The organism is Tamlana sp. I1 (assembly GCF_015355625.1).
GTDB lineage: Bacteria > Bacteroidota > Bacteroidia > Flavobacteriales > Flavobacteriaceae > Pseudotamlana.
On the sequence record NZ_JACLAF010000004.1, the window covers coordinates 230687 to 277900 of the forward strand.

The following is a 47214-nucleotide window of genomic DNA, read 5'->3' on the forward strand; positions in this document are numbered from 1 at the left end:
TTTGGAAGGAGCACCAAAACACCTTACCGATGCTTTAGGGGATGCCGTTGTCGATTATATAAAAGATAGATCTAAAACCGACAGTCCGTTTTTTGCTTATATTCCATTTCATGCCGTTCATGTTAGCATCCTTCCACGTCTTGATTTGGAAGCGAAATATAAAGCGAAGAAGTCTCTAGATCCTCGCCACACCCAAGCCGACTATGCTGCTTTTGTAGAGCTTCTTGACCAGACCGTAGGTCGTATTTTAAATGCACTAGAAGACCCTAATGGAGATGGAAACAAAGCAGATGGTATCGCTGAAAATACTTTAGTTATTTTCTATTCGGATAATGGTGGTTTTATGGGGCCAACCGATAATTCACCATTACGTTTAAGAAAAGGTACCTATTATGAAGGAGGTGTTCGTGTGCCCTTAATTTTTAAATATCCTGGTGTTATTACGCCTAATTCGGTGAATACGACTCAGGAAGTTCACACCATTGATTTTTATCCGACACTAGCGGAAATTGCAGGGGCTAAATTGCCAAGTCCAAAAGTGCAAGAATTGGATGGTAAGTCGATCGCGTCGGTTTTACGAGAAGAATCTCAAGTCCGTGATGATAAAAATGAATTGTTTTGGCATTTCCCTGGCTATATGGATGTACGAAATATGCCGCAATCGGTTATTCATTATAGACATTCCGATAATCAGCATTATAAATTATTCTACCGCTACGAAGATGAGTCTTTCGAGCTATATAACCTAACTAAAGATCTGGGAGAAACCACTAATCTTTTGGCTGAAAATCCAAGTCAACAAACACTAGATTTAGCTTTAAAAATGAATAATAAACTACGAGCATGGCTGATAAGAAATAATGCCCCTACAGGAACATGGGCAAAAATCGGCGAAAAAGTACCATACCCTAAAAAAGATGACGTTAAAAAACATAAAAAATAGTAGATCATGTTTAGCAAAAAAATAGGTGTTATTATTTTTGGGGGTATAGCTCTACTACATTTAAATTGTTCAGGAAATAAAAAAGCACAAGAAGTATCAGGTACTAAGATCGAGAAGCTATCAACACTAAGCGAGAAGCCCAATATTATTTTCTATCTCGCCGACGACCAAGATGTATATGATTATGGCTGTTATGGGAACGAAAAAGTACACACACCCGCTGTTGATGGTCTAGCAAATGAAGGCATCATATTTACTAATGCGTTTACAGCACAGGCTATTTGCGCCCCAAGTAGATCACAACTTTTTACAGGGAAATATCCGTTAAAGAATGGCTGTTTTGCCAATCATACAGCAACGAAACCCGATATAGAAAGCGTAACCGCTCACATGAAAAAATTAGGTTACGAGGTTGTATTGGCAGGAAAAAGTCATGTAAAACCAGAAAGTGTGTATCAATGGGATAGGGAATGGGAGCCTGTGCCTAAACAAGGCGTGCCTAGAGATTATATTCCCATAGATAGTATGGCGGCTTATTTAAAAAATGCTAAAAAACCGTTTTGTATGTTCATTACATCAAAGTACCCACATAGTAAGTATTTTGATGTTGAAAATCCACAAGCCGAGGATATCAAATTTTATCCCTTTAATGAAAATAAAAAAACGGATAAGGCCTTTATAAAAACAAAAGCAGGGTATTATAGAAGTATTGAAGAAGATAATACACAACTTGAAGAAGTTTTAAAATTGGTAGATACTTATTTAACAGATAACACCCTTTTTATTTATAGTGCAGACCATGGGGTTTCAGGGAAATTTACCGTAAAAGACATTGGGTTAAAAGTACCTTTTGTAGCCCGTTGGCCAAAGGTCATAAAGCCAGGTACTACATCCAATCAATTGATTCACTATACCGATGTATTGCCAACGTTTATGGAAATAGCAGGTGGTAAGTCTCCGGAAGATATGGATGGAAATAGTTTTTTACCATTATTACAAGGTAAGGATGTTGAGGTAAACAACTATGTGTACGGGGTAAGAACCAATCAGAATATATTAAATTCTGAAATATTTCCGTCCCGTATGATTCGCAATAAGCGCTATAAATACATTAGAAACTTTAATTCAATAGAAGTTGTTGAGCAAAATTTAACAGGAAAACCCCATGTAGATTATTTTATAGTACGAGGCGCAAAGGCTCATAAAAATGAACCTTTTGAAGAGTTGTACGATCTACAAAACGATCCTTTCGAACTGCATAATTTAGCGAGTCATCCAGACTATAAATCGATTAAAGAAAAGTTAACCAGAGACATGTTTAGCTGGATGAATGCACAAGGGGATATTTTAAGTGAAAATATGATTGGCGTACCTATTATCACGCCAAAAGGAAACAGGGGTTTTAAATTAGATCAAGACACACCACGACGAAAAATTCCAGAGGCTAGAAAAAACACCCTTACAAAAGACGATTATATCGTAATTGAACATTGGTAAAAAATACATACTATGAAAAGATTATTTATATATACGCTGGGTTTAGTTTTAACGGTATCGGCCTGTAAAGAAGAACAACAAAAAACATCCGTTACTCAAGAGCAAAAACCAATGAATGTTTTGTTTATTGCTGTAGATGATTTACGTCCAGAACTTAATTTTTATGGTGCTTCTCATATAAAATCACCTAACTTAGATAAGTTAGCAAGTCAGAGTTTGGTGTTTGATCGCTCATATTGTAATGTTCCTGTTTGTGGGGCATCTAGAGCAAGTTTATTAACGGGAACCCGACCTACTCGGCATCGTTTTTTCGATTATAAAGCTCGAGCCGATACAGATGCTCCAGAGGCGGTTTCTTTACCTATGACTTTTAAACAAAACGGATATACAACCATTTCAAACGGAAAAATATACCATAATATCGATGATGATAGCCTGGCTTGGGATAAAATATGGTTTCCAAAAGGGAATATACGTAATTACCAATTAGAGAAAAATATTCTAAAAAATGCTGATGCCAATTTAGCCATGGGAGGCGCTAGTGCTTTTGAAAATACAGATGTAAATGACGAAGCTTACTTTGATGGTGAAATTGCAAGAAAAGGCGTAGCAGATTTGCAACAACTTAAAAAGTCTAAGCAACCTTTTTTTCTCGCCATGGGCTTTATGAAACCGCATTTACCATTTAATGCACCAAAAAAGTATTGGGATTTATATGATAGAGAACAAATAAAGTTACCAGAAACCTATGTGCAACCAGAATCTACACCCAAAAAGGCCTTTCCTAATTATGGCGAGTTACGGAATTATGGAAATATTCCTAAAAAGGGAGATTTACCAGAAGATTTAGCCAAAGAATTAATACATGGCTATTATGCCTGTGTGAGTTATGTAGATGCGCAAATTGGTCTGGTTCTAGACGAATTAGAAAAAACAGGCTTAGCAGACAATACAATTGTGGTGTTATGGGGTGACCACGGATGGAATTTGGGAGATCACAAATTATGGTGTAAACATGTGAATTTTGAAACGGCCCTTAGTGCGCCTTTAGTAGTAAAAGTACCAGGAAAAACGAATGGAGAACACAGTAATGCCATCACCGAATTTATAGATATTTATCCAACATTATGCGAATTAACAAGCTTAGAAGTGCCAGATACGGCTGAAGGGCTTAGTTTTCTGCCGCTTATTAATGGTGAAAAGCAGATTAAAAACTGGGCGGTTAGTAAGTTTAAAGATGGGGTTACACTCGTTAAAGACGATTTATTTTATACGGAATGGACCGATGATGATGGGGTGGCTTACGCACGCATGTTGTTCGACCATAAAACAGATCCGCTTGAATTAGATAATTTAGCTGAAAAGCCAGAGTATCAGGAACTAGTGAAGCAATTAGCAGTAGAATTAAGACAAAAATGGGGGAAGGATTTTTTAACTCAAAATACAAAATAGATGGGAACTAGTGTAAGAAGAATAAGTGTTGTGTTAATGATGTTGTTTGGGACAAATTTTTGTTGGTCTCAATCCATGCAGCATCCTGTTATCTGGGTAACCCAAGATGAAAAACAAGATGTTTTAAATCTAATAGGAAAGTATGATTGGGCTAAAAAATTGGAACAGGATTTACATGCTGTAGTAGATAAAAAAGTGGAAGCCCATCAAAAAAAGCCATCAGCAATATTATCCTATATTCCAGAAATACCAGCCGACAATTCGTTAACCGAATTTGAAGCGGTAACAGTAGGAGATCATGCAGCAGTACTTACAGATGCTTCGTATGCAGCTATGTTGTATTTTTTGACTGATGACGAAAAGTACGCTCAATTTTCGGCAGATATATTATGGCACTTTGTCTCTGTTTTATCCGATAGAAGCCCTGAAAACACTACCATTTGTGGAAATCATTTTTACGATCCGCGTACGTCTTACGCCCAATTTGCATTAGCATATGATTTTATTTATAATTTTTTAAATAAACCGACAACCAAAGTTTATAAGGCTTCTGAAAATAAGCAACAAACTTTTGATAAAGCGCTGTTTCAAAAAGTCCTTTTAAATATGGTTGGTAGTAGTTTACAAGAATATGGTCGCCCGGATACGCATGGTAAATTTATTTCAAATCATCCTATTTTAACCGCTCCAGGGGTGCTTTATGGTATTCTTTGTATTGAAGATGATAAAGAACGGGAGCGCTTGTTCGACGTTTTTTGGGAGAAAGGAACCGCACATCAAAATTCTTTTAAAAACACTATTTTACCAATGTTTGGTAAGCAAGGGATTTGGCCAGAATCAACAAGTTATAGTTTTATGCCAGCCGTTACTCTAGTTTTAAATATCATAGATCGTGTTTATCCTGAAATGCATGTTACTCAGAATTATAAAAACATTTATAAAGGAAATTTTTTGTTCGATAATTTAAGAATGCCAGATGGAAGGTTTGTGAGATATGGTGATTCTAAAAGGAACCACGATGGTACAGAACAGCTATACCGGTATACACTAAATTTAGCACAACGTCGTGGGTATTCAAATTTAGAAAATCAAGCCAAAATAGCCCTCAGTCAGGCCTATAAAAGGCAAGGAGGTTATCATCCTAAAATTATCCCTTCTACTTTTGATAGCACAGGCCCTTTAAAATTATTCTGGGGAACACCTATCCCAAAAGATATCGATTCTAAAATAGATTTTAAAAAACCTACAGTATTGGTTGAGCATGCTGGTATTGCCTTGCAGCGAAACTATGTTGAAAAAGATAATGAATTGTATGGCTTATGTGGTATTATTGGTGGTGCCCATTATGTGCATTCCCATGTTACCGGAATAACTATGGAACTTTATGGTGCAGGATATGTTATGGCTCCTAATGGTGGCTTGCCTAAATCGGTAAAAGAACGAAGAATTCCTTTGCACGAAAATTATTTTAGATTGTATGCAGGTAATAATACCGTAATTGTTAACGGTACTTCACACGGTATCCAACCAGGGTCTTGGAAAGATGGTGCCTATGTGTGGCAAAATACGGTAGTTAATATTGCCGCAGAGCCCAAACATTTGGAAGATCCTATTAGTGAACACTTTAATTTTGCAACACAATTTTTAAAAGACACCATTAATAACTGTGATCAGGAGCGCACATTAAGTACTATTCGTACCAGTGAAAAAACGGGGTATTATTTAGATGTATTTCGTTCTAAATCATTAACTGAAAATAAGTTTCAAGATTACATTTATCACAATATAGGTGATGCTATTTCGCTTAAAACTGCAAAAGGTGAAACGTTAACTATACAACCAACAACACGATATCAAACAGATATTGGAGATCCAGTACAATCTCCTGGTTGGCGCTATTTTGAAGACACCAAATCAACGAAACCAACTCAAAAAGGGGTGCGAGCAACATTTCAAATTGATTATGATCAACGTTTTATGCATATGTTTGTGCCGCAAGGCGTGAATAGATCCTATACAACGGCACTGGCACCACCTACACGAGAAGCTAGAAATGGTTACGAAGAAAAACCAACTCAAATATTGGCTATAAGACAGGATGGAGAAGCTTGGGAAAAGCCGTTTATTGCCGTTTTTGAACCTTCAACAGAAAAGAAATCAAGTGTTCAAGCTGTTATGTCTTTAATGGATGGCGATAAAGTTGTTGGCGTTAAAGTAGAATCTAAAGTTAAGGGAGAATTAATTACAGATTATATTATTTCTTTAGATGGCAAAGACGGCGTGTATGAGAATAAGGCTCTGAAAGTAAAGTTTGAAGGTCGTTTTGGAATAATTAGAGTGGAAGGTAAAAATCAGTCGGTGAGTCTTTATATCGGAGAAGGAAAAACATTAAGGTATGGTAATTTTACTTTAAATACTGGGACTTCAACCAAAGCATTTAAAGCGTATTAAATGTGTTAAAAGGATAATGAATTATAACCAGTTAAAATGATTAAAAGAAGTCTTATTGTTTGCCTGATATTCCTGTGCAACTTTCAAGTGATACAGGGGCAGGATAGAACACTTTTGTTTGTGGGCAGTTTTACCAATAAGAAACCTGATACAGGCATACATGTATTCGATTTTAATACAAAATCAGGTGAAGCAAAATTACTCTCGGCAGTAGACAGTGTTATTAATTCTTCATTTTTAAAACTTTCCCCAAACGGACAGTATTTATATTCGGTAATTGAAAGTCAGTTGCAAACCCATGGCAAAATAGCGGCTTTTAAAATCGATTCTGATGCAGGCGATTTAAAACTGATAAATATGCAAGATTGTGGCGGTAGAAATCCAGCGCATATAGAAATAGATAAATCCGGGAAGTATCTTGCCGTCTCCAATTATACTGACCCGAGCTTGAGTTTTTTTGAAGTAAATGAAACAGGAGAAATTAAAAAATTTGATGAATTTTTTACGTTTACCGGAAGTAGTATTATAAAAGGTAATCAAGACACAGCTCACATTCATTCTTCAAATTTTTCGCCAGAAAATGATTACTTGTTTTTACAGGATTTAGGTTCAGATTGCATACATAATTTTAAAGTAATCGAAAATGCCAATCAAAAAATGTCACTTCGAAAAGCAGGAGCTATAAAAGTAAAGCCGGGTAGTGGACCAAGACATTTTGTGTTTCATCAAAATGGGAAATATGGTTATGGTATAAATGAGTTAAGTGGTAAAGTCTCGGCATATGCATTAGTGAACGGGAATTTAAAGTTTTTAGCCGATTATAACGCGTATAGTAAAAAACAGGAAATTTATAGATCTGCTGATATTCATATATCGCCAGATGGGAAATTCTTGTACGCCTCCAATCGAGGTCCGAGTGAAGATAGTATAGTTATTTTTTCGATTAATAAAAATAATGGAGCTTTAAAGCTAATTGGGCATGAGCCAACTTATGGCGAACATCCACGAAATTTTGCCATAGATCCTTCCGGTAAATTTTTATTGGTGGCTAATCAATTTTCAAATAATATCGTCATTTTTAGAAGAGATGTTGAAACTGGTAAACTTCAAAAATTACCTCAAGAGCTAACTGTTGATGGTGCATCTAGTTTGCAGATGTTTTCATATGATAATCATTAAAAAGAGTAATGTTATAAATTAGTTAGGGACTTTTAAAAAAAGGCCTTTTTAAAATTTTAGAGTTAATTTTAGTTAGTTCAAAGGGGTTTTGCTTGTATTTTGAACGATTTTGGTACTGTTTTCGGACTTAAAACCGACTTGTAAACGCTAATTTTATGGTTAGTTAATTTATATCGTTTTAATGTACCATTAGCCAGATGAATTTTAGTAAACTTCAAATTTACATTGCCATATTTATGGTGATTACCATTTGTAATACCATGGTATTTGCCCAAAACATTCCGAAGATTCTTCAGAATAACTCTGTAAATGATTTAAATTATTTGCCAGATTTTAGTTTTGCAGGTTATTATAATGGTGAAGTAGATATCTCGAAATCTAAAGGGACTATTATAAAAGCCACAGATTATGGCGTGGTTGCAAATGATGCATTGGATGACTCTAAAGCATTGCTTCAAGCCATTGAGTCTGTTTCAAAAATGGAAGGTCATGTTATTTTACAACTTCCAAAAGGGCGGCTTATTTTAAGTGAAATTCTTTATTTAGAACGTAGTCAATTCATACTAAGAGGGTCTGGTTCAGGAACTGGTGGAACCGAATTATATTTTCCTAGACCACTCATGTATTCTAAAGATTCAGAATCATTAAAAGAACTTCGTGAATATTTGGTGAAATTTGACAAGCGCCAACGCGAAAAGGAACATAACATCGATTTAGCTTTCTCTCAATATGCTTGGGCTGGTGGTTTTATCTGGACACGAGTACCAGATGTTCGTGTTAAAGCTTACCTTGATAAATACGATCAGCCAGTTGATGTTTTAGCTCAAGTTTCTAATGGTAAAAGAGGAAGCTTCAGTTTCGAGGTTTCTGATGTACAATTACTTAAGGTTGGAGATGTTGTCGAATTACAACTATTCAATAAAGATGGTGAACACGGGGCCATTATTTCCGAATTATATAAAAATGAAAAGGTTAAAGTAGGATCCCATCATTGGAATTTTCCAGAGTTACCATTGGTAAAACAGCAATTTAAAATTGTTGAAATTTCAGGTAAAACGGTTACTGTTAATTGTCCGCTAACCATAGATATTCTTTCTAGCTATAAAGCACAATTAGTTGCCTGGAAACACCTTGAAGATATTGGTATTGAACATTTAAAAATAACGTTTCCAAATGCCCAGCCAGTGGCACATCATGTAGAGCAAGGTTTTAATGCTATTTATTTAACCCGTGTCTATAACAGTTGGGTAAATGATGTTACTATTGAAAATGCCGATAGTGGTGTATTAACTGAAGAAATTGCTAACGTCACGATAAAAAATGTAACTACAATGGGCGATCATCTAGCCCATTATACTGTAATGATGCAAGGTACTTACAATGTCTTGGCTCAAAACATAAAGGTTTATAATAAGGCCGTTCACCCTTTAAGTTTTAACACTTTTGCAACTAAAAGTGCATACACCAATTGCGAGGTGTTCACTGAACCTATTTTAGATCAGCATTCTGGTGCAAATCATCAAAACCTATTCGATAATATTAAAGTTCATATCACACCAAATACAGACAATAGTTATCCCTTATTTGCAGGAGGAGGTGCAGGTTACTGGAAGCCTTCACATGGTGCTTATAGTACATTTTGGAATATAAATGTATATATTAAAGACAGTTTAGGTGCTTCAGCCATACTTTTAAATGGTATGGAAGATGGTCCTTATGCACGCGTTATCGGGGTACATGGTAATCATGCTTTAAAACTTAGTTATGGCCCCAATGCTCATGTAGAATTTACGAATAAGGCTTTAAAAGCCATTCCGTCTTTGTACGAATATCAACTAAATAAACGATTAAAAAAGAATTAACCTCTCAAAAAAATCACATCCTTATAATTAGTATACGACTATGAATAATAAAAGCAACATTGCCCAATTAGTAGGTGTTTTCATAATATGTTTAACCTTTGGGGCTTGGAATTCTAAATTAAATGAAACAGCTCCCATACGAACTAAAGTAAATATCAACAACAATTGGAGTTACTTAGAAAAAAATATCAAAAATATTAATGAAGCTTTACAGGAAGTCGATTGGCAAACTATAGATCTACCACACACCTGGAATGCTTTAGATGCTACCGATTTAAATCCGGGTTACAGACGTACGGGGAGTTGGTACAAAAAGACACTGAATATCTCGAATATTGATAGCAATACCTTATATCAGCTTTATTTTGAAGGCGTGAATATAAATAGTGAAGTGTACGTAAACGGACAAAAAGCAGGTGGGCATATAGGAGGTTATATTGGCTTTACCATTGATATCACCAAGTTTATAAAATCAGGTAAAAATGAAGTTGTTATACGTGTGGATAACAGTTACGATCCCGAAGTTATCCCGTCTCAAAAGAGTGATTTTTTTATATTCGGTGGTATTACAAGAGATGTTTGGTTAGAATCCATACCAAAACAACACCTTTCAGAATTAAAAATTACGACTCCAAAAGTTTCTAAAAATGAAGCTGAGCTTTTGGCCACTGTAGCTATTAATAACTTAAATAATTCCAATCTAAAAGTAAAGGCCGATTTATTAGATGCTCAAGGAGAAACTGTAGCTTCATCGGTGTTCAGAATAAAAAATAGTACAGCCAAAATTCATTTCAGGAATATTAAAAACCCGAAGTTGTGGGACACCGAACATCCTAATCTATATACTTTAAAAGTAGCCTTATTAGAAAAGGGTGACGTTATAGATCGCATGCAAAATAAGGTAGGTTTCAGATGGTTTGAATTTAAAGACCACGGAGCTTTTTACCTAAACGGAAAACGAGTTTTGCTTAGAGGAACTCACCGACATGAAGAACATGCCGGAGTAGGTGCAGCCATGACTAACGCGCAGCATAGAAAGGATATGGAACTTATTAAGGAGATGGGAGCAAACTTTGTGCGTTTGGCGCATTATCCGCAAGATCCAGAAGTGTACAAGGCCTGCGACGAATTAGGATTATTGGTTTGGGACGAATTGCCTTGGTGCCGAGGTGGCGTAGGAAATGAAGCTTGGAAAACAAATACCAAGCACATGCTTACAGAGATTATCAATCAGAATTATAACCACCCAAGTATCATTATTTGGTCTTTAGGCAATGAAATGTATTGGTTGCCAGATTTTGAAAACGGCGGTGATACCGACAAAATGAATTCTTTTTTATCGGAATTAAACGATTTATCGCACCAACTAGATCCGTCAAGGAAAACAGCGATTCGAAAATATTATGAAGGGTCCCATATTGTGGATGTGTTTTCGCCTTCTATCTGGTCTGGGTGGTATTCGGGAAGTTATAAAAGCTACCAAAAGGCCATCGATACTTATAAAAAAGAATATCCGCATTTTTTACATGCCGAGTATGGTGGTTCTAGTCATGTGGGGCGTCATACCGAAAATCCAATAACGGGAGAAGGTAAAATTCAATCGGATGGATGGGAAGAAGAAATTGTGCAAACCGATGTGGCTAATATAGCTCAAATAGGGGATTGGAGCGAAAACTATATCGTCGATTTGTTTGATTGGCACCTTCGTATTAGTGAAAATGATAAGGATTTCGTTGGAAATGTGCAGTGGGCTTTTAAAGATTTTGGTACCCCATTACGTCCCGAAAATGCGATTCCTTATATGAATCAAAAGGGTTTGGTAGATCGTGCAGGAAATCCAAAAGATGCCTTTTATGTATTTAAAAGCTATTGGAGTAACGAGCCGTTTACCTATATAGAATCGCATACTTGGACAGAGCGACAAGGACCAGAAGATTTAGCAAGAGATATTAGTGTTTATAGTAACTGTCCGGAAGTAGAACTGTTTTTAAATGGTAAAAGTTTAGGAGTTAAAAAGCGTGATCTTAAAGCGTTTCCTGCGGCTGGTTTAAATTGGAATTTGAATTTTAAGGAAGGAAAGAATACACTTGTGGCTGTAGGGAATACTAGTGAAAATAAAACCGTTAAAGATGAATTGACTATTAATTATAGGTTTAATAAAAATGGTAAAGCCGTAGGATTAAAATTAGACTCTGAAATTCTCGATAATGGAAACTATTTAGTGACAGCAACTGCCTACGATAGTAAAGGGTTACGTTGTTTGGATTATGAAGATCGCGTGTATTTTCAATGTCTTTCTGGAGGTGAAAATTATAAGAGTCTAGGAACACCAACAGGAAGCGAATCGATTGCAATGGCCAATGGAAAGGCGGCCATTGAGGTAAAAAGAAATGGTAATGGTATGCCTTTAGTAATGATGGTCTTGAATCAAAGTTTTAAGGGGACCTATCTAACCATAGATTAGAAGTAAAGTTAGTTTTTATTCATTAGTTTTTGATTGTAAATCGGGTTTATACAGGGGTATAGACTCGATTTTTTATTTAGAATACTTTGTATACTATGTGAAAATAAAAGACTGTCTTAAAGGTTATAACATGCGTCATTCTGTGCTCGACATAGAATCTCATAATATTGAAACTCCATGATTATGAGAATCTGAAATAAATTCAGATTGACGTGTAATTAACTTTTAGACAGCCTCAAGTTATGTACTAGGGTGCTATTAATCCTGAAGTTATTGAATACTAACTTCTAAAGGCGTATTAATTTTTTTATAAAAGGCATTAAGATAATTTTCCCAAGCAGCATTAGTAGGGAATTGCCCAGATTCTTTCCAAGCAAAACCTGCGTAATAAACGACTTTGTTATCGTTAACCTTTAGTTGAGCGTATAAATTGCTACGATCCTTTATTGAGGTAACATAATAATCGGAAGTGGTCATAACATCTTTAGGTGCGACGATTGCGGTGCCTAATTCAGAATTGAAGTATTCAGACTCCCAGTGTGAAATCCAGCCGTTATCTACTTGTTCTGTGATTTCTCCTTTCTTATCATGTAAGGTTAGTCCAACCGATAAAACATCGGTTCCTGTTACCTCTATTTCATATCTAGATAGGTTATTTCCATAATCTAAAGAAATATGTTTGGTTTCAGTTATGGTTTTTCCATTGGCATCCCAATCGGCATATTTTAAAACAAAACTGGTTCTTATAGGCCCTGTAGTGATGGTTTTATAATCGGTAAAGTTTTTAGAGATATAATAACTGGTATCCACTTTTACAGCAGTACCACCTACACCACGACTAGAACCTACATGAAAATTATCTAAGCCTTCACCATGATCTTTATGATAGTAGCCTTTTTCTTTATCATTGCCAGCATACCATTTATTGATAATTGGGTATTCTACTTTTTTTAACCAAGCATCAATTCCGCTCGATAGGGTACCGCCTTTTACAGAATCTTCTACCATCTTTTGGGCAACTGGCCCATAAGTTCTAAAGGCCACTTTGTTGTTTTCCCAGGTATAATCATCGGTGCGTTCGGGCACAAAACGCGAATAGCAATAAGCTACGGTGTCGGTATTCGTGAGGTTAGATGTAACCAGTTCATATTGCTTTTCTGATTTGGCAGCCACTTCAGGTTGAAATAACAACACATCAGCTGTACCGTCTTGATCTTCATCTACAAATTGGGAAGTTACAATCACCTGTGTTGCTTTATCACGGATTACCAAATTTTCAAAGCGTTCACCTTCATTTAAATGAATATCTGATTTTGAAATTTCTACCGTTTCGAATTGTCTTGAAAGCTCTAAACTATTCTTTACAGTAATAACAGTCGCTTCTTTTTTCTGTGAATCGCAGCCCATCATTAACGATACGGCTGCGATACAAGAATACAATGCTATGGATTTCATATTAAGCTTCGTTTGATGGTTTCCCGATGGTCGCTAATATACCACCATCCACATACACCACATGGCCGTTTACAAAATCACTAGCTTTAGAGCTTAAAAAGATTGCTGCTCCTGCTAAATCGTTAGGATCTCCCCATTTGGCAGCTGGTGTTCTGTTAATGATAAAATCGTTAAACGGATGGCCGTCTACACGAATAGGGGCGGTTTGCGATGTTGCAAAATATCCAGGACCAATACCATTCACTTGAATGTTATACTTAGCCCATTCGGTAGCCATATTTTGTGTTAACATTTTTAGTCCGCCTTTGGCTGCAGCATAGGCACCCACGCTATTTCTGCCTAACTCACTCATCATTGAGCAAATGTTTATCACTTTTCCTGCTTTTCGTGCTACCATGTTTTTAACCACATGTTTTGATACGATAAATGGACTAACCAAATCGATATCTACCACCTCTTTAAAATCGGCAACTTCCATGTCTAAAAGTGGCGTACGCTTGATGATTCCAGCGTTATTGATAAGGATATCTATGGCACCGACTTCTTTTTCAATTTTGGCAACTGCATCAATAACTTCTTCTTCCTTGGCAACGTTAAATTTGTAACCTACAGCTTTGATACCTTCTTTTTCATATTCCGCAATAGCGGTATCAATTTTATCTTGCGAGGAGTTTCCATTAACAACAATAGTTGCACCTGCTAAACCTAAGCCTCTAGCCATAGCCATACCTAGCCCGTGTGTACTGCCTGTTACTAGTGCTATTTTTCCTTTTACATTAAATAAATCTATACTCATGGTCTTATCTTAATTCGGTTATTTTTGCGACATCCATATCATTATAATCTAAATTCTCTCCAGCCATACCCCAAATAAAAGTATAGTTTGAAGTTCCAGATCCAGAGTGTATAGACCATGGTGGTGAGATAACTGCTTGATCGTTTTGCATCCAAATATGACGCGTTTCTTGTGGTTGCCCCATAAAGTGACATACGGCTTGATCTTGTGGGATATCTAAATAATAGTAAATCTCCATTCTACGATCGTGAACGTGAGCAGGCATGGTGTTCCAAACACTACCTGTTTTAAGTTCGGTCATTCCCATTTGTAGTTGGCAAGTGGTTACAATACCTCCAATGATCATTTGGTTTACGGTACGATGGTTTGCTGTTTCTAAAGAACCCAATTCTAATTTATTAGCTTCGGCTTTGCTTACTTTTTTTGTTGGATAATTGGTATGTGCTGGTGCGGAGTTTAAATAAAATTTAGCAGGATTGTTTGCGTCTTTACTAGCAAATACCACGTCTTTATTTCCCATACCAACATATAAGGCATCTTTTAAGCCTAATTCGTATACCGTACCATCAACCGTTACCGTTCCATTTCCGCCAACGTTAATAATTCCTAATTCACGACGCTCTAAAAAATATGGCGCTTTAAGAGGATCGATGGATTCTAGAGTTAGTGGAGCAGAAGCAGGTACAGCTGAACCAGCGATATAGCGATCGTAATGAGTATAGGTTAAATTAATTTTATCGGCTTGCATCAAGTTGTCAATTAAAAACTCGTTGCGTAATGCTTGTGTGTCGTATTTTTTGACCGTTTCTGGATTTGAAGCATAACGGCTTTCATAAATTGTGCTCATTTTTAGTATGTTTTATTGTTTGTTGATTTTCTGTTTAAGTTCATGAAATCATTTAAAATATAAACTTAGTAGAAATCCATGAGAACCATGACTGTTATTAGTGTTTTAGAGTAAATATGTACGATAGACACCCTATTTTGGTACGAAAAAGCACTATAAACTAGGTAAAAGAAGTAATTTTAAACTATTATTTTTTAGATATTAAATATTAATAAAATCCATTTGTTTTTTTACTCTTTTAGGACATTTAAAATTGATTTTATGGTGGGATTTATATCGGTTGATTTTAGTTGTATAGCATTATTGAAAAGGCTGTATTTAGTAGTGATACAATTAATTTTTCAAGTCTTAAATTATTAATTGGGGATTTATATTTTATACATGCGTAGTAACAATATTTTTAGTGTCATTGTTTTATGGTTTTGTGCTGCTGCTTTAACAGCTCAGAACAATAACTTCGTTTTTAAATCTTTTACACCTACAGATGGACTTTCTCAAAGTTCTGTAATTGATATAGAACAAGATGTTTTTGGCCAGTTATGGATTGGTACACGTGACGGACTAAATAAATTTGATGGACATAATTTTAAAGTTTATAGAAATAATCCGCAGGATTCCACTTCAATAAGTAATAGTGATATTTTAACTATCGAGGAAGATAGCTCGGGAATGTTATGGGTAGGTACTTATAATGGTTTAAATAAGTATAATCCGTCTACAAATACTTTTCAGCATTTTTTTCATACCAACGATCCCATGTCTTTACCATCCAATACCATTTGGGAAATAAAGGAAATAAAGGATGAAATTTGGATTGGTACCTTAAATGGTTTAGCGATATATAATAAAAAAACGGGAAAGTTTATTTCGGTTTTGTCAAATGAAAAAAACAACTACAGTCTTCCGGGTAGGTTTGTTACCAGTATTTACGAATCTAAAAACGGAGATATTTGGATAGGGACAGATAACGGCCTTTGTATGGTGAAATCGCGTAAAGCAGAAGAAATTACATTTCAACTTATAGATTATAAAGTCAAAGCTGTTTCTAAACCACATAAATTACATGTTAAAGATATAGCAGAGGATAGTGATAATAACTTGTGGATAGCTACTCAGGATAGTGGTTTGTATCAAATTAAAGCGCATACAACCACCTTAATCTCTTATAAAAATCATTCAGAATTTAAAGGTTTAGATCTAGATATCAGGGCGATTAATTTTGATAAACATAATAACCTATGGCTAGGGACATATAGTGGTATTTCTATTTTAAAATCTAACGGAAAGCTTCAGCATATTGGTAAAAAATCTTCAGATTATAGTGGCTTAAATAAAATCAAGACCATTTTTACAGATAAACATGGTTCAATTTGGTCGGGTAGTTATTATGGAGGTTTACATCTATGGGATGAATCTAATTTTAATTTTATTAATTATAACCAAGATACAAAGCCTAAGAGGTTAAGTTATAATGTCATTGGGTCTATTGCAGCAAGTAAAGATAGTGTCGTTTTTTTTGGAGCGGAAGGGGGTGGAATAACCCAATGGGATTTTAAAACAGATGAAGTTAGTTATATTAATGCGACAAATACTAAAGGGGTTTTAAGTGATAATATAAAGTCGTTAACCGTTTTTAATAATGAATTATGGGTAGGGTGCTTTAATACTTTGCCTTTTATATACGATTACAAAACTAAAACGGTTAGAAAAAATGATTTTCCAGAATCACTTAGCAAAATATTAGAAGAATCGAGTGTATATGTTTCTGCAAAAGAAAGCGATTCCATTATATGGCTTGGTACTTTTGGCTCTGGAGGGATTAGATATAATACCGAAACTAAAAAATTCCAACAAATAACTACCAATAATGAATCTCCTTATTCCCTTACAAACAATAGGGTACGTTCTTTACTTATTGATTCTAAACAGCGGGTCTGGATGGGAACTCAAAGTGGACTAAATGTGGTTACACTGTCTAGTATGAATAAGGAAAATATACCCATAAAACATTTTTTCTTTGATTCTGAACTTATATCAGGGGTGGATATATTAACAATTTTTGAAGATAGTTCTCAGAATATATGGATTGGAACAAAAGCCAGTGGCTTATATAAGTTTAATGGCGAAACTTTTAATAAAGTTGAAATACAGCAAAATGGAGTGACCATAAACTCTGTACATTCCCTATTAGAAGATGCCAATCAGAATCTATGGTTTAGTTCAAACCAAGGTTTAGTGAAATATAATTTAAATAGTGAGGAAATTACTATTTACGATCAAACAGATGGTTTAATAAGTAATGAATATAATGACAACTCGAGTTTAAATTTTGAAAATAATACATTCTATTTTGGAGGTCCTGCAGGTGTAGTTTCATTTCAGCCAGAAAATATTAGTGTTAATGATTATAATCCGCAAGTAATTTTAACAGATTTTAGAATTAAAAATGAATCGGTTCCTATTGGTGGAGATCGTGCCATTTTAAACAAGGATATTGCATTTACAAAAACAATAGACCTAGATTTTGATAATGCGAATTTCGCCATTCGTTTTGCAATACCCAATTTCATAAATGCGTCTAATAATCAATATGCCTACAGAATGATTGGGTTAGAAGACACTTGGAATGTAACTAGTAATACCGAGGTAAATTACATTATTCAACAAGGAGGGACTTATAAATTTGAAGTTAAAGGCGCTAATAATGATGGGGTTTGGAATGATAGTCCCACGGTATTAAAAATAAAAGTACAGCCTGCTCCATGGCGTAGTTGGTGGGCATTTATTTTTTATGGATTGTTTATAGGCGTGGCATTATTTGCTTTAATTACTTTTTTAAAATCGAAAGCAAAATTAAAACATGAACTAGCCTTAGAGACTATAGAGAAGAAAAGGAATGAAGATATTAATCAGGCAAAACTGCAATTTTTTACTAATATATCTCATGAATTTAGAACCCCATTAACTCTAATTTTAGGGCCTTTGCAACAAGTGTTGATCGATTATAAGGGCAGTAATAAAGTTTATAAAAAGTTATTGGTTATTGAGAATAGCGCTAACCACTTATTACAACTTATTAATAGGTTAATGGACTTTAGGAAGCTTGAAAATAATCAGTTTAACTTACAGGCAGCAGAAGGTAATATTGTGAAATTTTTAAAAGAAATTTATTTTTCATTTAGTGAGTATGCCAAAAATGGACACTATAAATACACCTTTGAATCTGATGAAGATGTTATTAATGTATACTACGATAGGTATAAATTAGAACGGGTTTTTTATAACCTCATTTCTAATGCTTTTCGTTATACGCCTGAAGGCGGAAGTATTGCTATAAAAATTAGTAAAGATTTTAATTTTATATACATAGATATTGATGACTCTGGAGTAGGCGTGTCTAAGGAGTTTGAAAATAAAATTTTTGATCGTTTTTTTGAAGTGCCTATTCATAACCAACCGCAAAAAAGTTATAACAGCGGTTCGGGAATTGGTTTGTCCATAGCAAAAAATATAGCCGAATTACATAAAGGTACCATTGCTTTAAAACCAAAAAATGAGCCTGGTACCATTTTTAGAGTAAGTTTACCTTTAGGACGGGAGCATTTGCAGGAAAGCGAAATTCTTAACGATTTTAAATTAAGTGATGATGTAAGTCAGTACGAAAATCAATTAAAAGAAGCTCCAACTCTCGATGAAGAAAATATAGAAGATTTAATTTCTGAAACAGATAAACCAACCATTTTAATTGTAGAAGACCACAAACCACTGCGTGTTTTTATTAAAAATCTATTAAAACACGATTATAATGTGCTAGAGGCTGAAAATGGTAAAGTAGCATTAAAATTAGCGCAACAAAATCTACCTAATCTTATTGTAAGTGATGTTATAATGCCCGAAATGGTGGGAACAGAGTTGTGCTCTAAAATTAAAGAAGATATTAAAACGAGTCATATTCCAGTAGTTTTATTAACCTCTAGAAGTTCCTTGATTTATAAGTTTGAAGGGCTAGAAAGTGGAGCCGATGAATACATTAGCAAGCCCTTTAATGTTAAGGAGTTTCAATTGCGTATTAAAAATATTTTGGAAAATAGGCTGCGATTAAAACATAAATTTTCTAAAATTAATGATATAACGCCTAGCGAAATCACGATTACTTCTATAGATGAGAAGCTTCTAAAAAAAGCCTTCAAAATTGTAGAGGAACATATTGCAAACGATCAATTCGATGTCATACTTTTTAGTCAGGAATTGGGTGTTAGTAGAACAACTTTATTTAGTAAAATAAAAGCCTGGACCAATTTTACGCCTAACGAATTTATACAAGAAATTAGGCTTAAACGTGCTGCACAACTTTTAGAAACTAATAAAATTAACATCTCTCAAATTAGCTACCAAGTTGGATTTAAAAATCCAAAATACTTCAGTAAGTGCTTTCAGAAAAAATTTAATGAAACACCTTCTCAATACCAAAATAGATTTGCCAATCAATTTTAGGTAAAAATGTGATTTTATTGAAATATAAGGGGTTATAAAGGTTTTTTTGAACTTTTGAACCCCTTTTTTTGAATTTCAACAACGATTTTCACGTCTATATTTGTTGCATGAAATTCAATAAATCTAAAATAGATGCTGTGGAAATAATCCTAATAACCGTGATTATTCTGATTAGTTTAATAGCTATTTATTTTAGTTAACTAACAAAACTAAATTTTTATGACTACAAAAAAAAACAAACTACTTAAGCGTTTTGCGCTTATGTTTCTAATGTTGTTAGGAACGTATCTGCAAGCACAAGAAAAAAATGTTTCTGGTACCGTTACCTCTAGTGAGGACGGTATAAGTATACCAGGGGTTAACATTTTACTAAAAGGAACTTCTACAGGAACATCTACAGATTTTGATGGTGTTTTTAATATTCAAGTTCCTGGAAAAGATGCCGTTCTTCAATTTAGCTATATGGGCTATGTTACTAAAGAAGTAGTGGTTGGAGAAAACTCAAACTTGTCGGTTGTACTTCAAGTTGACGAGAATGAGCTAGAAGAAATTGTTGTTATTGGTTATGGCACCGTTAAGAAAAGCGATGTGTCAGGCTCAGTTTCTTCAGTAAAAGCAGCAGAACTTACTGCGTATCCAACTTTAAGTGCCGAACAAGCATTACAAGGTAGAGCGGCAGGGGTTTCGGTTCAATCCAATAATGGAGGAGAGCCAGGAGCACCAATAAAAGTACGTATTCGTGGTGGTACGTCTATTAATGCGAGTAGCGATGCTCTAATTGTTGTAGACGGATTTGTTGGAGCAAGCATGCCAGCTCCAGAGGATATTGCATCTATGGAAGTACTAAAAGATGCATCGGCAACAGCCATTTATGGTTCCAGAGGATCGAATGGAGTTATTATGGTTACTACTAAAAAAGGGACGTCAACTAAACCAACTTTAGAGTTAAATACATCGTATTCCGTACAAAATGTTAATAATACTATCGATTTATTAGACGCTAACGAATTTGCAACCTATAGAAAGGCGTATTCAGCAAATTATAACCAAGGACCAGCAAATACAGATTGGCAAGACCTTATTTATGCTACGGGAAGTATTTCAAACACACAGTTAGCATTTTCAGGTGGTTCCGAAACTTCTAAATATTACATTTCTGGAAATTACTACACACAAGATGGTGTTGTAATGAACAGTAATTTAGAACGTTTTACGGTATTGAGTAATATTGATATAGATGTTACCGATAATTTTAAAGTAGGCTTAAACGTTTTTGGTGGTCGTTCTGCTAAAGATGGTGTTAGTACCCAAGCTCAAACCGGTGGTACGGGTGGTGGTGATGTTATTTCTTCAGCCTATCGCTTTGCTCCAGATTTAGGCATTTATAATGCTGACGGTACTTATACGATTAACTCTCTGGGTGATGATATCGACAACCCGTATGCTTTAGCAAAAGAAAGTATCGACGAGCGCTCTGTAGACACTTATAGAACTAACTTTTATGCAGCATACGAAATTATTGAAGGTTTAGAACTTAAAACAACTTTTGGTTTTAGCTCAGTAAACACTCAAATAGGAAAATTTAAACCAACGACACTTCTTGCTGGAGCTGGTGTTGGAGGTGAAGCTACTCTAGAAAACAGAAGGTCTACCAATGTGCTTTCGGAAAACTATTTAACCTATAAAAAAACTTTTGGGAATCATAATTTCACTTTGTTAGGAGGTTACTCTTATCAAAAGAATAAAAATGAAGGTTCTTTTGCAGGAGCAAGAAGTTTTGTGACTAACGAGGTATCTTTTAGAAACCTTGAAGGCGGTGCAGTAACTATGCAACCTAGTTCATTTTTAGACGAAACTGAATTAATTTCTGTTTTTGGACGTGTTAATTATGAATACGCAAGTAAATACATCTTCACGTTTACGGCAAGACGCGATGGGTCTTCAAATTTTAGTAAAAATAATAAATATGCTTTCTTCCCTTCTGGGGCTATTGCTTGGAACATGGGCAATGAGAATTTCTTAAAAGATAGTAACGTGATTAGCAATTGGAAGTGGCGTGCCAGTTATGGTGCAACAGGAAATCCATCAATTTCGCCATACGAGACTTTAGCTAAATTTTCTTCAGTATATGGTGTTGTAGGAGATCAGCAAGTTAATTCGGTGGTTTTAACCGATTTTGCTAATGATAACCTAAAATGGGAAACCTCTAAACAATTAGACCTTGGTGTAGACGTGGCTTTATTTAATAATAGATTAGAACTTACGTTTGATTATTACAATATTCAAACAGAAGATTTACTGTTTCCTCGTCCCCTTCCTGAATATTCAGGTGTATCCTCTCAAATTCAAAATATTGGAGAGTTGAAAAATGAAGGTTATGAGTTCTCTTTAAACTCTAGAAATATTGCAAACGAAGATTTTACATGGTCTACAGCGTTCAATTTTTCAACCAATAAGAACGAAATGGTAACCTTACCAGATGGAGACGATTTATTTATTGATTCTGCTCCTGGTCATTTCTTACAAAGACAAACACAGGTTTTACGTGAAGGGGAGTCGGTTGGTTCTTTTTATGGATATGAATATAAAGGTGTTTATCAAGGAGGAACGCTTCCCGATGGAACCGCAACATTATCTAGTGACTCAGCACCAGGGGGTGAACTTTTCGCCGATTTAAATAATGATGGTGAAATAACTACAGCCGATAGAAAAATTATTGGCGACCCTACACCAGATTTTACGATGGGTTTAAATAATGATTTTAGATACAAAAATTTCGATATGAATTTATTCTTTCAAGCATCTGTTGGTGGTGAAATATTAAACTACACCTTGTTAGAATTAGGTTCTGGAGTATCAAACGCTTCAGCAGATATGGTTAATGCATGGTCTACAACGAATACCGATACAAATATTCCTAGACCCGAAGTTCGTGAAAAAAGAATTACCTCTCGTTATGTGTATGACGGTAGTTATGTAAGATTGAAAAACTTGTCTTTCGGATATAATATTCCAGTAACTGTATTAAGTAAGTTAAGTCTTGAAAAAGCTCGTATTTATATAAGTGGACAGAACTTATTAACGTTTACCGATTATCCTGGGGCAGATCCAGAGGCAAACTACAGAAACGATAATAACCAGAGAAGTAATACCAATGTAGGTTTAGATTATGGTAGCTACCCTAATGTTAAAACGTTTACTATGGGATTAAACTTAAAATTTTAATATGAAGACTATGAAAAAATATAAAATAACATTTTTTTTAGCACTACTAGCTTTTGTAGGGTGCTCAGATTTAGAAGAAAATCCAGTAGGAATATTAGCTCCAGAGTCCTTTTTTAAGACGACAGCCGATTTGCAAGCCGCGGTAAACGGAAGTTTTGCAGGCATGTCTACAGAATCGTATTGGGGTAGAAAGTTAACTTTAACCTTATTGTTAAGAGGCGATTTGGCCGATATTGGCGATCAAGGTACATCAGGAAGAAGAAAAGAAGTAAATGATTTTACTATGGGTGATGACAACGGTATGGTAAGTGCTTTTTGGCCACAATCTTATGCCATTATAGGTACCGCAAACCAAGCTATTTCTAATGCAGGTTTAATAAACGATGATGAAGCTAAAGTAAATGCAGTAGTGGCACAGGCATATTTTGCAAGAGCTTTTACTTACTATCATTTAGTACGTTTATTTGGAGATATTCCGTATATTGATTTTGCTGTTTCTGATGCTGCTGATATTGCAGAAATCTCTAAAACACCAGAAAATGAAGTTTATGAAGGCATTATTTCTGATTTAGAATTTGCGAAACAATGGCTGCCAGATACACAAGGTTCACGTGCTTTACCATCTAAAGCTACGGCAGCAGCTTATTTAGCTTCGGTATATTTAACAATTGCTGATTATTCTAAGGCTGCAGCCGAGGCACAGTTTGTAATTAATAACGAATCGCGTTTTGATTTGGCCTTAGAATCAGATTTTCAAGATCTATTTAATGCCGACAAAACAGGAGGGTTAAGAGAACCATTATTTACAATTGATTATGTTGGCCAAACTAGAGTAGATAGTTATGGACAGGATTATGTAGCACCAGTTACAGGTATTAGAGGCGATGCTACTCATGAATACGGTGAAGGTTGGAGCGTTGCTGTACCAAGCTTAAAAGTGTATCAAAACTGGGATGGAAAAGACTATAGAAAGGCTGTTAGTTTGGATACTACTGCAACAACCAAAGAAGGGGTGATTTATCCGTATACACAGTTTGAAGACTATTCAGATGCCGCAGTAAATCGTCCGCATATTGCAAAGTATTACCGCTATGCAGGACTTGCAGGAAACAATGGAAGGGAATCAAGCCATAATTACATTACCATGCGATATGCCGAGGTTTTCTTAATTGCTGCCGAAGCTTTAAATGAAGTAAATGGTGGTTCATCGGAAGCAGTTGCTTATGTTAATAAACTTCGTGAAAGAGCAAGAATGGGCTCAGGATCTCTATACCCAATGGATGTTCAAGATGGTTTATCACAAGATGCCTTAAGGGAAACAATTATAAATGAAAGAGCGATTGAGTTGGCTTTTGAATTTAAACGCTGGTACGATATTAAAAGATTGAAATTAGGAAACGAAGCTTTTGGTCCAAATGGTTTAGAGCCTCAATCGAATTTTGATGCTAGTAGAGATTATTTATTGCCTTTACCTGGTCCAGAATTGGTGAGAAATCCTAATTTATTACCAAACAATACGGGTTATTAATTTATAGTTTATTTATGTTGAAAGTTAGTTTTTTTGTTTTAGTTCTGGGGCTTACATTCTTAAATACAGGGTGTAAGTCTGAGACTAAAACTGACAAAGAAAATATGCAGATAGAATTAAAGTCTGCTTTAGAGAGTCGATTCCAGAAATTATTGGATTACCCAGTAGGGGCTAACAATTTTCCAAGAAGTATGAGTTTAAACCCTGTAACCATACAAACGGTAAGTTCTAACGATTGGACAAGTGGTTTTTTTCCAGGTAATTTATGGCAATTATATAAATTAACAGGAAACACATTATATCAAGAAAAGGCTAAAACATGGACAAAATTAGTCGAAAATCAAAAGGAGAATGATAGAACCCACGATATGGGTTTTAAGGTCTATTGCAGTTTTGGTGAAGGTTTAAAGCAAAATCCTAATAATTCGTATTACAAAGATGTTATTTTAGAAAGTGCTAAAACTTTAACTACGCGATATAATGATACCGTACAATCTATAAGGTCTTGGGATTTTAATAAGGACGTATGGGATTTTCCAGTGATTATCGATAATATGATGAACTTAGAGTTATTGTTTGAAGCTACAAAGCTGTCTGGAGATAGTATTTATCATCAAATAGCAGTCAAGCATGCGAACACGACTTTAAAACATCAGTTTAGAGCAGATCAGAGTGTTTTCCATGTGGTTAATTATGATACTATTTCTGGAGCTGTAAAAACCAAAGATACCCACCAAGGATTTAATAGAAATTCGTCATGGGCACGCGGACAAGCTTGGGCTATTTATGGGTATACTATGTGCTATCGTTACACTAAAGATCCAGCATATTTAAATCAGGCTAAAGCTACAACTGCATTCTATATGCAGCATAAAAATCTACCCAAAGATGGTGTGCCGTATTGGGATTTTAATGATCCAAAAATCCCGAATGCACCTAGAGATGCCTCGGCAGCAGCCGTAGTGACTTCAGCATTATTTGAGTTGTTTACTTTTACAAACGAAACAGGATATCTAGAGTTTGCAAACAAAGTATTAAGTCATTTAAATTCTGAAGATTACATTTTGGGTAGCACTGTTGAAGGACCATTTATTTTGGATCATAGTACCGGAAATTGGCCTAAAAATGATGAAATAAATGAACCTATAGTATATGCCGATTATTATTTCTTAGAAGCCTTACTTAGGAAACAACAATTGGATTAAAAGATAATGGCTTTGGCCAATTGATTTGTAAAATATAAACCGCTTACATCAAATGTAAGCGGTTTATTTGTTTTAATAGGTGCTGGTATGTATTATTCATTTGTTAAAGTACCTTCGTACATGGCTTGATTCATGTCGTTATACATGACATTTTCTTTAATGAGAATATCTATTGGTAGGTAAATCTTTTCATTAGGCGTTTTACCTTTTATTAAAAAATCAGTCATAATCCGTATGGCTTCATAACCTTGTTCAAAGGGTTTTTGTGATATTAAAAATGAAACCGCATCCTGTTTTAGGTAGGTCATATTTTGCGGCGTATTATCGAATCCAATGATTTTAAAATTTTCATATCCACTTTCCTGAAAACAGTCTATTACCGCTGAGGTTCTACTCGAGGGAATAAATATACCTGCCAATGCAGGCATCGTATTTAAAATATGGTTTAACTGTGCTTTGGTTTGGTTACTATCATTTAAACTTTCAATTTTTAAAGGTGTAATTCCAGCATTGATATGATGCTGTTTAAAATAATCATGAAAGCCTTGTATCCGTTTAGCAATAGCATTATTGTCACCAATATAATCACGTGCTTGAATAATTAATATATCCGATTTAGGGGCTAAACCCATATGCATTAACTTACCAGCAATATAACCGGAAGTATAAGAATCCTGACCAATATAAGCTAGGTTATTGAATCCTTCAATATCAATGTTTAAAAAAATATATGGGATTTGTACGGTATCTAGTTGCTGCACAATTTTTTTGGTTTCTTCTAAAAACATTGGAGCAAAAATGACCGCTGTGGGTTGCGATTCTAATAAAACTTGAAAACTTTCAAAATAGGAGCTAGGCTGATACTGGTTAAACGTAAAGCATTGCACATGAATGCCTAAACTTTTAACATCCTCGATGGCTTTTAAAATCCCTAAATAAGGGGATTTCCAAAAGGCATCGGTATCATTGTGTTCAGGGATTAAAACCGCAATTGTATGTTTGTTTTTTAAGGCTAAGGCACTGGCTACAGGGTTTATACTGTAATTATGACGCTCTAGAATCTTTTTAACTTTGGCTTCTGTTTTTTTGGAAACACCACCTCGGTTGTGCAGTACACGATCTACCGTCCCTTCAGAAACTTGGGCTTCTTGTGCAATATCCTTTATTCTAATCATGCCTATATGGGTGTTGAATTTTATAAGAAGTTACAAATTAACACAAATATTATAAATAATCCACACTTTTCGTGGGCGCACACTATTTTTTAATATATTTGCGTGGGCGCACACGAAAAATCAATAATATCAAACAAAACATATCATGAGTAAAGTAGTTGTTTTAACAGGAGCTGGAGGTGTACTTTGTAGTACGCTAGCTAAAGCATTGGCAAAGCAAGGTCATAAAATAGCCGTATTAGATTTAAAAAAAGAAACGGCAGAGCAAGTTGCTAGCGACATTATAGCAGCGGGCGGAACAGCCATAGGCGTTGTAGCCAATGTATTAGAACGTGATTCTTTAGAGACTGCTAAAACCGAAATTAATACGGCTTTAGGAGCTTGCGATATTTTAGTAAATGGAGCAGGAGGTAACCATCCATTAGGAACGACTTCTAATCCGTTTTTAGAAGAAGACGATTTGCAAAATACCACAGAAGGTTTTAAAACCTTTTTCGATTTAGACACCAAAGGGATTGAGTTTGTGTTTAATTTAAATTTTATAGGAACCTTATTACCAACCCAAGTCTTTGCAAAAGATATGGTGGGTAGAACAGGTTGTAGTATTTTAAATATTTCATCCATGAACGCCTTTACACCATTAACTAAAATACCAGCTTATAGTGGTGCAAAAGCCGCTGTATCTAATTTTACGCAATGGTTGGCAGTACACTTTTCTAAGGTTGGCGTGCGTGTAAACGCTTTAGCACCTGGATTTTTCTTAACCGAACAAAACCGAACGCTTTTAACAAACACCGACGGTAGTTTAACTCAACGAGGACAACAAATTATAGACCAGACCCCAATGGGGCGTTATGGTGTGCCAGAAGATTTAATTAGTACAACTTTATATTTATGTGATGATGCTTCGTCTTTCGTTACAGGGGTTGTTATTCCTATTGATGGCGGATTTAGCGCATATAGCGGGGTGTAAACTTAATATTTTAATAAAAACATGGAACAAACTTGGAGATGGTACGGACCAAAAGATCCGGTAAGCCTTTCAGATATAAAACAAGCTGGTGCAACAGGTATTGTGTCGGCATTACATCATATTCCAAATGGTGCTGTTTGGAATACAACAGATATTATAGAACGTAAAGCGGTTATAGAACAGGCTGGTTTAACGTGGAGTGTAGTAGAAAGTATTCCAGTGCATGAAAGTATAAAAACACGATCTGGCGATTTTCAAACATATATAGATAACTACAAACAAAGCATAAAGAATTTAGCAGCTTGTGGGATTGGTATTGTGTGTTATAACTTTATGCCAGTACTCGATTGGACACGTACCGATTTAAATTACGAGGTTGCCGATGGGTCTAGAGCTTTGCGCTTTGATGCTACGGCTTTTGCGGCTTTCGAATTGTTTTTATTGCAACGTCCAGGCGCAGAAGCAACTTATACCGAAGCGCAACAAGCGGCTTCGAAAAAATATTTTGAAGGCATGACTGATGCCGACAAAACCCAGTTGGTAAACAACATTATTGCCGGATTACCAGGCGCAGAAGAAGGGTATACTTTGGAGCAATTTCAAACCGTTTTAGATACTTATGCAGATATTGATGCGACGGTATTAAAATCGAATTTAGTAGCTTTTTTAAAGGAAATTATTCCTGTGGCTTCACATAATGAAGTGCTTATGTGTATTCATCCAGACGATCCCCCTTTCCCAATTTTAGGCTTACCACGTGTGGTTAGTACCGAAGCAGATTACGCTTACTTGTTCGAACAAGTGCCCGATAGAGCTAACGGTATTACGTTTTGTACCGGATCTTTAGGGGTTATACCTTCTAACGATTTAGTGCAAATTTTTAAACGTTTTGCAGACCGTGCGCATTTTATTCACTTAAGAAGTACGCAGCGCGATGCCTCTGGGAATTTTTATGAAGCGAATCATCTAGAAGGCGATGTGCCCATGTACGATGTGGTAAAAGCCATTATTTTAGAAGAGCGCAATCGAAAAACTAAGGGTAAAACGGATTGTAATATACCAATGCGTCCAGATCACGGTCACCAAATGTTGGATGATTTAAAAAAGAAAACTAACCCAGGGTATTCTGGAATAGGACGCCTAAGAGGACTAGCGGAATTACGCGGATTAGAACAAGGAATCTCTAAAAGTATTTAAAATGGCAGCTATACAGTCTGAAGGATTTATTACAGATCATTTTTTATTGAATTCAAAAGCTGCCAAGATTTTGTATTATGACTTTGCTAAAAACTTGCCGATAATTGATTATCATAATCATTTATCGGCAAAGCAAATAGCAGAAAACAAACCTATTGGGAATATTACCGATGCCTGGTTACAAGGCGATCATTATAAATGGCGCGGGATGCGAGCCAATGGGATTGATGAGAAATTTATAACTGGCGAAGCTTCAAAAGCAGAAAAATTTAAAAAATGGGCAGAAACAGTGCCTTATACTTTAAGAAACCCGCTGTTTCATTGGACTCATCTAGAATTAAAGCGCTATTTCGATATCGATTTGGTGTTACAACCTGGTACGGCTGAATCTGTTTATGAGCAAACCAATAAAATTTTAGAAAATAAAACACCGGCGCAACTTTTAGAACAAATGAAGGTCGAGGTGGTTTGTACTACTGATGATCCTACAGACGATTTAGCCTATCATAAGCAAATTGCTAAAGCAGGTTACTTTACAAAAGTTTATCCCACTTTTCGGGCTGATGAATTATTTTTTATTGCTGAAGATAAATTCTCGGGATATTTGAAAAACCTAGAAACAGCTTCAAAAGTATCGATTACTAATTTTTCTGAATTTATTGCTGCGGTTGATGCTAGACTCCAGTATTTCCATGACAATGGGTGTCGATTATCAGATTTTGGGGTAGGTGAAGCTTTAGTTATTGAAGACTGTACTATCGATGAAGCGTCTGTCATTTTCAAAAAACGATTAGCTGGTGAGGCGCTTTCAACCTTAGAAATCAATAAATACAGATCATATCTTTTTATTTATTTAGGAAAACAATATCATAAATTAGATTGGGTACAGCAGTATCATTTAGGACCCATCAGAAATAATAATACGCGTTTAGTGGAGCAGGTGGGCTTGGATGTTGGCTGCGATTCTATTGGCGATTTCCCTATGGCCGAATTTATGTCGAAGTTGTTTAATATTTTAAACACTACCGATCAATTAGCTAAAACCATTACCTATAATTTAAATCCGTCGCAAAACGAAGTGTTTGCTACCATGATGGGAAATTTCCAAACTGGTGGTACGCCAGGTAAAATGCAATGGGGTTCCGGTTGGTGGTTTTTAGATCAAAAAGACGGAATGGAAAAACAATTAAACACCTTATCAAATATGGGACTTTTAAGCCGTTTTGTAGGGATGTTAACAGATAGTAGAAGTTTTCTATCGTTTCCAAGACATGAATATTTTAGACGTATTTTATGTAATGTTTTGGCCGAAGATCTTAATCAGGGGCTTGTGCCAAACGATATTAACTTCCTAGGCCGTATAGTACAAGATATCTGTTATTATAATGCCGTAAACTATTTTAATTTCAAAAGTTAATATGAAAATCAAAATCTTGATATGCATCCTAACAGTTATAGGCTTGCAATCCTGTAGGCAAAAAAGTGAAGTGAAAACCTTTTTTATTTCACATAATGCCCAACAATCGCACCCAGTACATAAAGGTATCGTGAAGTTACAGGAAGAATTAGAAAAAAAATCGAATGGGAAATTGGTTGTAAAAATATTTCCAGATGCCCAATTGGGATCAGAACGCGAAGTATTAGAGTTGCTTCAAATAGGAAGTGTAGCCATTGCAAAAGTAAGTGCGGCTACCTTATCAAACTTTGTTCCCGAATATAACGTATTGGCTATTCCTTATATTTTTAGAGACAAAGCACATAAGTTTAAAGTACTAGAAGGAACTGTTGGTAAAGAAATTCTTGAAAAAGGGAGTGATTCGTGGTTACGTGGTTTATGTTATTATGATGCAGGAAGTAGAAGTTTTTACACAAAATCCAAAGCGATTAGAACCCCTGACGATTTGAAAGGCTTAAAAATTCGTGTTATGAACGACCAAATGTCAATTAACATGGTTAATGCCTTAGGCGGTTCGGCCACACCAATGGCTTATGGGGAATTGTATACTGCCATACAGCAAGGTGTTGTAGATGGCGCCGAAAATAATGCACCGTCATTTGTGTCTTCAAACCATTACGAAGTAAGTAAGTACTACACTTTAGATGAGCATGCTTCTGTGCCAGATGTTTTAGTTGTTAGTACCAAATGGTGGGATACCTTAACAGAGGAAGAGCAGCAGTGGTTACAGGAAGCTGCTGATACTTCGGCAGAAGCACAAAAGGAATTTTGGAGATTATCGGTTTTGGAATCTATGGAAACCGCTAAGGCAGCTGGAGTGGAAGTCATCGTACCAGATAAATCTTTGTTTGCTGTTAAAACGGAATCTGTTCTGGAAAATTTTATAGCCAATTACCCCAATTTGGCTCCTCTTGTTAATCGTATAAAAGCTGTAGAATAATATGAAAATAGATACATTTTTTAAACGCATTGAAGTAACCATGGCTAAAATTCTTGTGGTTATTTTCGGATTACTAGTATTGGATGTCCTTTGGCAAGTATTTTCACGCTACGTTTTAAAAGCCTCGTTCTCGTTTACAGAAGAATTTGCACGCTTTTCTTTAATTTGGTTATCCATATTAGGAGCTGCCTATTTAAATGCTAAACGTGAACATTTATCCATGGATTTTTTATACCGTAAATGGTCTAAAGAAACGCAAAGAAAAGCGTCTATAGCTATTGAGGTTTTAGTTTTTCTTTTTGCTGCTGTAGTTATGGTTGTAGGAGGCTTTAACCTTGTTTATATCACGCTACACTTAAATCAGTTATCAGGAACCTTACGTATTCCGCTTGGATATATTTACATGATTTTACCTATTAGTGGATTAATTATCATGATGTTTTCTGTATATCATATTTCAGGATTGTTAAACCACAAAATTCGCGACTAATTATGAGTATAGAAGTTATTAGTATTCTCGTTTTATTTATAAGTTTTTTTACATTACTACTGTTAAAAGTACCTGTTGCATATAGCATCGGGATATCTACTACATTAAGTTTACTTTTAAATATAGATAGATTACCTGGCATTACTACCGTGGCGCAACGTATGATTACGGGTATCGATAGTTTTGCATTATTGGCCATTCCGTTTTTTGTCCTTGCCGGAGAAATCATGAAACGTGGCGGGATTGCCAATAGGTTAATAAATTTCGCAAAATCTATTGTAGCAAGTTTACCAGGAGGTTTGGCCTATGTAAATGTTTTAGCATCCATGCTATTTGGAGCTATTTCAGGCTCGGCGATCGCGGCTACTTCAGCTATTGGAAGTATTATGACCGATAGGATGGAGGAGGAAGGCTATCCTAGATCTTTTAGTGCTTCGGTAAATATTACCTCTTCAACTACAGGATTATTAATACCACCTAGTAATATCTTAATTGTATACGCGCTAGCCAGTGGTGGCTCAGCATCGGTAGCAGCCTTATTTATAGCAGGTTATATGCCAGGTATTCTATTAGGTTTGGCTATAATGGGGTATGTGGCTTATGTGGCAATAAAAAAAGATTTTTTACGAGGTGAGCGTGCTCCAGTTCGTGATATTTGGAACTATTTTAAAAAAGCATTTTTTAGCTTATTGCTTTTAGTCGTTGTAGTTGGCGGTATTGTTGCTGGTATATTTACAGCAACAGAAGCATCGGTTATAGCCGTGTTATATGCTGCTGTATTGGCTTTAGCTTATAAAGATATTAGTGTAAAAGACTTTCCGGAAGTTTTACTTACTAGTGCAAAAACAACTGCAGTAGTGATGTTTTTAATCTGTACGTCTATGGCCATGTCTTGGTTGTTTTCTTTTGAAAGTATTCCTGCATTAATGAGTGAATTTTTATTAAATCAGTTTAGTAATCCTTTCGTGATTTTCTTAATTATAAATATCATCTTATTAATAATTGGAACCTTTATGGATATCACGCCTGCAGTTCTCATTTTTACACCTATATTTTTACCTGTTGTTACAGAACTAGGCATGGATCCCGTACATTTCGGAATTGTTATGGTGCTTAATTTATGTATTGGTTTATGTACGCCACCCGTTGGTACGATTCTTTTTGTAGGTAGTGGTGTGGCTAATATATCGGTATCGGAAGTTATTAAACCTTTAATTCCATTTTTAATTATCATGATCGCTGTATTATTAATGGTATGTTATATTCCGGATATCTCTATGTTTTTACCACGATTATTTGATTTGTAAATAACTCAAATTAAGGGGTGTTAGTTTTATTTGTCATAACATGAATGCCTTACGATACAATTAAATATATATTAATATCCAAAATTCATTAAATACGATTATTAGCATAAAGAAGACTATTGGTAACAGTAGTCTTCTTTGTAATTTAAAAAGGTTGTCATGTCCATCATACCATAAAGAATGACAAATTGAAACATAATGTTTACATGATGTAGATAAGTTTCTTTTTTTAAATGGCATTAGTAAAGGAGGGGGGTGATATTTATTCGATAGCCTTTTTTCTGTAGAAATTAATTTGACATCTATATGTATTTCAGAACTAGAGAAGGACTATTCGTGAAAATATAATATCTAATAAAGTAGAATTTAACATAATCAAAAAAAACAACCACTACATAGTGTATTGGTTTTAAGGTGTTTAATGTATTTGTGTAGCTTTAGAAAAGTAAACAAAAATCATTAAATTTATAAGTGCTTTGTTTTTTCAGGTTGTTATAAATAACGCTTATTTATTTATAAATATTCCTCTCTTTTATTTAAAAAAAAGGCGTAAAAACAGTTAAAATAACCAAAAGAAAGCTGTTTTTTTAACGAATACAGTGTAATGCAGGATAGATGATACTTTGTTTCGATTTAGTTTTACAACACTATTAATTTTAAAATAAGAATATGGATAGTCTTGTTACCACTTATAACCACGTAGATTACCTTTGGGATAATGAAAAAGCAGCCGAATTAGGCGATGACCAAGTAGCACTGTTTTTATACCGCTCTAACATCTTAGGAGCCGATTTAAGAATCACCAATTATGGTGGAGGAAACACCAGTTGTAAAACTATAGAAAAAGATCCCTTAACAGGAGATAATGTAGAAGTAATGTGGGTGAAAGGTTCTGGAGGGGACATTGGAACTTTAACGCGTGCAGGAATTGCAGGTTTGTATACCGATCGTTTACGTGATTTAAAAAATGTTTATGGCGGTTTAGAGGATGAAGATCGTATGGTTGGACTTTTTAACCATTGTATTTACGATTTAGACAGTAAAGCACCATCTATTGATACGCCTTTACATGGTTTATTACCATTTGCACATATCGATCACTTACATCCCGATGCTTTAATAGCCGTTGCGGCAGCAGAGGATAGTGAAAAAGTAACCAAAGAAATTTGGGGTGATACTATGGGGTGGGTACCTTGGCAACGTCCAGGTTTCGATCTTGGTTTACAATTAGAAAAATGTTTAGCCGATAACCCTGGTATTCGTGGTATCGTTTTAGGGTCTCATGGATTATTTACTTGGGGAGATACCTCTTACGAATGTTACATCAATAGCTTGGAAGTTATTGAAATGGCTTCCGAGTACATCGAAAAAAAGATCGCTGAAAAAGGATCTGTTTTCGGCGGACAAAAAATAGAATCTTTACCACAAGAAGAGCGTTTAGAAAAAGCTGCACAATTAATGCCTTTATTAAGAGGTTTATGTTCTTCTGAAAACAGAATGATTGGTCATTTTTCTGATACCGATGTGGTTTTAGAATACATTAACAGTAATGATTTAGAACGTTTGGCTCCTATGGGAACTTCATGTCCAGATCATTTCTTAAGAACAAAAATTCAACCTTTAGTGTTGACCTTAGATAAAAATGAAGATTTATCAGACTCAGAAGCTGTTCTTAAAAAATTAGAACCTGCTTTTGAAGCTTACCGACAAGAATACGCCGATTACTACAACACATGTAAAAAAGACAACAGTCCAGCCATTCGTGATGCCAATCCGGTAATTATTATTTATCCAGGTGTAGGGATGTTCAGTTTTGCAAAAAACAAGCAAACCACCCGTGTTGCTAGCGAGTTTTATATCAATGCCATTAACGTAATGCGTGGGGCAGAAGCCATTTCATCATACACATCTTTACCAAGACAAGAAGCGTTTGATATCGAGTATTGGTTATTAGAAGAAGCTAAATTACAACGTATGCCAAAAGAGCAACCGTTATCTCGTAAAGTAGCCTTTGTTACTGGTGCAGGAGGTGGCATTGGAAAAGCCATAGCTGATAAATTAGCTGCTGAAGGCGCAAATGTCGTTCTTACCGATATTAATGAAGATAGTCTTTCAGAAGCATTGGCAACCTATAAACGCGATGTTGCTGCAACGGCAGTTTGCGATGTTACCAACACCGATTCTATTGCTTCAGCATACAAAAAAGCATGTATTGAATTTGGAGGTGTAGATATTGTGGTGCACAGTGCAGGATTAGCTATTTCTAAGCCTTTAGAAGAAACAACGGATAAAGATTGGGATATTTTACAAAACATATTAGTAAAAGGACAATTTAACCTAGCGAAGTTTTCAACCGAAATCATGAGAAAACAAAACTTAGGTGGCGATTATATTTCAATAGCTAGTAAAAACGGATTGGTTGCAGGACCAAACAATGTTGCTTACGGTACAGCAAAAGCAGCGCAACAACACATGGTACGTTTATTAGCAGCCGAATTAGCCAAAGATAAAATTAGAGTAAACACCGTAAACCCAGATGGCGTTATTGTAGGAAGTAAAATTTGGGAAGGTGCTTGGGCAGAAGGACGCGCAAAAGCCAACGGTATTACTGTTGAAGAATTGCCAGCATTTTACGCCAAAAGAAATTTATTAAACGAAATTATTACTCCAGACGATATTGCTAATGGCGTATTTGCTCTTGTTGGGGTTTTAGATAAGTCAACCGGAAACATTATTAATGTAGATGGCGGTATGGCTAACGCGTTTGTGCGTTAGACTCTTTATAGTATGTATTTAATTAATTATGGTTTTTTTTAAAGTTAATTAAATAGGAATTAGATTGTTATAAATGCCTTCCATTGGGAGCCCAATGGAAGGTGTTATTAAAAATATTAGGAATTATGAAATTACAAGAATCTCAAATATCAGATTTTAATAAAAAAGGAAGCGAAGAACATCAAAATCAATTTGATTTTTTAGCGAATACCTTAAATAAATCTGGTGTAAATACTAAAAATGTTATTAATGCACTGGCAAAGTTTCAAGTGGCTATTCCTAGTTGGGCTTTGGGTGCTGGTGGAACGCGTTTCGGACGCTTTTCATTTTACGGCGAACCTTCGAATTTAACTCAGAAGTTAGATGATGTTGGACTTTTGCACAGTTTAACACAAACTGCAGGAGCGGTGTCGTTACATATTCCTTGGGATATTCCTGAAGATTATAATGCGATTAAAGAACAAGCAAATAGCTTAAATTTAAAATTCGATGCTGTAAATTCTAACACTTTTCAAGATCAAAAAAATGCTAAGGAAAGTTATAAGTATGGCTCTTTAAGCAACACCAGTCAAGCAGTTCGCGAGCAAGCCATTGCCCATAACCAAGAGGTTATAAAAATAGGCGAAAAATTAGGTTCAAAAAGTTTAACCGTTTGGTTAGCCGATGGTTCTAATTTCCCTGGTCAAAATAATTTTCAAACGGCACTTTCAAATACTGAAAACAGTTTAAAAGCGATTTATAAAACACTTCCAGACGACTGGAAACTGTTTATTGAGTATAAACCTTACGAGCCTAACTTTTACAGCACCGTCATTCAAGATTGGGGTACTTCTTTTATGTTAGCCAATGCTTGTGGTGATAAAGCGTATACGCTGGTAGATTTAGGGCATCACTTACCAAATACAAACATCGAACAGATTGTATCAACCTTAATGCTAAAAGGCAAATTAGGCGGATTCCATTTTAACGATAGTAAATATGGCGATGATGATGTGACTGTTGGAAGTATAAAACCATATGCTTTATTCTTAATTTTTAACGAATTGGTTTATGGCATGCAAAACAATCCACAGAACCCAGATTTATCTTGGATGATTGATGCGAGTCATAACATTAAAGATCCTTTAGAGGATTTAATACAATCTTTAGAAGCTATTCAAGAAGCTTATGCAAAAGCCTTATTGGTAGATCAAACCTTATTAAAAGAAGCGCAATCGGCTAACGATGTTGTAGCATGTCAAGAAATTTTACAAAAGGCATACCGTACCGATGTACGTCCGTTATTAGCACAAGCAAGACTGCAATCGGGAGGCGCTTTAAATCCGTTAGCGCTTTATCGCGAACTTCAAATTAGAGAGACTTTAATTCAAGAACGCGGAAAACACAGCATGGCTTCCGGATTATAATTAACGCTTAGATTGATGAAAAAAAAAGTAACAGCAGTATTTGATATTGGTAAAACGAACAAGAAATTTTTCCTGTTCGACAAAGATTTTAAAGAGGTACACAAGGAATATATATCTTTTGATGAAATTACAGATGAAGATGGGCACACTACAGAAAACCTTCCAGCATTGCATGATTGGTTAAAAGGGGTATTTAATCGTATTCTTAAAGCAAAAGAATTCGAGGTAAAAGCCATTAATTTTTCTACCTATGGAGCGAGTTTGGTTCATATCGACGAAAATGGTAATCCTTTAACACCGCTTTATAATTATACAAAACCGCTTCCAGAACATATTGTTACTTCTTTTTTTGATACTTATGGGCCTAGAGAAGCCTTTCTTAAAACGACAGGTTGTTCAGACTTAAGTATGCTAAACTCAGGTTTACAGCTGTATTGGCTAAAAAAAGAACAGCCTGAGGTTTATAAAAAAATAAAATACACTCTGCATTTACCACAATATCTAAGCTATATTTTTACAGGGATTCCTTTAAGTGAATACACTAGTATTGGCTGCCACACAGCGCTTTGGGACTATGCGCAAAAGGATTATCACAGTTGGGTGTACAGCGAAGGGTTTAATAAAATATTACCACCAATCGTATCAACAGAAACTAGTGTTAATATGAATTACAACGGCAAGCGTATTAAGATTGGCGTTGGTATTCACGATAGTTCTGCAGCACTTCTACCTTATGTAAGAAGTATTAAAAAGAAATTTGTATTAGTATCTACAGGAACGTGGAGCATTGTTTTTAATCCGTTTACAGAGCAAGCTATTGCTTCGGAAGTAGAAGGTAATGAAGCTATTAATTACATGCGAATTAATGGAAAGCCTGTAAAAGCTACACGATTATTTTTAGGTAATGAATATAAATTACAAGTAAAAAAATTAGATGAAGCTTTTGGCGTTGCCGATGATTATCACCGCCATGTTAAGTTTGATTACGAGTTGTATTCAAAAATTACAGACAATTTTAAACATTGTTTTAAATGGGAAAGTATTGACGATGAAACCATGGTTGAAAAAACAAATATGGCATTTGAAAATTACGAGCATGCGTATCATCAATTAATGACCGAGCTGGTATTACTTCAAATAAAAAGTATTCAGAAAGCCATCGGTACCGATGCGATTTCAAGAATTTATGTGGATGGCGGATTTAGTGATAACGACGTGTATATAAAATTGCTAGCGCATGAATTTAGACATATGAAGTTGCGTACCACCGATTCCTCTTTAGGCTCTGCATTGGGGGCTGCTATTGCTATTTCTGATGCTAAATTAAATTCAAAATTTCTAAAAAAGAATTACGCTCTTAAAAAGCATGTGCCTTTTATCGTGAGTTAATTATTAGGATATATTTTAATATTCAACTTGAAAAAAATGACTAAAAATACTAGATTAATTCATCCAAGAGATCAAATTACTACTATTATAAGTAGAATTTACAAACGCGGAATGACCACAACTTCTGGTGGTAATATTTCTATAATTGATGACAATGGTGATATTTGGGTAACCCCTTCAGCGATTGATAAAGGTTCATTAAGAGCAACAGATATTATTTGTGTTAAAAAAGATGGTACCATTATAGGTAAACATAAACCATCTTCAGAATTTCCATTTCATAAAGCCATTTATGAAGCGCGTCCAGATATAAAATCTGTTATTCATGCCCATCCACCAGCCTTAGTGTCGTTTAGTATTGTGCGTCAAATACCAAATACGAATATCATTTCTCAAGCTAAACATATATGTGGTCCTATAGGTTATGCAGAATATCGATTGCCTGGGAGTGAAGATTTAGGAGATGTGATTGCCGAAGAATTTAAAAAAGGATTTAAGGCCATCATTATGGAAAATCATGGTACCGTTTTAGGAGGAAGTGATTTAACGGATGCCTTTGAACGTTTTGAAGCTTTAGAATTTTGTGCACGCACTATTTTGTATGGTTCTCAAATTGGAAAACCGCATTATTTAACTGATGGGCAAATTGATGAATTTGAAGCTCAAGCTACAGGCGTTTTACCAGAAATGGAGACCACCGAGTATCCTGCAGATGAAGTTGAGAAACGCTTAGAAATTTGTCAAATCGTACAACGTTCTTGTCAGCAGGGATTAATGATAAGTTCTTACGGAACGGTTTCCATGCGATGGAATGATAACGATTTTCTTATAACACCAACAGGAATAAATCGATGGGATTTAGGTCTAGATGATATTGTTCAAATAAAAGATGGCAAGCGTGAAGCTGGTAAAAAACCGAGTAGAGCCGCTTGGATTCATCAGGAGATTTACAACCGTAACCCCGATGTAAACTCTATTATAATGACACAATCTCCGTATTTAATGGCTTTTGGAGTAACAAAAAGCTTTTTAAATGTGCGTACCATACCTGAAAGTTGGATCTTTTTGCAAGATATAAGCATGGTGAAATATGGCGATCATTTTAGGGAAAATAACAATACTGAAATCGTTGAAAATTGCGCTACTGCAGTTATTATTGAAAACGATTCTGTAATTATTACGGGAGACAAATTGCTTCAAACTTTCGATTATTTAGAAGTAGCAGAATTTAGTGCAAAATCTATTGTTTTAGGAAATTCGCTTGGAGAAATGGTTCCTATAAACGATGAACAGGTTGAAGATTTACGAAAAAAGTTTTTATCATAAAAAAAGAAAATTATGGCCATGAAGTTCGATACCCGTTACCCTTCAATTGATGATTTAAGGGCTAGGGCACAAAAAAAAATACCAAAATTTGCTTTTGAATATTTAGATGGAGGATGTAATGAAGATGTTAATCTAATACGAAATACGTCTGAGTTAAGAGATGTACAACTTAAGCCAAATTATTTAAGGGCACATAAAGGGTCGTCTTTAAAAACAAATTTATTCGGGATAGAATATGATGCCCCGTTCGGAATTGCTCCAGTTGGTTTACAAGGACTAATATGGCCAAATTCTCCAGAGATTTTAGCCAAAGCCGCATTCGAGCATAATATTCCTTTTATATTGAGTACCGTAACAACTACAAGTATTGAGCGTGCAAGCGAATTAACCGAAGGGAAAGCTTGGTTTCAATTGTATCATCCAACCGAAGATAAGTTGAGAGACGATATAATTAAACGCGCTGAAGCAGCAGAATGCCCTGTGTTGGTAATTCTTTGCGATGTGCCAACATTCGGTTTTAGACCAAGAGATATAAGAAACGGTTTAGCTATGCCGCCAAAAATGAATCTAACAAATATTTTACAAGCATTTGGGCGACCAGATTGGAGCTTGCAAACCCTAAAACATGGCATTCCAAATTTTGAGGTTTTAAAACCTTATATGCCTAAAGGATTAGATTTAAACCAGTTGGGGAAGTTTATGGATGACACTTTTAGTGGCCGATTAAACGAAGAAAAAATTAAACCTATTCGCGATATGTGGAAAGGGAAGTTAGTGATTAAGGGTGTTGCGAGTCATGAAGATGCCGAAGAGGCCATTCGTTTAGGCTTAGATGGTATTATTGTATCGAATCATGGTGGGCGTCAATTAGATGCAGGAGAATCTACAATAAAACCATTATCTACAATTGCCGAAAAATATGGCGATCAAATTGAAGTGATGATGGATAGTGGTATTCGTTCAGGACCCGATGTTGCACGTGCCATGGCTAGTGGTGCTAAATTCACTTTTATGGGACGTTCATTTATGTATGGCGTTTCAGCCCTTGGAAATGCAGGTGGAAATCATACAATTTCTTTATTGAAAACAGAATTACAACAAGTTATGGATCAGCTTTGTTGTGAAACGACACGCGATTTTCCAAACCACTTAGTTAAATAATAGAATTCAATAAAGCTTATCAAATTTTTCAAATGAAACATTATAAACAATATATAAACGGACAGTTCGTAGATTCAAAAGCCACTGGTGTGATCGAAATTTTAAACCCCTGTACCGAAGAAATCATAAGTACTATTTCTACAGGAACTATTGAAGATGCTAATCATGCCTTAGAAGCCGCCCAAGCAGCACAACCAGCCTGGGAAGCTTTACCAGCGATTCAAAGAGCAGCTTTTTTACATAAAATGGCCGATGTTATTAGAGAAAATAGAGTGTTTTTGGCTGAAACTTTGTCGAAGGAACAAGCTAAGGTCATTGGCTTAGCACAAGTTGAAATTGATGTTACGGCCGATTATTTTGATTACAACGCAGGATGGGCCAGACGTATTGAGGGAGAAATTATTCAAAGCGATCGCGCTAAAGAACATATTTACCTTCATAAAGTGCCAATTGGAGTTGCTGTTGGTATTTGTCCTTGGAACTTTCCTTTTTTCGTAATGGCTAGAAAAGTGGCCGCTTCACTTGTAACAGGAAATACATGTGTTATAAAACCAAGTTCTGAAGCACCAAATACTATTATGGAATTTGCTGAGTTAATTCAGAAAATTGAATTGCCAGCAGGAGTTTTAAATTTTGTTTGTGGGGCAGGACGAACTGTAGGGAACGCGCTTTCAAAAAGTCCTATTACAGGTATTATTAGTTTAACAGGAAGTGTTTCTGCAGGTCAACAAATTATTGCAGCAGCAGCCGAAAATATCACCAAAGTTTCTTTAGAATTAGGCGGAAAGGCCCCTGCTATTGTTTGTGCCGATGCGAATTTAGAATTAGCAGTAAATGCTGTTGTGGCTTCAAAAGTGATTTTTAGCGGACAAGTTTGTAATTGTGCAGAACGTGTTTATGTAGAAGACAGTATCTACGATGAATTTGTGGAAAAACTAACGAAGAAAATGAGCGAGGTTACCGTTGAAGATGCATTAACTGGAGTGAATGCAGATATGAGTAGTTTAGTTTCTAAATCTCAAGTAGATAAAATTTCAGAGATGGTTGAATTTGCCAAAAAGGAAGGTGCCGAAGTTTTAGTAGGAGGTAAGCGTCCGGAAAAATTTAGTAAAGGGTATTTCTATGAGCCTACACTTTTAACAAATTGTACTCAGGACATGCAAGTTATTCAAGAAGAAGTTTTTGGACCTGTTTTACCAGTAATGAAATTCAACACATTAGATGAAGCCATAGCGCTGGCTAACGATTGTCAATATGGTTTAACATCATCAATATTTTCAGAAAATTATAACAACATCATGCATGCTACTAATAGCTTGCAATTTGGTGAAACTTATGTAAATAGAGAACATTTTGAAGCTATTCAAGGTTTCCATGCAGGATGGAAAAAATCTGGAATTGGCGGTGCAGATGGAAAACATGGTATGGAAGAATATTTGCATACACGAGTGGTTTATGCAAAGTATTACTAATTAAGGGATTATAATTAAACTCAGTTACTTATGTAGCTGAGTTTTTTGTTAAAATATATGATTACATCACAATACAGGACAGAAAACAAATAGTTCGCATTTATTTTCGTAACACTAATAGTCAAAGCTTTATAATTAAGGTGCTTAATTTGATAGGCTGTGTTTAACCCTCACATGCTAATTTTTGGCTAATAAATGAAAAAAAGAGAACTTTAATAAATACAAACTAGCAACTAAATATGTCAGAATATAGTCAAGAACAAGATGCCATTGAACAGCTCGCAGGAGGTGAATTTGAAAGAACCCCTGTACCGCAGTCTAAACTTAAAGGTTGGAAAAGTTTTATAGGAATGTATGCCGGCGAGCATGCTGCTGGAACAGAATTTATGATAGGCCCTTTATTTTTAACTGCTGGAGTAAGTGCCTTCGATTTAATAATTGGTTTACTTATAGGTAATATATTAGCGGTTTTAAGCTGGCGTTTTTTAACAGCAGAAATTGCTGTAAAAAACAGACTTACTTTATATTTTCAATTAGAGAAAATTTGTGGTAAAAAATTAGTCACGGGCTATAATTTAGCCAATGGTATATTGTTTTGTTTTCTGGCAGGTTCTATGATAACAGTTTCAGCAACAGCAGTTGGTATACCTTTCGATATGCCCATGCCAAAACTAACAGACACCATGCCTAATGGTTTAACTTGGATTGTTATTGTAATCCTTATCGGCGCTGTTATTTCAATAATTGCAGCTAGAGGTTATGACACAGTTACCAAAGCAGCCAATTGGATGTCTCCAGTTATTGTCATTGCGTTTGTAGCTTGTGGAATCGTTGCACTTAATCAATTAGGTGTTCGTAGTTTTTCAGATTTTTGGAATATCTGGGGAGAAGGTGGAGAGCCTTTTCCTGGACAAACAAAATTTACCTTTTGGCATGTTGTTATTTGGTCATGGTTTGCCAATGGAGCGATGCATATTGGTATGTCTGATTTGTCTGTGTTTAGATTCGCTAAGGAAGCAAAAGCTGGATGGGCAACAGCAGCAGGGATGTATGTTGGGCATTATATGGCTTGGATTGCAGCGGCCCTATTATATGCGGTTTATTTAAAATCGCCAGAAGCTCAGGCCTTTTTAAGTAACGGCGAAGCACCTCCTGTAGCACCAGGACCTTTAGCTAATAATGCTATTGGAATCCTAGGAATTATTGCCGTTGTTTTAGCGGGATGGACTACAGCTAACCCAACCATATACAGAGCGGGATTAGCATTTCAAGCTATTTTACCTAAACTATCTACAGCTAAAGTAACAATATTAGCAGGTACTGTAGCAACCGTAGCAGGATTATTCCCCGCCTTTGCGATGAAATTATTAGGCTTTGTAGCACTATATGGTTTTATTCTTGCACCTTTTGGAGCCGTTATTGTCTTTGAACATTTTTTCCATAAACAAGCGGGTATTGTTAAAAATTATGCAGAATTAGCGCAACTATCCTTTAATAAATCTGTGTTTTTGGCGTGGGCTATTAGTTTTGGTATTTTTTATTTTATTTCTATTCAGTTTGATGTGTTTTTATCCTTTGTAACACTACCTGCGTGGTTATTATGTGGGGTATTATTTTTAGTTTTTAGTAAAATGTATCAGAAGAAATTTTAAACTTTTTCTATAAAATATTTTTCATAATGTTTAGCCCTTTTTAGGGCTAAATTTATAATATGAAACTAACTGAATTAAAATTTATTTAAATGTAAATAGACTTTGTTATTACCGTAACAAAGCGAAAACTTAAATAAGGTTTATGAAATTAAAATTATTTACAATAGGAGTATTTTTCCTATTCTCATTCATTAAAATACAAGCTCAAGTAACAGGGATCATTTTAGATTCAGAAAGTCAAATACCTATAGATTATGCTACTGTAGCATTATATAAAGTGGCAGATAGTACTTTGGTTAATGGCGTTATAACAAACGAACAGGGTGTTTTTACTTTAGATAACTTAAAGAAAGGGAATTACTATATAGCGGCATCGTTTATAGGATATACCACTAAAACCACTAAAACGTTTTTGGTAGATAAATCTCAATCTTTCATAGACCTTGGAACTTTGTATCTAGAACCTAGTTTGGAACGTTTAAATGAAGTGGTGGTTCAAGGAAAAAGGAGTGCGGTGGTTAATAAAGTTGACCGACAAGTTTTTTCAACTAAGAATTTTCAAAATGCCTTGAGTGGCAGTGGTGTGGATCTTTTAAAGAATATACCCTCTGTAAACGTAAATGGTGATGGTCAAATTGCTTTAAGAGGGAGTACAAGTTTTGTATTGCTTTTAAATGGTAAACCTATACAAAGTAGTGCCATACAAATTTTAGCACAGCTTCCTGCGAATGCCATAGAGCGGGTTGAAGTTATTACAGCACCTTCGGCTAAATATGACCCTGAAGGTAAATCAGGGATTTTAAATATTATAACCAAAAAAGGGGCTATAAATGGCGCTTTTACCCAAGTAAACTTAAAATTAGGATTTCCTAGTATAGAAGATTATGATAATGCCGAACCGGCGGGACGTTATGGAGGAGATTTTACCTATAATGTACGAAGGGATGCTTGGAATTTTTCTTTAGGAGCGAGCTATCAGAGAAATGATATTGCAGGAAGAAGGGAAGGTGATGTTTATACCATAATAAATGACACTTTAACACGTTTTCCGTCTGATGGGGAACGTAGTTTTGATGAAATTAACTATTCTGGGCGATTAAATTTAGATTATACCCCAAGCGAATCCAACAGTTTTTCTTTAGGGGTTTATGCAGGAAAACGTTCTAAAGATAGACGTGCTACAATTTTGTATTACGATAATCATGCTATTACCCCTGCAGATGGGGATGATTCGGATAGGATATATACATTTCAATACTTAAACGATAATTTAAGAATTCGGAAAAGTGATTTTGTAGTTGCAAGTTTCGATTACGCTCATACCTTCGGAAATTCATCTAATCTCTCGGCGTCTTTTTTATATGAATACACCTTTTTGGGCGGCCCAACTACAAACGAGAATTTAGGGTATCCAGATACCAGTCAGATCTTGCAAGAAGAATATAATACCAATGACAATCCCTTAAATGGTATTCGCTTTCAATTGGGTTACGAATTTAAACCTCTAGAAATAGGACAGTTTTCAGTAGGCTATCAGTATAGAAATTTAGATCATAAGGGGGATTTTATTTATGAAAGAAAAGACCTTAATACGGGCGATTTTGTTTTAGTTCCAGAATTTTCAAGTGAAGTAAATTTAACTCGTGAGATTAATTCTGGTTATGTACAATTAGATAAGTCCTTAGAGAAGTTTGATTATAGTTTAGGACTTCGATTGGAAAGTATGGATAGAGACCTGTATTTAAAGGATAAGGTTGGGGTAGTGGATACAACGTATGCTTACGATTTTGTTAAGTTATACCCATCTGCATCCGTTCAATATAAAATCAATGATGATTTAAAAGTAAAAGCGGCTTATAGCAGACGCGTAGAAAGGACAACATCGTTTAAAATGAATCCATTTCCCGAACGTGAACATTCAGAAACCTTAGAACAAGGAGATCCTACGTTAAAACCAGAATTTATCGATTTGGTAGAATTAGGAGTCGTTAAAGATCTTGAAAAAGGTAATTCGTTGTATGGAACGTTTTATTATCGAGATGTCAAGAATCTAATTAATCGGGTAAATACAGTTTATAATGATACCATTTTAAATAGAATATATTCAAATGTGGGTACTGGAAAATCTATAGGCTTAGAGTTAGGATCAGAATTTAATATCACCGAATCGTGGGATAACTTTGTAGGTGCTAATTTGTATTCGTACACTATAGACGGTGCATATAATGGCTATGCTATTGATACGAGTAGTTTTGTATATTCCTTAAATATAAATTCTACTTATAATTTTTCAGATACGGCAGCGTTACAATTTACCTTTAATTATTTGTCGGATAGAGTAACCGCCCAGGGAGAGGATTCAGAATTTTATTCCCCTAATTTGTCGTTTAAAAAATCATTTTTAAACAATCAGTTGGTGGCCACTTTACAATGGCAGAATATAGATATGGGGCTTCTAAATACCAACGAACAACGGATAACGACTTGGCAAGACAACTCATTTTATACCACCACAAATTACGTGTACGAAGTAGATATGGTATTTTTAAACTTAACTTACACATTTAATAAAGTTAAAAATCAATCTAAATTTATTGAAAGTGAATTTGGTAAACGTGAGTTTTAAACGTTTTATTCTTGATAAGTTCTATTTATTATTAAATTGAAATAGACACAATTGTGTCATTTTAATTAAATTTGATAAGTGAATGTCAAATAATCATTTAAATATGTCCTATAGAGTGTCCTATTTGAAAATATTGTTTTTAAGTGATTGAAATACAGTGTGTTGAATTTTGTTTCAAAATCCTGCCACCCCGACAAATATCAATTTTAAATTGAATCAAAACCTTGTAAATCTTATGATTTATGAGGTTTTTTTGTTTTATATGATAAATCATAAAGCAAGAAATCAAGAGGTATATCTGGGATCAAGAGCAAAAGTTGTGGGATTTTAGAATTAAGCAAAAATAGTAGTTAATCTATAGAGGAAGAATTTTACGTTTCTCACGCCTCTGAACTGCGTTCTAAAAGCTTTAATTTTGGCATTAAAGGATTCTGCAGAAGCATTTGTACTTCTATTAATAAAATAGTTTAG

At 35.2% G+C, this 47214-nt stretch carries 30 protein-coding genes (1 of these 30 running past the window's edge); 25 read left to right on the forward strand and 5 right to left on the reverse strand.

What is annotated here, in order from left to right:
* The 7 genes from H6X70_RS05020 to H6X70_RS05050 form a co-directional block, all read left to right on the forward strand.
* A protein-coding gene (locus H6X70_RS05020; RefSeq protein WP_194766571.1) for a sulfatase crosses the window boundary here: on the forward strand, positions 1-943 show its 3' portion. It extends 707 nt beyond the left edge of the window; the window shows 943 of its 1650 coding nt (coding positions 708-1650); the start codon falls outside the window, past its left edge; its stop codon occupies positions 941-943.
* Positions 944-949: 6 nt separating this feature from the next.
* Positions 950-2440 carry a sulfatase gene (locus H6X70_RS05025; protein ID WP_194766572.1) on the forward strand — a complete coding sequence of 497 codons (1491 nt, stop codon included), beginning with the start codon at positions 950-952 and terminating at the stop codon, positions 2438-2440.
* A gap of 12 nt (positions 2441-2452) precedes the next feature.
* Positions 2453-3892 carry a sulfatase gene (locus H6X70_RS05030; RefSeq protein ID WP_194766573.1) on the forward strand — a complete coding sequence of 480 codons (1440 nt, stop codon included), beginning with the start codon at positions 2453-2455 and terminating at the stop codon, positions 3890-3892.
* The gene (locus H6X70_RS05035) at positions 3893-6343 is read left to right on the forward strand and encodes a hypothetical protein (RefSeq protein ID WP_194766574.1); all 2451 of its coding nucleotides are present in this window, start codon (positions 3893-3895) and stop codon (positions 6341-6343) included.
* Between the two features lie 36 nt (positions 6344-6379).
* The gene (locus H6X70_RS05040) at positions 6380-7522 is read left to right on the forward strand and encodes a lactonase family protein (protein WP_194766575.1); all 1143 of its coding nucleotides are present in this window, start codon (positions 6380-6382) and stop codon (positions 7520-7522) included.
* Positions 7523-7719: 197 nt separating this feature from the next.
* Entirely contained in the window at positions 7720-9384 is a 1665-nt protein-coding gene (locus H6X70_RS05045) for a hypothetical protein (RefSeq protein WP_228530272.1), read from the forward strand.
* 40 nt (positions 9385-9424) lie between these two features.
* Positions 9425-11848 carry a glycoside hydrolase family 2 protein gene (locus H6X70_RS05050; RefSeq protein WP_194766576.1) on the forward strand — a complete coding sequence of 808 codons (2424 nt, stop codon included), beginning with the start codon at positions 9425-9427 and terminating at the stop codon, positions 11846-11848.
* Positions 11849-12118: 270 nt separating this feature from the next.
* Here the strand turns inward: H6X70_RS05050 and H6X70_RS05055 are convergent, their stop codons facing one another.
* From H6X70_RS05055 to kduI, 3 genes are read right to left on the reverse strand one after another with little or no spacing between them, the layout of a single operon-like run.
* Positions 12119-13303: a DUF4861 family protein gene (locus tag H6X70_RS05055; RefSeq protein WP_194766577.1), complete on the reverse strand. Its 1185-nt coding sequence runs from the start codon at positions 13301-13303 to the stop codon at positions 12119-12121.
* Between the two features lies 1 nt (position 13304).
* Positions 13305-14099, reverse strand: coding sequence for a gluconate 5-dehydrogenase (locus tag H6X70_RS05060; protein WP_102996286.1), 795 nt, complete (start codon positions 14097-14099; stop codon positions 13305-13307).
* A gap of 4 nt (positions 14100-14103) precedes the next feature.
* Positions 14104-14946: a 5-dehydro-4-deoxy-D-glucuronate isomerase gene (gene kduI / locus H6X70_RS05065; protein WP_194766578.1), complete on the reverse strand. Its 843-nt coding sequence runs from the start codon at positions 14944-14946 to the stop codon at positions 14104-14106.
* 381 nt (positions 14947-15327) lie between these two features.
* On the opposite strand from kduI, the gene H6X70_RS05070 reads away from it, so the two are divergent.
* From H6X70_RS05070 to H6X70_RS05085, 4 genes are all read left to right on the forward strand, one after another.
* Complete coding sequence (locus H6X70_RS05070) at positions 15328-19440, forward strand: hybrid sensor histidine kinase/response regulator transcription factor (RefSeq protein ID WP_228530273.1); 4113 nt, start codon at positions 15328-15330, stop codon at positions 19438-19440.
* A gap of 219 nt (positions 19441-19659) precedes the next feature.
* Positions 19660-22665, forward strand: coding sequence for a SusC/RagA family TonB-linked outer membrane protein (locus H6X70_RS05075; protein ID WP_194766579.1), 3006 nt, complete (start codon positions 19660-19662; stop codon positions 22663-22665).
* Between the two features lie 10 nt (positions 22666-22675).
* Positions 22676-24193 (forward strand): RagB/SusD family nutrient uptake outer membrane protein, encoded by a 1518-nt coding sequence (locus tag H6X70_RS05080; protein WP_194766580.1) that lies wholly within the window; start codon positions 22676-22678, stop codon positions 24191-24193.
* A 104-nt stretch (positions 24194-24297) separates the two neighbouring features.
* Positions 24298-25398, forward strand: a complete 1101-nt coding sequence (locus tag H6X70_RS05085; protein WP_228530274.1) for a glycoside hydrolase family 88 protein — start codon at positions 24298-24300, stop codon at positions 25396-25398.
* 92 nt (positions 25399-25490) lie between these two features.
* Here the strand turns inward: H6X70_RS05085 and H6X70_RS05090 are convergent, their stop codons facing one another.
* Entirely contained in the window at positions 25491-26573 is a 1083-nt protein-coding gene (locus H6X70_RS05090) for a substrate-binding domain-containing protein (protein ID WP_194766582.1), read from the reverse strand.
* Positions 26574-26718: 145 nt separating this feature from the next.
* Here H6X70_RS05090 and H6X70_RS05095 point away from each other — a divergent pair, with 145 nt between their 5' ends.
* From H6X70_RS05095 to H6X70_RS05160, 14 genes are all read left to right on the forward strand, one after another.
* A complete protein-coding gene (locus tag H6X70_RS05095; protein ID WP_194766583.1) occupies positions 26719-27546 on the forward strand; it encodes an SDR family oxidoreductase in 828 nt (275 codons plus the stop codon).
* A gap of 21 nt (positions 27547-27567) precedes the next feature.
* Positions 27568-28743, forward strand: a complete 1176-nt coding sequence (gene uxuA, locus H6X70_RS05100) for a mannonate dehydratase (RefSeq protein ID WP_194766584.1) — start codon at positions 27568-27570, stop codon at positions 28741-28743.
* Position 28744: 1 nt separating this feature from the next.
* Positions 28745-30160: a glucuronate isomerase gene (gene uxaC, locus H6X70_RS05105; protein ID WP_194766585.1), complete on the forward strand. Its 1416-nt coding sequence runs from the start codon at positions 28745-28747 to the stop codon at positions 30158-30160.
* Between the two features lie 16 nt (positions 30161-30176).
* Positions 30177-31139: a TRAP transporter substrate-binding protein gene (locus H6X70_RS05110; protein WP_228530275.1), complete on the forward strand. Its 963-nt coding sequence runs from the start codon at positions 30177-30179 to the stop codon at positions 31137-31139.
* A 1-nt stretch (position 31140) separates the two neighbouring features.
* Entirely contained in the window at positions 31141-31629 is a 489-nt protein-coding gene (locus tag H6X70_RS05115; RefSeq protein ID WP_194766587.1) for a TRAP transporter small permease, read from the forward strand.
* A gap of 2 nt (positions 31630-31631) precedes the next feature.
* Positions 31632-32936, forward strand: a complete 1305-nt coding sequence (locus H6X70_RS05120; protein WP_194766588.1) for a TRAP transporter large permease — start codon at positions 31632-31634, stop codon at positions 32934-32936.
* A 669-nt stretch (positions 32937-33605) separates the two neighbouring features.
* Entirely contained in the window at positions 33606-35711 is a 2106-nt protein-coding gene (locus tag H6X70_RS05125; protein ID WP_194766589.1) for a bifunctional aldolase/short-chain dehydrogenase, read from the forward strand.
* Positions 35712-35836: 125 nt separating this feature from the next.
* Positions 35837-37117: a sugar isomerase gene (locus tag H6X70_RS05130; protein ID WP_194766590.1), complete on the forward strand. Its 1281-nt coding sequence runs from the start codon at positions 35837-35839 to the stop codon at positions 37115-37117.
* A gap of 15 nt (positions 37118-37132) precedes the next feature.
* Positions 37133-38506 (forward strand): FGGY-family carbohydrate kinase, encoded by a 1374-nt coding sequence (locus H6X70_RS05135; protein ID WP_194766591.1) that lies wholly within the window; start codon positions 37133-37135, stop codon positions 38504-38506.
* Positions 38507-38542: 36 nt separating this feature from the next.
* On the forward strand, positions 38543-39832 hold the full coding sequence (locus H6X70_RS05140; RefSeq protein ID WP_194766592.1) for a class II aldolase/adducin family protein: 1290 nt from the start codon (positions 38543-38545) through the stop codon (positions 39830-39832).
* A 12-nt stretch (positions 39833-39844) separates the two neighbouring features.
* A complete protein-coding gene (locus H6X70_RS05145; RefSeq protein ID WP_194766593.1) occupies positions 39845-40993 on the forward strand; it encodes an alpha-hydroxy acid oxidase in 1149 nt (382 codons plus the stop codon).
* Positions 40994-41025: 32 nt separating this feature from the next.
* Positions 41026-42465 (forward strand): aldehyde dehydrogenase, encoded by a 1440-nt coding sequence (gene aldA, locus H6X70_RS05150; protein ID WP_194766594.1) that lies wholly within the window; start codon positions 41026-41028, stop codon positions 42463-42465.
* A 239-nt stretch (positions 42466-42704) separates the two neighbouring features.
* The gene (locus H6X70_RS05155) at positions 42705-44117 is read left to right on the forward strand and encodes a purine-cytosine permease family protein (protein WP_194766595.1); all 1413 of its coding nucleotides are present in this window, start codon (positions 42705-42707) and stop codon (positions 44115-44117) included.
* Positions 44118-44259: 142 nt separating this feature from the next.
* Positions 44260-46743 (forward strand): TonB-dependent receptor domain-containing protein, encoded by a 2484-nt coding sequence (locus H6X70_RS05160; RefSeq protein ID WP_194766596.1) that lies wholly within the window; start codon positions 44260-44262, stop codon positions 46741-46743.
* 333 nt (positions 46744-47076) lie between these two features.
* Here H6X70_RS05160 and H6X70_RS05165 read toward each other — a convergent pair.
* Positions 47077-47214: transposase (locus H6X70_RS05165; RefSeq protein ID WP_194765898.1), on the reverse strand; the 138-nt coding region annotated here is incomplete at its 5' end.

Coding starts and splice junctions, on each gene's coding strand:
- H6X70_RS05025 (WP_194766572.1), top strand. CDS start 950: ATGTTTAGCAAAAAAATAGGTGTTATTATTTTTGGGGGTATAGCTCTA.
- H6X70_RS05030 (WP_194766573.1), top strand. CDS start 2,453: ATGAAAAGATTATTTATATATACGCTGGGTTTAGTTTTAACGGTATCG.
- H6X70_RS05035 (WP_194766574.1), top strand. CDS start 3,893: ATGGGAACTAGTGTAAGAAGAATAAGTGTTGTGTTAATGATGTTGTTT.
- H6X70_RS05040 (WP_194766575.1), top strand. CDS start 6,380: ATGATTAAAAGAAGTCTTATTGTTTGCCTGATATTCCTGTGCAACTTT.
- H6X70_RS05045 (WP_228530272.1), top strand. CDS start 7,720: ATGAATTTTAGTAAACTTCAAATTTACATTGCCATATTTATGGTGATT.
- H6X70_RS05050 (WP_194766576.1), top strand. CDS start 9,425: ATGAATAATAAAAGCAACATTGCCCAATTAGTAGGTGTTTTCATAATA.
- H6X70_RS05055 (WP_194766577.1), bottom strand. CDS start 13,303: ATGAAATCCATAGCATTGTATTCTTGTATCGCAGCCGTATCGTTAATG.
- H6X70_RS05060 (WP_102996286.1), bottom strand. CDS start 14,099: ATGAGTATAGATTTATTTAATGTAAAAGGAAAAATAGCACTAGTAACA.
- kduI (WP_194766578.1), bottom strand. CDS start 14,946: ATGAGCACAATTTATGAAAGCCGTTATGCTTCAAATCCAGAAACGGTC.
- H6X70_RS05070 (WP_228530273.1), top strand. CDS start 15,328: ATGCGTAGTAACAATATTTTTAGTGTCATTGTTTTATGGTTTTGTGCT.
- H6X70_RS05075 (WP_194766579.1), top strand. CDS start 19,660: ATGACTACAAAAAAAAACAAACTACTTAAGCGTTTTGCGCTTATGTTT.
- H6X70_RS05080 (WP_194766580.1), top strand. CDS start 22,676: ATGAAAAAATATAAAATAACATTTTTTTTAGCACTACTAGCTTTTGTA.
- H6X70_RS05085 (WP_228530274.1), top strand. CDS start 24,298: ATGCAGATAGAATTAAAGTCTGCTTTAGAGAGTCGATTCCAGAAATTA.
- H6X70_RS05090 (WP_194766582.1), bottom strand. CDS start 26,573: ATGATTAGAATAAAGGATATTGCACAAGAAGCCCAAGTTTCTGAAGGG.
- H6X70_RS05095 (WP_194766583.1), top strand. CDS start 26,719: ATGAGTAAAGTAGTTGTTTTAACAGGAGCTGGAGGTGTACTTTGTAGT.
- uxuA (WP_194766584.1), top strand. CDS start 27,568: ATGGAACAAACTTGGAGATGGTACGGACCAAAAGATCCGGTAAGCCTT.
- uxaC (WP_194766585.1), top strand. CDS start 28,745: ATGGCAGCTATACAGTCTGAAGGATTTATTACAGATCATTTTTTATTG.
- H6X70_RS05115 (WP_194766587.1), top strand. CDS start 31,141: ATGAAAATAGATACATTTTTTAAACGCATTGAAGTAACCATGGCTAAA.
- H6X70_RS05120 (WP_194766588.1), top strand. CDS start 31,632: ATGAGTATAGAAGTTATTAGTATTCTCGTTTTATTTATAAGTTTTTTT.
- H6X70_RS05125 (WP_194766589.1), top strand. CDS start 33,606: ATGGATAGTCTTGTTACCACTTATAACCACGTAGATTACCTTTGGGAT.
- H6X70_RS05130 (WP_194766590.1), top strand. CDS start 35,837: ATGAAATTACAAGAATCTCAAATATCAGATTTTAATAAAAAAGGAAGC.
- H6X70_RS05135 (WP_194766591.1), top strand. CDS start 37,133: ATGAAAAAAAAAGTAACAGCAGTATTTGATATTGGTAAAACGAACAAG.
- H6X70_RS05140 (WP_194766592.1), top strand. CDS start 38,543: ATGACTAAAAATACTAGATTAATTCATCCAAGAGATCAAATTACTACT.
- H6X70_RS05145 (WP_194766593.1), top strand. CDS start 39,845: ATGGCCATGAAGTTCGATACCCGTTACCCTTCAATTGATGATTTAAGG.
- aldA (WP_194766594.1), top strand. CDS start 41,026: ATGAAACATTATAAACAATATATAAACGGACAGTTCGTAGATTCAAAA.
- H6X70_RS05155 (WP_194766595.1), top strand. CDS start 42,705: ATGTCAGAATATAGTCAAGAACAAGATGCCATTGAACAGCTCGCAGGA.
- H6X70_RS05160 (WP_194766596.1), top strand. CDS start 44,260: ATGAAATTAAAATTATTTACAATAGGAGTATTTTTCCTATTCTCATTC.